The organism is Streptomyces corallincola (assembly GCF_019104725.1).
Taxonomy (GTDB): Bacteria; Actinomycetota; Actinomycetes; order Streptomycetales; family Streptomycetaceae; genus Streptomyces; species Streptomyces corallincola.
Map to the genome: position 1 here is coordinate 57,672 of NZ_JAHRXF010000007.1, position 57,671 is coordinate 115,342.

Genomic DNA, 57,671 nt, shown 5'->3' on the forward strand with positions numbered 1-57,671 from the left:
AGAAGGGCTTCAAGGACTTCATCGCCCCGCAGGGCATGTTCGAGGACCTGGGCCTGAAGTACGTCGGCCCGATCGACGGCCACGACATCGAGGCGCTGGAGTCCGCGCTGTCCCGCGCCAAGCGGTTCGGCGGACCGGTCATCGTGCACTGCCTCACCGAGAAGGGCCGCGGTTACCAGCCCGCCCTCCAGGACGAGGCCGACCGCTTCCACGCCGTCGGCAAGATCCACCCCGACACCGGGCTGCCCATCGCCGCCTCCGGTGCCGACTGGACCTCGGTGTTCGGCGAGGAGATGGTGAAGCTCGGGGAGGAGCGGGAGGACGTCGTCGCCATTACCGCCGCCATGCTCCAGCCCGTCGGCCTGGACAGGTTCGCCAAGCGCTTCCCCGACCGGGTGTACGACGTCGGCATCGCGGAGCAGCACGGCGCCGTCTCCGCCGCGGGCCTCGCCCACGCGGGCGTCCACCCCGTCTTCGCCGTCTACGCCACCTTCCTCAACCGTGCCTTCGACCAGGTCCTCATGGACGTGGCCCTGCACAAGTGCGGGGTGACGTTCGTGCTCGACCGGGCCGGGGTCACCGGCACCGACGGTGCCTCGCACAACGGCATGTGGGACATGTCCATCCTCCAGGTCGTGCCGGGACTGCGGCTGGCCGCCCCGCGCGACGCCGACCAGGTACGCGCCCAGCTCCGCGAGGCCGTCGCGGTGGAGGACGCGCCGACCGTGGTCCGCTTCTCCAAGGGCGCCGTCGGTCCCGCCGTGCCCGCGGTCGGCCGGGTCGGCGGCATGGACGTGCTGCGCGAGCCCGGCACCGACCGCCCGGACGTCCTGCTGGTCTCGGTCGGCGCGCTCGCCCCGATGTGCCTGGAGATCGCCGCCCTCCTCGACCGGCAGGGCATCTCCACCACCGTCGTGGACCCGCGCTGGGTCAAGCCGGTGGACGAGGCGCTCCCCCCGCTGGCCGAACGGCACCGGGTGGTCGTCACCGTCGAGGACAACAGCCGGGTCGGCGGCGTCGGTTCGGCCGTGGCCCAGGCGCTGCGGGACGCGGGCGTGGACGTGCCGCTGCGCGACTTCGGCATCCCGCCGCGCTTCCTCGACCACGCCTCCCGCGCCGAGGTGATGGCCGAGATCGGGCTCACCGCGCCGGACGTCGCCCGCCAGGTAACCGGCCTGGTCGCCAAGCTGGACGGCCGGTACGACCACACCGGGGACGCGGTCGAGACCGCCCGCGACTGACCCTCCCGCGCCGCGCCCCACGGGCCGGTTCCGCCCCCGCTTCCGGTGGCGGAACCGGCCCGGCTGCGTAAATCTGCCTGTGCCGGGCATACGCGCTCCCGGTCCTCTCGACCATGTCGAGGACGACAAGCGTGGGAGGTAGGCACGTGAGCACGCTCTTCAGGACGAAGAACGTCGAGCAGTCGATCCGGGACACCGAGGAACCGGAGCACGCGCTCAAGAAGTCCCTGTCCGCCCTGGATCTGACGGTCTTCGGCATCGGCGTCATCATCGGCACCGGCATCTTCGTGCTGACCGGACAGGTCGCCAAGAACAACGCGGGACCCGCGACCGCGCTCGCCTTCGTGGTGGCCGGTGTGGTCTGCGCCCTCGCCGCCCTGTGCTACGCCGAGTTCGCGTCCACCGTGCCGGTGGCCGGTTCGGCGTACACCTTCTCGTACGCCTCGCTGGGCGAGCTGCCCGCCTGGATCATCGGCTGGGACCTGGTGCTGGAGTTCGCGCTGGGCACGGCGGTGGTGGCGGTCGGCTGGTCGGGGTACATCCGCTCGCTGCTGGAGAACGCCGGGTGGAACCTCCCGGACTACCTCGCGGGCCGGGACGGCGCGCACGGCTTCGGCTTCGACGTGCTGGCCGCCGCGCTGGTGCTGGTGCTGACCGCCGTGCTCGTGCTGGGCATGAAGCTGTCCGCCCGCATCACCCAGGTGGTCGTCGCCATCAAGGTGGCCGTGGTCCTCGTCGTCATCGTCGCGGGCGCCTTCTTCGTCAAGGGCGCCAACTACAAGCCGTTCATCCCGTCCCCGCAGCCCGTCGCCGCGGGCGCCGACCTCAAGGCGCCGCTGGTGCAGCTGATGTTCGGCTGGGCACCCGCCAACTTCGGCGTGATGGGCGTCTTCACCGCGGCCTCGGTGGTGTTCTTCGCCTTCATCGGCTTCGACATCGTCGCCACCGCCGCCGAGGAGACCCGCAACCCGCAGCGCGACATGCCGCGCGGCATCCTCGGCTCGCTGATCGTCTGCACCGTGCTCTACGTCGCCGTGTCCATCGTGGTCACCGGCATGCAGAAGTACACCCGGCTGTCCGTGGAGGCGCCGCTCGCCGACGCGTTCAAGGCCGTGGGGCATCCCTGGTACGCGGGCATCATCAGCTTCGGCGCCGCCATCGGTCTCACCACGGTCTGTCTGATCCTGCTGCTCGGGCAGACCCGCGTCTTCTTCGCCATGAGCCGTGACGGGCTGCTGCCGCGCTTCTTCTCCCGCGTCCACCCGCGCTTCAAGACCCCCTACCGGCCCACCATCCTGCTGGGCGTGGTCATCGCGGTCGTCGCCGGGTTCACCAGCCTCAGCGAACTCGCCGAACTGGTCAACATCGGCACCCTGTTCGCGTTCGTCGTGGTCGCCATCAGCGTGATCATCCTGCGCCGGACCCGCCCCGACCTGCCGCGCGCCTTCCGTACCCCCTGGGTGCCGGTCGTGCCGATCGTCTCGGTGTGCGCCACGCTCTGGCTGATGCTCAACCTGCCCGCCGAGACCTGGCTCCGGTTCGCCATCTGGATGGTCATCGGCTTCGCCGTCTACTTCCTCTACGGCCGCACCCACAGCCGTCTCGCCCGCGGCGAGGACACCCCGGCGACCCGCTCGGGCTCCTCCGGAGGCGCCGGGTAACGCCCGCTTCCGCCCACCGGACCCCCGGCCCCGTATGTCCCGCTCCGTGCGGGTACGCGGGGCCGGATAGCGTGCGGTCCATGCCCGTCGCCCCGCCCGCCACCGCACCCCCGGCCCCGCTCACCCGGACGGCGTACTGGAGACGGCTGGTTCCCGCGCTCGCCGTCCTCGCCGCCCTCACCCGCCTCCCCTCCTTCGCCCGGCCGCTGTGGAACCCCGACGAGGGCTACCTCGCCGTGCAGGCCCGCCTCCTCGCCCACGGCGGACAGCTCTACGAGACGGTCGTGGACCGCAAACCGCCCCTGGTGCCCTGGCTGTACGAAGGCGCCTTCGCCCTCTTCGGATCGGGCTCGCTGACCTCGGTCCGAGTGTTCGCGGTGCTCGCGCAGACCCTCACCGCCGTGCTGCTCGCCTCGACCGCCCGCGGCCGCTGGGGCGACACCGCCGGGCGCACGGCGGGCGTGCTGTACCTGCTGATCTCGGTCGGGCTCAACCCCGAGGACGCCCAGGCCGCCTCCTTCGAGCTGTTCATACTGCCGGGCACGGCCGCCGCCCTGTGGTGTGCCGACCGCCGCCGCTGGGGCGCCGCCGGGGCCGCCGTGGGCTGCGCGTTCCTCGCCAAGCAGACCGGGGGAGCGGCCCTGCTGCCCGTGGCGTGGCTGCTGCTCCGCTCCGGTGCCCCGGCCCGCCCCGCGCTGCTCCGACTCGGCGCCGGGTGCGTACTGCCGGTCGCCCTCGCCGCCGTCCTCACCGACCCGGCGGGCTTCCTGTTCTGGACCGTCACCGGCTCCGCCTCGTACGCCGTCCTCAGCGGCCCGGCGGGGTACGTACTGACCCGCTGCCTGGCCAACGCGGCGATCCTCGCCGTGGCCTGCGCGGGCCTGCTCCCGCCGGTCCTACGGGCCGTGCGGGCGGGTCGCGCCGGAACGGCGGACCTGTGGCTGTGGCTCGGCGCCTCGGCCGTCGCGGTCGCGGCCGGATTCCACTTCTTCGGCCACTACTACCTGCAACTCACCCCGCCCGCAGCCCTGTTGGCCACCGCCGCGCTCCGCACCGCGCCCCGCGTCCACCGCGTACGGGCCGTCGCCACCACCGCCGGTGCCTGTGTGCTGTTCCTCGCCTGGGGCCTGCTCGCCCCGCGCCCCGAACTCGCCCACGCGCAGAAGCTGGCGGCGGCCCTCGCGGGCCGTACGGCACCCGCCGACCGGGTCCTGGTCTGGGGCATGCACCCGGAGACGTACTGGCTCGCGGAACGCACCCCCGCCTCCCGCTACCTCACCGCCGGACTGCTCACCAACTACAGCGGCGGCCGGGCCGGACCCCGGGTCGGCGAACAGTACGCCGTCCCCGGCACCTGGCCCGTCTTCCGCGCCGAACTCACCCTCCACGCACCCGCGTTGATCGTGGACGACTCGCGGGGCCACCCCTACGCCCCGGCCCGCCTCCCCACCCTCCGCCGCATCCTCGCCGAGCGCTACGAGGAGGTGGGCCGGGTGGACGGAGCCGTGTTCTACGCCCCGCTGCCGGACGAACCCGCCGGCCCGTGAGGGGAGTTGCCCCGCGCCTGCCCCAGTACCGTCCGGGGCCCCGCCACCTCGGCACCCAACGCCTCGACACGCGACCGGAGTTCACGGTCGGCCGTGACGACCAGACGGCGGCGGCCGGGATGGGACGCGGTGACCCGCACGATGTGGTCGTCGCCGCTGCCCGGAGCGGACTCGACCAGGACGCCCGGCACCGACTCCACCCCGCGCGCGGCGCCCTCGACCACGAGCACGATCTCGACGGGCTCCACGGCACCGGGCAGCCCGTCGGCGGCCAGCCGGTCACGGAGGCGCTCGGCGGCGCCCCGCCGGTCGCGCCACCAGCCGTCCGGGCGGGAGCCCACCACGTTCGCGCCGTCCACGATCACCAGCGGCACACCGAGCGGATCAGGGTCGTCCATCCCGCAAGGGTCCCACGCCCCCCACCGCCGGACATACGAAGGGCCCCCGCCGGGCGGGGGCCCTTCGTGCGTACCGGTGACGTGCCCTACGCGGGCACGCTCGCCACGCCCGGCGCCAGGAACGGCTTGCCGTTCACCCGCTCCGAGACGCCCTCGCGGTCCAGGTACGGCGTGATGCCGCCCAGGTGGAAGGGCCAGCCGGCACCGGTGATCAGGCACAGGTCGATGTCCTGCGCCTCGGCGACGACACCCTCGTCGAGCATCAGCCCGATCTCCCGCGCGACCGCGTCCAGCACCCGCGCTCGCACCTGCTCCTCCGTCAGCACGCTGTCGCCCTGCTTCAGCAGCGCCGCGACCTCCGGGTCCAGCTCCGGCTTGCCGCTGTCGTAGACGTAGAAGCCGCGCTTGCCCGCCTCGACGACCGCCCTGAGGTTCGGGGAGACCGTGAAGCGGTCCGGGAACGCCCGGTGGAGGGTCTCCGAGACGTGCAGGCCGATCGCGGGACCGACCAGCTCCAGCAGCACCAGCGGCGACATCGGCAGGCCCAGCGGCTCGACCGCCTTCTCCGCGACGGCGACCGGGGTGCCCTCGTCGATGACGTTCTGGATCTCGCCCATGAACCGGGTCAGGACGCGGTTCACGACGAACGCCGGGGCGTCCTTGACCAGGACGGCCGTCTTCTTCAGCTTGCGGGCCACCGCGAACGCGGTCGCCAGCGAGGCGTCGTCCGTCTTCTCGCCGCGCACGATCTCCAGCAGCGGCAGCACCGCGACCGGGTTGAAGAAGTGGAAGCCGACGACCCGCTCGGGGTGCTTCAGCTTCGACGCCATCTCCGACACCGACAGCGAGGAGGTGTTGGTGGCGAGGATCGCGTGCGCCGGGGCGACCGCCTCGACCTCCGCGAACACCTGCTGCTTGACGCCGATCTCCTCGAAGACGGCCTCGATGACGAAGTCGGCGTCCGCGAAGCCCTCGGCCTTGTCCAGCACACCGGTGACCAGGGCCTTCAGCCGGTTGGCCTTGTCCTGGCCGATGCGGCGCTTGCCGAGCAGCTTGTCGATCTCGGCGTGCACGTAGCCCACGCCCTTGTCGATGCGCTCCTGGTCGATGTCGGTCAGCACGACCGGCACTTCAAGGCGGCGCAGGAACAGCAGCGCGAGCTGGCTGGCCATCAGACCGGCGCCCACGACACCGACCTTGGTGACCGGGCGGGCCAGGTTCTTGTCCGGGGCACCGGCGGGCCGCTTGCCGCGCTTCTGCACCAGGTTGAACGCGTAGATCCCGGAGCGCAGTTCGCCGCCCATGATCAGGTCGGCGAGCGCCTGGTCCTCGGCGTCGTAGCCCCGCTGGAGGTCGCCGTCGCGGGCCGCGTCGATGATGTCCAGCGCGCGGTAGGCGGCCGGGGCCGCGCCGTGCACCTTGGAGTCCGCGACGAACCGGCCGCGCGCGACGGCCTGGTCCCAGCCCTCGCCCCGGTCGATCTCCGGGCGCTCCACGACGATCTCGCCCTTGAGGACGGCCGCCGTCCACACCAGCGACTGCTCCAGGAAGTCCGCGCCCTCGAACAGCGCGTCGGCGATGCCCAGTTCGTGCACCTGGACGCCCTTGAGCTGGCGGTTCTGGTTGAGCGAGTTCTCGATGATCACCGAGACGGCCCGGTCCGCGCCGATCAGGTTGGGCAGCAGGGTGCAGCCGCCCCAGCCGGGCACCAGGCCGAGGAAGACCTCGGGCAGCGAGAACGCCGGGATCGCGGCGGACACCGTGCGGTAGGTGCAGTGCAGACCGACCTCGACACCGCCGCCCATCGCCGCGCCGTTGTAGTACGCGAACGTCGGCACGCCCAGCTTGCCGAGGCGCTTGAAGACCTCGTGGCCGCCCTTGCCGATGGCGAGCGCGTCCTCGTGCCGCTTCAGCAGTTCGACGCCCTTGAGGTCGGCGCCGACCGCGAAGATGAACGGCTTGCCGGTGACACCGGCGGCGACGATCGTGCCCTCGGCGGCCTCCCGGGCGACCTGGTCGATGGCCGTGTCCAGGTTGGCCAGCGACTGCGGTCCGAAGGTGGTCGGCTTGGTGTGGTCCAGGCCGTTGTCCAGCGTGATCAGGGCGAAGCGCCCGGCGTTCAGCGGCAGGTCGAAGTGGCGCACGTGCGCCTGCGTGACGACCTCGTCCGGGAACAGCTCGGCCGCGCCCTTCAGGAGTTCAGCGGTGGTGCTCACTTGTCGCCTCCGTCGAAGTGCGGGTTCTCCCAGACGACCGTCGCGCCCATGCCGAAGCCGACGCACATGGTGGTCAGGCCGTAGCGGACGTGCGGCTGCTCCTCGAACTGCCGGGCCAGCTGGGTCATCAGCCGGACACCGGAGGAGGCGAGCGGGTGACCGTAGGCGATGGCGCCGCCGTACTGGTTGACCCGCGCGTCGTCGTCCGCGATGCCGTAGTGCTCCAGCAGGGCCAGCACCTGGACGGCGAACGCCTCGTTGATCTCGAACAGACCGATGTCGGAGATGTCCAGGCCCGCCTTGGCGAGCGCCTTCTCCGTCGCCGGGATCGGGCCGTAGCCCATGACCTCGGGCTCCACGCCCGCGAAGGCGTAGGAGACCAGGCGCATCTTCACCGGCAGCTCGTGCTCGCGGGCGAAGTCCTCGCTGGCGATGATCGACGCGGTCGCGCCGTCGTTCAGACCGGCCGCGTTGCCCGCGGTGACCCGGCCGTGCACCCGGAACGGCGTCTTCAGTCCGGCCAGGTTCTCCAGCGTGGTGCCGGGACGCATCGGCTCGTCGGCGGTGACCAGGCCCCAGCCCGTCTCCCCGGCCTCCGCGTTGGTACGGCGCACCGACACCGGTACCAGATCGGCCTGGATCTTTCCGTCGGCGTACGCTTTGGCGGCCTTCTCCTGCGAGCGCACCGCGTACTCGTCGGCCCGCAGCTTGGTGATCCGCGGGTAGCGGTCGTGCAGGTTCTCCGCGGTCATGCCCATGAACAGGGCCGACTCGTCCACCAGCTTCTCGCTGACGAAGCGCGGGTTGGGGTCCACGCCCTCGCCCATCGGGTGACGGCCCATGTGCTCGACACCACCGGCGATGACGGCGTCGTAGGCGCCGAACGCGATCGAACCGGCGGTGGTCGTCACGGCGGTCAGCGCCCCGGCGCACATCCGGTCGATGGAGTAGCCGGGCACCGACTGCGGCAGACCGGCGAGGAGACCGGCCGTGCGGCCGAGGGTGAGGCCCTGGTCGCCGATCTGCGTGGTCGCGGCGATGGCGACCTCGTCGATCTTCTTCGGGTCCAGACCGGGGTTGCGGCGCAGCAGCTCCCGGATCGCCTTCACGACGAGGTCGTCGGCGCGGGTCTCGTGGTAGATGCCCTTCGGGCCCGCCTTGCCGAACGGGGTGCGGACGCCGTCTACGAAGACGACATCCCTGACGGTACGAGGCACGATGGCTCTCCTCCAGGGTGCGGGATGGCACTGCCGCGCTGCGCTGCGCTGAGCGCGCGCTCAGTCCCCATGCTACTTATGAGTAACGTAGCTGGACACCCCTCCCCCCGACAGCGGCGAAGGTCACACCGTACGGCGGACCCCCACCCGTCCCGCCGGCGCTGCTACGACTCCTGTGCCGCGGCCTTGTCGAGCGCGGCGGACAGCACCGGCGCCACCTGCGCGACCTGCCAGTTCCGGGCGCCGTGCCCGCCCAACGCGAGGGCGACCGCGTCGGTGCCGGGCTGCGCGGGCGGCTCCCAGCAGACCCGGCGGACCGTGTCCGGGGAGACCAGGTTCTCCTGGGGCATGTTCAGCTCCTCGGCCAGAGCCGTGACGGCGGCGCGGGCGGCGGAGAGCCGGGCGGCGGCGGCCGGGTCCTTGTCGGCCCAGGCGCGCGGCGGCGGCGGACCGGTGATCTGCTGCCCCGGCTGCGGCAGCGCCGACTCCGGCAGCGCCTTCGCCCGGTCCACGGCGGCCTGCCACTGGTCGAGCTGGCGGCGGCCCACCCGGTTGCCGAACGCGTGCAGCGCGGCGAGCGCGTGCGCGTTCGCCGGGACGGCGAGCGCGGCCTCCACGATCGCCGCGTCCGGGAGCACCTTGCCCGGCGACACGTCCCGCCGCCGCGCGATCCGGTCCCGGGTCTCCCACAGCTCCCGCACGACGGCGAGCTGCCGACGCCTGCGCACCTTGTGCATGCCGGACGTGCGGCGCCAGGGCTCCTTGCGGGGCTCGGCGGGCGGGGCGGCGGCGATGGCCGCGAACTCCTCGCGGGCCCACTCCAGCTTGCCCTGCCGGTCCAGCTCCTTCTCCAGCGCGTCCCGCAGGTCCACCAGGAGTTCCACGTCGAGGGCGGCGTAGCGCAGCCAGGGCTCGGGCAGCGGGCGGGTGGACCAGTCCACCGCGGAGTGGCCCTTCTCCAGCACGAAGCCGAGGACGTTCTCCACCATCGCGCCGAGCCCGACCCGCGGGAACCCGGCGAGCCGCCCGGCCAGCTCGGTGTCGAACAGCAGGTCGGGCCGCATGCCTATCTCGCGCAGACAGGGCAGGTCCTGGGTGGCCGCGTGCAGCACCCACTCGGTGCCGGACAGCGCCTCGCCGAGCGCGGAGAGGTCGGGGCAGGCGACGGGGTCGATCAGCGCGGTGCCCGCGCCCTCGCGGCGCAGCTGCACCAGATACGCGCGCTGTCCGTAGCGGTAGCCGGAGGCGCGCTCGGCGTCCACGGCCACGGGGCCGGTCCCGGCGGCGAACGCGGCGACCACCTCGGCGAGCGCCTCCGCGTCCGCGATCACGGGCGGAATGCCCTCCCGCGGTTCGAGCAGGGGTGTCGCCGCCCCCGCCGCAGAAGATCCGGCCTCGTCCGGGGGAGTGCCCCCGGTGGTACGCAGGGAACTGTCTGCTGCGGTGTCTTGGGCGTCGGTCACCTGTCAAGAGTATCCGTGGAACGACGGCGCCCATCGACGGAACGTTCCATCGACGGGCGCCGGGTGGTCGTAAACCAGTCAGGGCGGTGGAATCAGCGGTTCGCGCGGGGCGACCGCCACTGCTCCGGACGGGTCAGCGGGGCCGCGTGGGGCGGCCGGACGGGCGGGGGATCGGGGGTGCGGAGAGGTGAGGCGGGGTGCGGGGTGCCGGGTCAGTGGATGATGCCGGTGCGCAGGGCGACGGCGACCATTCCGGCCCGGTCGCCCGTGCCCAGCTTGCGGGCGATGCGGGCGAGGTGGCTCTTGACGGTCAGGGCGGACAGGCCCATCGAGACGCCGATGGCCTTGTTCGACTGGCCCTCGGCGACGAGGCGGAGCACCTCGACCTCGCGGCCCGACAGCTCGCGGTAGCCGCCCGGGTGGCTCGGGGCACCCGGGGGGCGGCGGTGCATGCGGCCGGCGGCGCCGATGGGGGCGGCACCCGGCCGGGTCGGGAGGCCGATGTTGGTGCGGGTACCGGTGACGACGTAGCCCTTGACCCCGCCCGCGAGGGCGTTGCGGACGGCACCGATGTCGTCGGCGGCGGAGAGGGCGAGGCCGTTGGGCCAGCCCGCCGCGCGGGTCTCGGACAGCAGGGTCAGGCCGGAGCCGTCGGGGAGGTGGACGTCGGCGACGCAGATGTCGCGGGGGTTGCCGATACGGGGACGGGCCTCCGCGACGGACGACGCCTCGATGACGTCACGGACGCCGAGCGCCCACAGGTGACGGGTGACGGTGGAACGGACGCGGGGGTCGGCCACGACCACCATCGCCGTCGGCTTGTTCGGGCGGTAGGCGACCAGGCTTGCGGGCTGCTCGAGGAGAACGGACACCAGGCCTCCTGGGTGGGGGGGACGGGGCCCGGCTTGTGGGGAGGAAGCCGGGAGGAACCGTGCTTTCAAGGTCACAGTCGTCTTCGGCAGCAAACCCGTCCGCCTTTAGGGAATGATCACGATCTAGTGAGTAACATTCCGTGCAATTCGGACGCGCGCTCGATCATCCGAAGATCGAGTCGGTTCGAGTCGATGCCGTTCGAGTGCGAAAAGTGGCCGTATCGACAAAGAGAGAGTCAATACGGGGCCCTGGAGGATTAAGCGCCGGAGGACCGGTTGCCGTACGCGAATGCCAAGGGCGGTGTGCGGAAACGGCCGGGAACGCACCACTGCCCGGTCCGTACGGACCGGGCAGTGAGGTCGTGCGGACCGGGCAGTCGAGCCGTGCGGGCGTCCCGCTCAGCGGGCCTGCGGGTCCCTGCGCTGCGGCAGCGTCACCACCGAGGCGTCACCCGGACCGGCCGGGGGCAGCCCGCCCACCTGCGCCAGCAGATCGCACCACGCCAGCAGATGGGAGCCGGTGTCCGGGACCCCGCCGAGCCCTTCGCGGGGCGTCCAGGAGGCGCGGATCTCGATCTGCGAGGCGGGCGGACGCTCCGAGATCCCGCCGAAGTAGTGCGAGCTCGCCCGCGTCACCGTGCCGCTCGGCTCCCCGCACGCCAGGCCGCGCGCCTGGAGCGCCCCGGTCAGCCAGGACCAGCACACCTCCGGCAGCAGCGGGTCCGCCGCCATCTCCGGCTCCAGCTCCGCCCGCACCAGCGTCACCAGCCGGAACGTGCCCCGCCAGGCGTCGTGCCCGGCCGGGTCGTGCAGCAGCACCAGACGGCCGTCCGCCAGCTCCTGCTCGCCGTCGGCCACCACCGCCTCCAGCGCGTACGCGTACGGCGCCAGCCGCTGCGGGGCGGGGGTGGGGTCCACTTCCACCTGGGGTCGCAGCCGCGCCGCGCGCAGCGCGTCCACAGCGGCCCGGAAGGCCGGCGGTGGAGCCGAACCCGTGCCCTTCGCGTCGTCCATTCCGTCAGCGCCGTCCGACAGTCGTCCCTGAGCCGCAGCCATGCGGGGAAGAGTAAGGGGAACGGCGCCCCCGCGCGGGGAGGACACCCCCTCAAGGACGCCCGCACTTCTCACCGCGCGGGCCGTGGGAGACTTTCCGGCGTGAGTGCAACGGGAAGCCCCTCGGGCGGACAGACGACAGCGACGTACGACAGCGCCTTCCTGAAGGCGTGCAGGCGCGAGCCCGTGCCGCACACCCCCGTCTGGTTCATGCGCCAGGCCGGGCGTTCCCTCCCGGAGTACCGCAAGGTCCGCGAGGGCGTCCCCATGCTGGAGTCCTGCACACGGCCCGAGCTGGTCACCGAGATCACGCTCCAGCCGGTGCGCCGCCACAACGTGGACGCGGCGATCTACTACAGCGACATCGTCGTCCCCCTCAAGGCCATCGGCCTCGACCTCGACATCAAGCCCGGTGTCGGGCCGGTCGTCGCCGAGCCCATCCGCACCCGCGCCGGTCTCGCGCGGCTGCGCGACCTCACCCCCGAGGACGTCTCCTACGTCACCGAGGCCATCGGCATGCTCACCGCCGAGCTGGGATCCACCCCGCTCATCGGCTTCGCGGGCGCGCCGTTCACCCTGGCGAGCTACCTCGTCGAGGGCGGCCCCTCGCGCACGTACGAGAACGCCAAGGCGATGATGTACGGCGACCCCGAGCTGTGGGCCGACCTGCTCGACCGCCTCGCCGACATCACGGCCGCCTTCCTCAAGGTCCAGATCGAGGCCGGGGCCTCCGCCGTCCAGCTGTTCGACTCCTGGGCCGGTGCCCTCGCCCCCCTCGACTACCGGCGCTCCGTCATGGCCGCCTCCGCCAAGGTCTTCGACGCCGTCGCCGGGTACGGCGTGCCCCGCATCCACTTCGGTGTCGGCACCGGGGAGCTGCTGGGGCTCATGGGTGAGGCCGGGGCGGACGTCGTCGGCGTGGACTGGCGTGTCCCCCTCGACGAGGCCGCCCGCCGGGTCGGCCCCGGCAAGGCGCTCCAGGGCAACATCGACCCCACCCTCCTCTTCACCGACCCCGCCACCGTCGAGACGCACGCCGACGAGGTCCTCGCCTCCGCCGCCGCCCTCGACGGGCACATCTTCAATCTCGGCCACGGGGTCATGCCCAACACGGACCCGGACGCGCTGACCCGCCTGGTGGACTACGTCCACACGAAGACGCTGCGTTAGCGCTCGCCGCTCCGTCCCCCCCAGGTCCCTCTTCCGCCGCCGCGTCACCATGCCCGGCGGGGGTGGGCCCTGCGGCCGAAGAGGAGGTTGCGGGGTTCGGGTGGGGGCGGGGTGCCGGGTTTGAGGGGCCAGGCGAGGAGCATGCCGGTGACGAAGCCGACGACGTGGGCGGCGTACGCGACGCTCGCGGTGCCGGAGGCGGCGTGCCCGGAGGAGTACCACGCCTGGAGCACGAACCAGAACCCCAGCACCAGCCAGGCGGGCAGCCGCAGCGGCAGGAACACCAGGAACGGCACCAGCACCCACACCCTGGCCCTCGGATACAGCACCAGATACGCCCCGAGCACCCCCGCGATCGCCCCGGACGCCCCGATCAGCGGCTCCCCGGACGACGCGTTGAGCAGCGCGAACCCGTAACTCGCCGCGTAGCCGCAGAACACGTAGAAGAGGAGGAACCGGATGTGGCCCATCCGGTCCTCCACGTTGTTGCCGAAGATCAGCAGGAAGAGCATGTTGCCGAGCAGGTGTGGCCAGCCGCCGTGCAGGAACATCGCCGTGAACACCGACAGCGCGGGCGACTTGTCGTAGGACGGCGGCCCGAGCACACAGCCGGGGCCGTGTACGCCCGTGCCGACCGCGCCCGTCGGCACCAGGCGAGGCAGTTGGTCGTGGATCAACTCCCTCGGCACGGCCGCGTAATGGCCGACGAACGCCTGGAGATCGCAGAGCCGGGCCAGCCGGTCGCCCCCGCCCGGCGGGACCACCGTGCCGGGCATGGTGAGGAAGACGAGCACACAGGCGGCGATGAGCGCGTACGTGACAAGGGGCGTACGCCGCACCGGATTCACGTCATGGACGGGGATGACCACACTGGAGTAATGCCCCGAAGCGGCGGGCGGAACCGGTGAACACCCCGGTGCGGTCACGCGTATTGATGCGCAACCGACGTGAGGATGACGCGATGGACGAGCGCACCGCCCCCGCCCTGCACGCCCTGCCCGACGGCGAGGCGGAACTCAGCCTCGTCGTACGGCTGCCCTGGGAGGACATCGCCCGGCTCGGCCAGGACGCGGCCCGCCTCGCCGCCCAGACCCAGCGCCCCGTCACCCTCGACGAGGCCGTCAGCCACCGCCTCCGCACCCTCCGCACCACCGCCACCCACGCCCGCCAGACCACCGAGCACCCTCCGCAGACCCAGCAGACGCAGCAGACCCCGGCCCAGGCCCAGGTGGCCTCCCTGCCCCGCCTGAGCGGCACGGGCTGAGCCCGGCGGGGAACACGCCCTAACCCCGGACCTTCGCCGTCGCCTTGCGGGCCGCCACCAGGACCGGGTCCCAGACCGGGGAGAACGGCGGCGCGTAGCCGAGATCGAGCGCGGTCATCCGCTCGACGGTCATCCCGGCGGTGAGCGCGACCGCCGCGACGTCCACCCGCTTGGCAGCCCCCTCGCGCCCGACGATCTGGACGCCGAGCAGCCGCCCGGTCCCGCGCTCGGCCAGCATCTTCACCGTCATCGGGGAGGCCCCGGGGTAGTACCCGGCGCGGCTGGTGGACTCGATGGTGACCGTCTCGAAGCGCAGCCCCACCCGCTCCGCGTCCTTCTCGCGGAGCCCGGTGCGGGCGATCTCCAGATCGCAGACCTTGCTGACGGCGGTGCCCACGACACCGGGGAACGTGGCATAACCGCCACCCGCGTTGGTGCCGATGATCTGCCCGTGCTTGTTGGCGTGGGTGCCCAGCGGGACGTACTGCTCGCGGCCGGAGACGAGGTTGACGACCTCGACGCAGTCGCCGCCCGCCCAGATGTCCTCGTGACCCCGCACCCGCATCCCGAGGTCGGTGCGGAGACCGCCGTGCGCGCCGAGCGGAAGCCCGGCGGCGCGGGCGAGACCGGTCTCGGGACGGACGCCGATGCCGAGGACGACGACGTCCGCCGGGTACTCCGCGTCCCGGGTCACCACCGAGCGGACCCGCCCGTCGTCACCGGTGCGCACCTCGGTGACCTCGGCGCCGCCGACCATCGTGATGCCGAGCCCCTCCATCGCCCGGTGCACCAGCCGCCCCATGTCCGGGTCGAGGGTGGACATCGGCTCGCTGCCCCGGTTGACCACGGTCACCTCGTAGCCGCGCTTGATCAGCGCCTCGGCCATCTCCACGCCGATGTACCCGGCGCCGACCACCACCGCGCGCCGCCCCCGGTCCAGGGCGAGCGAGTCCAGCAGGGCCTGCCCGTCGTCCAGGGTCTGCACCCCGTGCACACCGGGCGCGTCCATACCGGGCATGTCCGGGCGGACCGGCCGGGCACCCGTGGCGATCACCAGCTTGTCGTACCCCGTCCACGCCTCCGTACCGGCGTCCAGGTCCCGGGTGCGGACCGCCCGCCGCTCCGGGTCGATCTCCACGACCTCGGTCCGCGTCCGCAGGTCGATGTCCCGCTCCCGGTGCTCCTCGGGGGTACGGGCGATCAGCTCGTCCCGCTCCCCGACGTCGCCGCTCACCCAGTAAGGGATGCCGCACGCCGAGTACGAGGTGAAGTGCCCGCGCTCGAACGCGACGATCTCCAGCTCGTCCGGCTTCCGCATCCGGCGCGCCTGCGACGCGGCGGACATACCGGCGGCGTCCCCGCCGATGACGACCAGGCGCTCGCGCCCACCCTTGTCACTCATACGAACACGCTACGGCGCACGCCCACTTCGGCGCCGGGCGGGCTCGCCGTGCGGGGGGCCGCGGGCCCGGACACGGGGATCTGAGACAGTGGGGGCATGAGCGCAGCGACCACCACCAGCAGGCATGTCGTCGTCATCGGGGCCGGTGTCGCCGGACTGGCCGCCGCGCTGCGGCTGCTCGGGCGGGGGGCGCGGGTGACCGTGCTGGAGGCGTCGGAGCGGGTCGGCGGCAAGCTCCTGCCGGGTGAGATCGCGGGCGTACGGGTCGATCTCGGCGCCGAGTCGATGCTCGCCCGGCGCCCGGAGGCGCTGGACCTCGCCCGCGAGGTGGGACTCACCGACCGGCTCCAGCCGCCCGCCACCGCCAGCGCCGCCCTGTGGACGCGCGGCGAGCTGCGCCCCATGCCGGGCGGGCACGTCATGGGCGTGCCCGGCACCGCCGCCGCGCTCACCGGGGTGCTCTCCGCCGAGGGGCTGGCCCGCGTCGAGCGGGACGCCGAGCTGCCCCGCACCGAGGTCGGTGACGACGTGGCGGTCGGCGAGTACGTCGCCGCCCGGCTCGGCCGCGAGGTCGTGGACCGGCTGGTCGAGCCGCTGCTCGGCGGGGTGTACGCGGGCGACGCGTACCGCATCTCGCTCCGCTCCGCCGTCCCCCAGCTCTACCAGGCCGCCCGCACCCACACCTCGCTGACCGGCGCCGTCCGCGAGATCCAGGCCCGCGCGGCGGCGAACCCCCGCACCGACCCGGTGTTCATGGGCATCGAGGGCGGGGTCGGCACCCTCCCGCTCGCCGTCGCGGACGCGGTCCGCACGCGGGGCGGTGAGATCCTCACCGGGACGCCGGCGACCGCGCTGCGCCGCGACCCCGCCGGTGGCTGGCACGTCGGGACCCCCGGCCGTGTCCTCACCGCCGACGCCGTGATCGTCGCCGTGCCCGCACCGGCCGCCGCCCGGCTGCTGCGCGCCGAGGCCCCGGCCGCCGCGACCGCGCTGGACACGGTCGAGTACGCGTCGATGGCGCTGGTCACCCTCGCCTACCGGCGGGCCGGGCTCGGCCTGCCCGAGGGCAGCGGCTTCCTGGTGCCGCCGGTGGACGGGCACACCATCAAGGCGTCCACGTTCGCGTCCCGCAAGTGGGGCTGGATCGCGGACGAGGACCCGGACGTGTTCGTCCTGCGCACCTCGGTGGGGCGGTACGGCGAGGCGGCCGTCCTGGAGCGGGACGACACCGAACTGGCCGAGGTCTCCCGGCACGACCTGCGGGCGGCGACCGGCCTGGACGCCGAGCCGCTGGAGTACCGGGTCACCCGCTGGACCGACGGCCTGCCGCAGTACCCGGTCGGCCACCACGCGCGGGTCGCCCGCATCCGCGAGCGGGTCGCCGAGCTGCCGGGCCTCGCGGTCTGCGGCGCCGCGTACGACGGCGTGGGCATCCCCGCCTGCGTGGCGAGCGCGCGGGCGGCGGTGGACGCGGTGGCGGGCGGCGTACTGGAGGGGGCCGGGGCGCCGGACGCGTGAGGCGCCGTCCGCCAGGGCCCACCCGGTGCCGAGCACGGCGGGCGGAGCGGGAGAATGGGGCCCATGAGTGACGACGCCCCCACCACCGAGCCCGGCAGAATCCCGAACAAGGGCAAGCTGGCCAAGGACCTGAACGAGGTCATCCGCTACACCCTGTGGTCCGTCTTCAAGCTGAAGGACGCGCTGCCCGAGGACCGCGCGGGCTACGCCGAAGAGGTCCAGGAACTCTTCGACCAGCTCGCCGCCAAGGACGTCACCGTCCGTGGCACCTACGACGTGTCCGGGCTGCGTGCCGACGCCGATCTGATGATCTGGTGGCACGCGGAGACCAGCGACCAGCTCCAGGAGGCGTACAACCTCTTCCGCCGCACCCGCCTCGGGCGCGCGCTGGAGCCGGTCTGGTCCAACATGGCGCTGCACCGCCCCGCCGAGTTCAACCGCTCGCACATCCCCGCGTTCCTCGCGGACGAGACGGCCCGCGACTACGTGAGCGTCTACCCCTTCGTCCGCTCGTACGACTGGTATCTGCTGGCCGACGAGGACCGGCGCCGGATGCTCGCCGACCACGGCAAGATGGCGCGCGGCTACCCGGACGTCCGCGCCAACACGGTCGCCTCGTTCTCGCTGGGCGACTACGAGTGGATTCTCGCCTTCGAGGCCGACGAGCTGTACCGCATCGTGGACCTCATGCGGCACCTGCGCGCCTCCGAGGCCCGGATGCACGTCCGCGAGGAGGTCCCGTTCTACACGGGCCGCCGCAAGGACGTGGCCGAACTGGTCGCCGGCCTGGCCTGAGGCCACACCCGCGGGGGCCCGGCCCTCGAGGGGGCACCCCCGCTTCCCCTACGGCTTCGGTTCCGGGCGGGGTGCGCAGGTCGTGTGGCGGCCGGGCACCCTGCCCCGGAGCAGGTAGGCGTCCAGGTGGGCGTTGACGCAGGCGTTGGGGCCGCCGCCGATGCCGTGCGTGCCCGCGTCCCGCTCGGTGACCAGCGCGGACCCGGCCAGCCGCCGGTTCATCTCCAGCGCCCCCGCGTACGGCGTGGCCGCGTCCCGTTCCGCCGCCAGGATCAGCACCGGCGGGGTGTCACCGGGCGCGGTCCGCACGTCCACCGGCCGCTGCCGGGGCGCGGGCCAGTAGGCGCACGGCAGGTTCATCCACGCGTTGTCCCAGGTCTCGAACGGCGCGGTGCGCGCCAGCCGGGTGTTGTCCCGGTCCCACACCGCGAAGTCGGTCGGCCAGTCCGCGTCGTTGCACTCGACGGCCGTGTAGACGGCGGTGGAGTTCTCCGCCTTCGCCACCCCGTCCCGGTCCGGCCGCGCCAGCTTCACCAGCGGTTCCGGGTCGCCCTTGAGATAGGCGGAGAGCGCGGCGGCCCGGCTCGGCCAGTAGGTGTCGTAGTACCCGGCGGTCAGGAACGCGTTCTGCAACTGGCCGGGGCCCACCTCGCCCCCGGCCGCCCGCTCGGCCAGCCGCGCGCTCGCCGTGTCGTAGGCGCGCCGCACGGCCTCGGCGGTGGTGCCGAGGCCGTACACCTCGTCGTGCCGGGCGATCCACTCGCGGAAGTCGGTCCAGCGCTCCTCGAACGCGGCCGACTGGTCGAGGTTGTCGCGGTACCAGATCTTGGCCGGGTCCGGGTCCACCGCCGAGTCCAGCACCATCCGCCGTACGTGGCCGGGGAAGAGGGTGGCGTAGAGCGCGCCGAAGTAGGTGCCGTACGACGCGCCCATGAACGTCAGCCGGTCCTGGCCGAGGGCGGCGCGCAGTACGTCGAGGTCGCGGGCGTTGTTCAGCGAGGTGTAGTGGCGCAGCCGGTTGCCGGAGCGGGTCAGGCAGCCGCGCGCGTACTCCCTGGCCTGCGCGGTCCGCTGCCGTTTGTACTCCTCCGAGGGGTGCTCGGGGGACGGGGTGGGCGCCTTGATGTGCGTCTTCGGGTCCTCGCAGGACAGCGGGTCGGTGCCGTCCACCCCGCGCGGGGCGTACCCGACGAGGTCGTACGCGGCGGCGATGCGCTGCCAGGCGGGGAGCGTCCCGGCCAGCGGGAAGTACACCCCGGACGCGCCGGGGCCGCCGGGGTTGTAGACCAGGGCGCCCTGGCCGGGAACCTTGCGCTTGCTGTTGTGCGGGTCCCGGTGGGTGGCCGGGGCGCGGCTCACCGTCAGCTCGATCTGTCCGCCGTCCGGGCGGGCGTAGTCCAGCGGGACGCGGACCGTGCCGCAGCGCAGGGTGTCGGGGGCGCCGGGCAGGTCGTCGCACGGGCCGAAGGCGATGCCCGCCGCGCGCGCCCGGGAGGCGGCGAGGGTGACGCCCCGGAGTTCGGCGGCGCCGGGAGCACCGAGGGAGCCGGGGGAGCCGAGAGCGCCGGAGGGGCCGGGGTCGGCCGCTGCGGCGGCGCCGCGCGCCTGGGGTGTGCCGCCCGCCGGGGCCACGGCCAGGGTGGTGAGCAGCAGGGAACCGGCGGCCGTGAACAGGGCGGCAGTTCTCATCGCATGTCCCTTCGGTGCGGCGGCGATGGCACGGCTGCCACGGCCCGGCACGACACCAGGGATGTTTCGGACGGTCACCGCCCGGCGCAAGCACCGGAGTCCGGGTGTCGCCCCCAATGCGCCCATGCGCCCCTGAGGCCGGGCGCACGCCCCTGAGATCCGTCGGGGTCACACGGACGCGGCATCCCCGCCGGGGCCAGTACGACCGGCACCGCCGCCCGCACCTGCCGTACCGCGCCCGCGACGCCCCCCGCGCGGGAGGCGGCGCACGCCCGCTGCTACGACCCGTTCGAGCCGGGTACGACCGGCAGCACCGAGGCGGGCGGGACCAGCGGGGGAGTGGGCACCGGGGTCGGGGAGGCGCCGAGGTCGCGCGCGATGCCGGGGAAATCTACGTCCCCGGTGGCCTCCAGGACCCGGATGTGGTCCAGCACGGTCGCGTTGGCGTCCTCGGCCAGGTCGCGGACCAGCACGTTCTGGGTGCTCGCGCGGATCTGCGCGACCAGCGAGAACACCCGGCCGTGCGCGAGGCGCAGGATCTCCGCGAACCGCCCGTCGAACTCCTTGCCCTGGCTGCTCCGCAGGGTGCCGAGCCACTGCCGCTGCTGCTCGTTGGGCTCGTTGGGCAGCGGGAGGTTCAACTGCGTGGCGACGGTGCGGGCGTGCGCGTCCAGCGTGGTGTGCCCCTCGACGAGGTGCCGTCCCGCGTCCCGTACGGCCTCCGTGGTCCCCTTGCGCCGTGCCATCTCCCCGGCGGGCAGCTCCCACAGGCCCGCCAGGCGGACCTTGGTGACGAAGTCCCGGTCGGCGGCGGACAGCGGCCCGTAGGGGGTGGTGACCGTCCGCGCGGACAGCACGTCGGCGCTGGCCGCGCCGGACCGTCCGGCGTACGACCAGACCGGGTAGACCAGCGCGGCGGCGGTCGCCGCGAGGGCCACGACGATGAGCCCGGTACCGCTGAGAACGCCCCGGCCGGGGGCGGGAGTTCGTGGTCGCATGGTGCCTCCTGCACCGCGCCGGAGTGCGTGGGGCGCGGAAAGGGCATCGTACTGCGGCGGATCGGGGCGGCGCCGGGTGCGGGGGCGGCCTACCCCGTGGGGGAGACGGCTCGGGACGGGGTCCGCACTGGACGCCCCGCCCTTCAGCCCCTGCGCAGCAGCACCCTCGCGCGGGAGGCCAGGCCCGGCCGCCGGGGTTCGGGACCGGCGCGGTCCGCCCACCACTCCTGGAGCAGGCGGCGCGCGCGGTCGTCGGCCGGGCGGTCACCGGCCAGCAGGGCCGCGGCGAAGTCCAGGGCGTCACGCCGGTATCCGCCGGTCATCGGCCTGGTGCGCGCGTACCGCAGGAACTCCGCGCGGTAGCCCTCCCCGAGGATCTCCGGCAGTTCCGGCGCGACCTTCGCCACCACGTCCGCCCGCTTCGCGGCGAGCGCCCGCGCCTGCACGCCCATCCGCACCCGGTCGAATCCCTCGGGCACGGGGGTCCCGGCGACCAGGGCCGAGAGCACGGCGGCCTGCGCGACGGCGAGGCGCTGACGGGCGGGGACGAGGGTGTCGTGCGGAGAGGCAAGTGTGCTGTTCTCGCCGGGAGTTGAGGCGACCGCACCCGCAGCCGCACCCGCACCCGCGCCCGCGCCCGAAGCCGAAGGGGCAGGGGTGGCAGTAGCCGCCGTCGCCCCCGGCCCGGGCTCCCCGCCGACCCGGCCCGCCGCGAGTGCCGCCGCCGCGACCGCCGTACGCGTGCCCCGGAGGTCGCCGAGGACGCGCCCGCGCTCCACGGCCTGCCGGACGGCGACGAGTTCCCGCTCCAGTTCCGCGGGCCGGGGGAAGTTGTCGTCCCGCTCCAGCAGGACACCGGGGGGTGCGGTGCGGGCGGCGAGGTCGGTGAGGATGTCCAGGACCGGGCGCGGGACGGGATGGGCGTGGGTGTCGTGCCAGACGCCGTCGCGTTCGTGGCCCCCGGCGACATGGACGTAGGCGAGGGCCTCTACGGGGAGTTCCGCGAGGGCGGTCGCCGGATCCTCGCCCCGGTTGACGTGGTTGGTGTGCAGGTTGGCCACGTCGATGAGGAGCCGTACGCCGGTGCGTTCGACCAGTTCGGCGAGGAACCGGCCCTCGGACATCTCCTCGCCGGGCCAGGAGAAGAGGGCGGCGATGTTCTCCAGGGCGAGGGGGACCGGCAGGGCGGCCTGGGCGACGCGCACGTTCTCGCAGAGCACGTCGAGGGCGTCGCGGGTGCGGGGGACGGGCAGCAGATGACCCGCCTCCAGCGGCGCCGAGGCGGTGAGCGCCCCGCCGCCGCGTACGAACGCGATGTGCTCGGTGACGAGGGGCGCGCCGAGCGCCTCCGCCCGCTCGGCGAGCGCCCGCAGCCGGTCCTCGGCGGGCGGTTCGGCGCCGCCGAGACCGAGGGAGACACCGTGCGGTACGACGGTCACACCGCGCTCGCGCAGCCGTACCAGGGAGTCGGGCAGGTGTCCGGGACAGATGTTCTCCGCCACGACCTCGACCCACTCCACCCCCGGCATCCGCTCCACGGCCTCCGCGATCTCCGGCCGCCACCCGATCCCGGCCCCCAGCCGCACCGAACTCTCCATCACCGCTCCTCCCCTCCCGCGAACGCGCCCTCCCGCGAACGAGGCAAATATGGCCCAGCTCACTCCCCCCGAACCCCGCCCGGCCGCCCTTCAGAGCAACATTTGAGCTTGGGGCCCGGCCCCCGGAACACGGCAGCACCGTCCGGCACCCGCTCCTCACGCGTCCACGCGCGCGGGACTCCCGCCCCGGCCCGCACGGCCCGTGTGTCCGGATAAGCGTTCCGGTGCGGGGGAAGGATGGTCACCGGTGGCCCGTCCCCGCTCCGGTGGGGCGGCGCCGAACCATCGGGCCGGGGGTGGGTCGTGGGATGGGTACTGCGGTCGTGGTGGCCGGTCCGGCTGCTGGCCGGGGCGAGCGTCGTGGCGCTGGTCGCGCGGGTGGCGCTGGTGTCCCAGGGGGTGCTCTACGGGCGTACGCAGGTGCTGCGGGTGGACGGCATGATCGCCGCCCTCGCGGTCCTCGCGCTGGCGCTGGGGCTGGCGCACCGGCCGCCGGGAGGCGCGTCGGGTCCGGCGCTCGGGGCCTCCGACCGGTGGAACGTCGTCACCGGGGTCACCGGGCTGCTGGTGCTCGCCGTGTCGGCGGTGAGTCTGTTCTCGCCCATCGACAGGCCCGGCCTGCCCAAGGCGGCCTGCCCCAACGCCCGTACGCAGAAGACCGCGTACGTCGGTCTGACCGCGGGCGACCTGGGCAACAACAGCCGCAGCGGGCCCGGTCGCGCACACCCGGCGAACGGGCGCTTCCCGGCCGACTGCTCGGTGGGGTTCTCCGACTACTGCCTGGGTGACCCGATCCTCGACGACACCGGCTCCACCAAGCACCAGCAGTGGGTGACCAACCGCTGGCTCCGGATCGCCAAGCAGCCCTCCTCGTGGTGGAGTTGGCGCTCCTGGACCGCCGAGACCCTTTCCGACGAGCAGTCCGGCGACCAGTTCATCACCGACGCCTACGTCATCCCGGCGACCCCCTACGAGGGTCTGCGCCGGGCCGACGACAAGGTCTGCGGCCACCAGTACCCCGCCGGTCCCGCCGCCCTGGGGTGGTTCGCCGAGAAGCGCTATCCGGGGCTGAAGACCCCCGACGTCGAACTCTCCGCCACCTCGGACCACGCCGTGAACATCGGCTTCGCCGTGTATCTGCCGCCCGGCGAGGGGTTCCGCGAGCAGGACGTGGTCCTCCCGCTGTACGACGAGTCCCTGTCGGCCGCGCAGAATCCCGGCCGCGTCCTGCCGCGCAGCGGCAACCGCAAGACGATCACCTGGACGTACGGCGAGCCGCTGCGGGCCCGCCTGCTGCCCGGCCACAAGGGCGCCGCGCACGTCCTGCTCATGGCGATCCCGTGCGTCTCCGACAACCTGCACGACGACCTCCGGAAGGCCGCCCTCGCCCGCTACGACATCACTCCGGACGGCCCACCGCACAAGGCCGCCCTCACGCTCGCGCGGTACGACCGCGCCGTCCTCGGCAGGCTGGCCCTCGCGGCCTGCCAGGCCAACGTCTGACCGGCTATCGCAGGGCCGGGTGGTCCGCCACCACGGTCGCGCTGCCCGGTGCGATCTCCGTGAAGCCCGCGTCACGGACCAGAGGGAGGCCGGAGGCGGTGAGACGGGGCCAGGCGGTGGGGGCGGCGGTGCGGACGGCGAGGGGGAAACCGGCTTCGCGCCAGGTGGTGCGGGCGGCGGGGGAGAGGGCCCACCAGGCGAGTTGGGCGGCGTGGCCGGTCTGGGCCATCGTCTTGCCCGCGGACATCTCCAGATCGGGGTTGAGCCAGAGGACCGGGACGCCGGGCGCGGGCGGGGCGGGCTCACCGGGGTCGTCCAGTTCGGTGCCGGACACCTGGAGCTTCACGAGATCCTTGGGCCAGCCGTCCAGCGGAACCGGCGGGAAGACCCGTACCTCCGCCGAACCGCCCGTCAGGGTGATGCCGGGCAGCGCCCCGGCCCGCCGCCACTCCGCGCCCCGCGCCCGCCGGACGACCTTGCGGATACGGGCGTCCTCCCAGTTCCGCACGGCCTCCGCCCACGCGCCGTCCCCGTCCGCCCGCTCGTCGGAGAGCAGGACGAGGACGGCACGGGCGGCCGTCTCCAGCGCGTCGGTGCGGGCGGGCGGCGCGTCCCGCTCGATCCGGACCACCAGGGGCAGTACGAACTGGGGCGCCTCGTCGCGGGCGGTGCGCTCGGTCTGGAAGGGGCTCTCGCCCGGAGCAGCGGCTTCAGATGTCACGGGAGCCCAGCCTACGGGGCGTGGCGGCGCCGCCCGCCGGGGCGGGTCACCCCGAGCAGGCGGTGCGCTGCGCCTCCTGCCACTCGCACACCGGGCACAGCGTGATCCCCCGGTGCGACTCCGGGTACTCCGTCGGCTCCCGGCACAGCACGCACTCCGCGTACGGCGGGCCGTCGGCGGTGACCGGCCGCGCCGGTACGACGGGTGTGCGGTGACCGGAGTCGTCGGGTGCGCTCATGCCCTCCAGCGTAGGACGCTCACCGTCCCGCGCGGGACTGTCCGATCAGCTCGGACACTTTGACGAACCGGTACCCCTGCCTGCGCAGTTCCGGGACGACCGTGCGGACGACCTGCTCGGTGGTCGGCGCCGCGCTGCGTGTGCAGTGCATGACGACCACCGAACCGGGCTTCACCCCGTCCAGCACCTGCCGTACGACCGCGTCCGCGTCCGTGGCGAACGCGTCGCCGCTGACCACGTCCCACTGGACCGCGGTGACGCCGGTGCCGTTCAGCGCGCGCAGCGCCTTGTCGTCGTAGCAGCCGCCGGGGAAGCGGAAGTACGGCATGGGGTTGCGGACGCCCGCCTTGCGCAGCGAGGTGTATGCCCGCTCCACGTCCGCGCGGATGCCGTCGGCGCCGACGGTCGGCAGGCCGTAGCAGTCGGCGGTGGCCGCGTAGTGGCTGTAGGAGTGGTTGGCCACCTCGAACCCGGGGTCGGTGCCCAGCGCACGGGCCTCGGCGGGGTACTCGTCGGCCCAGCGGCCGGTCATGAACACGGTCGCCGGGACCTTGAGCGAGCGCAGCGCACTGATCAGACCGGGGTTGTCGAACCGCTCACCGGAGGCGGCGCGCGGTCCCTCGTCGGCGGTCATGTCGGCGTCGAAGGTCAGCGCGACGGTCTTGGCGGTGCGCGGCCCGTGCTCGAACACCGGGGTCAGACCACCGGGGCCGGGCGCGAGCACCGGCGGGCCGGTGGGGGAGGGGGAGGCGGAGGCGCCCGGACGGGCGGGGGCCGGGTGAGCGGCCTTGGCGTGGGGGTCGGCGCTCTGGCAGGCGGCGAGAGCGGCACCCAGGGCGCAGACGGCGGCGATACGGCGTACGGAAGCGATCACCGTACGAAAGTAGGACTGAATGAACGGTTATCGGTTGATATGACCCGTGCCGCGACCGTCCGGTCACTCGCCCGGCGGGGCGGACCGGGACGGCCGCGTGAGACGGGGCGCGCGAGTCGGGTCTGACGGGGGCGGGACGCGCCGGGCCTGACGGGGACGGGACGCGCCGGGCGTGATGGGAGCGGGGGCCGCTCAGCTCTCGGTCACCTGCCGCTCCCCGATCCCCGGCATGCCCGGCTCACCCGGGCCGCCCTCATCCTCACCCTCCGACTCCGACTCCACCTGCTCCGGAAGCGGCGGCAGCTCCGACATGTCCAGCGGACCCGGACCCGGCACGGCGTCCGGCACGGCGTCCGGTATGGCGGGAACCGGCGTCCCGGACGGCATCCGCGCACCCCGCTGCTCCGCCGCACCCTCCGGCCGGTTCCCCCGCTCCAGGAAGTGCAGCAGCTCCACCGGGATCGGCAGGACCAGCGTCGAGTTCTTCTCCGCCGAGACCGCCATCACCGTCTGGAGCAGCCGGAGCTGGAGGGCCGCCGGGGTGTCGGCCATCTGCTGGGCCGCCTCGGCGAGCTTCTTGGACGCCTGGAGTTCGGCGTCCGCGTTGATGATCCGCGCCCGGCGCTCCCGGTCGGCCTCGGCCTGGCGGGCCATCGACCGCTTCATGGTGTCGGGCAGCGACACGTCCTTGATCTCGACCCGGTCCACCTGGATGCCCCAGCCGACGGCCGGGCTGTCCAGCATGAGTTCGAGGCCCTGGTTGAGCTGCTCACGGTTGGAGAGCAGATCGTCCAGGTCGCTCTTGCCGATGATCGAGCGCAGCGAGGTCTGCGCCATCTGGGAGACCGCGAACCGGTAGTCCTCGACCTTGACCAGGGCGCTCGCCGCGTCGATCACCCGGAAGTACACGACCGCGTCCACGCGCACGGTGACGTTGTCGCGGGTGATGCCCTCCTGGGCCGGGATCGGCATCGTCACGATCTGCATGTTCACCTTGGTGAGCCGGTCCACGAACGGCACGACCAGGGTCAGCCCCGGTTCGCGGACCTCACCGGCGAGGCGGCCGAGCCGGAACAGCACCCCGCGCTCGTACTGCTTCACCACCCGCGCGGCCATCCCGAGGCACACGAGACCGACGCACAGGACGGCGATCACGGCTCCGAGCAGTTCAGGAAGCATGGTGGACCCCCTCGGCGGGAGAGGCTGACTGCCTGCTTCTTCAACGATATGCCCGGATTCGAACAGACGGACCCGCCCGGCCCCGGACAAACGGAACCGGACGGGTCCGACCTTCTCGCGCGGGGCCCGCTGTCAGACGGTCCGCACGCTCACCGGGGGGTCCGCCGTCACCGGGCCCGCGCTCTCACCGCGGGCCCCGTCGGGCGGTCCCCGGCTCTCACACCGCGCCCAGTGCCTCTCCCCTCGGCCGCAGCGCCGTCACCCGTACCGGATCTATCCCCGCCGCGCTGTGCCGCTCGGCCCAGTTCTCCAGTGCCGTACGGCAGGCGTGGTCCAGATGGTGCAGGCCGGACAGGTCCAGTCGGAGCGGGCGGTCGGTGGGCAGGGACTCCAGGCTGTCGAGGATCTTCGGCAGCCGCAGGAAGGTCGCGTTGCCCGACAGCCGCGCCTCGACCGTGTCGGCACCCTGGTCCGCGGCCTCCAGCACCTCCAGCTTCACGTGCGAGGACTCCCACGCGGTCTTGGCCACGGCCAGCGCGAGTCCGATGAGCACACCCTCGAACATGCTGACCGCGACGATGGAGGCGGCCGTCACCGCGAGGATCACCGCCTCGCCCCGGTGCTGCCGCCACAGCGAGGCGAGCGCCCGCACCGGCACCAGCTTGGCGCCGGAGTAGATCAGGATTCCGGCGAGCGCCGGGATCGGGATGTACGCCAGCGCGCCCGGCAGCAGCGCGGCGAACAGCAGCAGCCAGACGCCGTGCATCACACGGGACGCCTTGGTGCGGGCGCCCGCCTGCACGTTGGCCGCGCTGCGCACGATCACCGCGGTCATCGGCAGCGCGCCGAGCAGCCCGCAGACCGCGTTGCCCGCACCCTGCGCGATCAGTTCCTTGTCGTACGCGGTGCGCGGGCCGTCGTGCATACGGTCCACGGCCGCCGCGCTGAACAGCGACTCGGCGGAGGCGATCAGCGTGAACGCCACCACGGTGCCGATCGCGGCCACGCTCGCCAGTTCCCCGAACGCGCCGAGCGGGGGCGGCTGTACGGAGCCGAGCAGGCCCTGCACCTCGACGGTGGCCACCGGCAGGCCGAGCAGCAGCGCGGCCAGGGTGGCGAGTCCGACGGCGGCCAGCGGGCCGGGCACCGCGCGGAGCCTGGCCGGAGCGAGTTTCCAGAGCACCAGCACCGCGACCGTCCCCGCGCACAGGGCGAGCGAGGCGAGCGCGGTGCCGTCGCCGAGGGCGCCGAGAAGCGCGCCGGGTAGCCCGGCCAGTTTGCCGAGACCGGAGTCGGGCGCCTTGGCGGCCAGCGCGGGGTAGAGCTGCCCGGCGATCAGGATCAGACCGATACCGGCCAGCATGCCCTCGACCACCGAGACCGAGATGGCCCGGAAGTACCGGCCGAGCCGCAGGCCGCCCATCAGCAGCTGGAGCGCCCCGCTGACCAGCACGATCGCGCCGAGCATCGGGAGGCCGAACTCCTTGACCGCCTCGAAGACCAGCACGGTCAGTCCGGCGGCCGGGCCGGACACCTGGAGGCTGCTGCCGCGCATCAGCCCGGTGACGATGCCGCCCACGATGCCGGTGACCAGGCCGAGTTCGGCCGGGACACCGGAGGCGACGGCCACGCCCACGCAGAGCGGGAGCGCGACCAGGAAGACGACCAGCGACGCGGCGAAGTCCTGCCGCAGATGCGGGAAGCGGGATATCAGGGTGCGGGGGGACGGGGCGTCCGGCGTGCTCCGGGCGCCCCCGGTGTCCTTGGTGTTGTTCATCGGCGCGCTCACAGGGCTTCGAAGGTGTCGGTGAGCGGACGGTGCGTCCGGACGGCGCCGGTGTGCACCTCGTAGTACCAGGCGTGCAGGGTGAGCCGGTCCTCGGCGAGGGCGCGCTCGACGCACGGGTACGACCGCAGTCGCAGGAGCTGGGTGAGGGCGTGGCTCTGCACGGCCTCCGCGACCTCCGGGTCCTCGGACCGGCCCGAGGGGCGCGGCGTCGCGTGCGCCAGCCAGTCGCGCACGGCGGGTACGGCGTCGAGGTCGTCGCCGCGCACCAGCGCGCCGACCGCGCCGCAGTGCGAGTGGCCGCAGACGACCACGTCGCGGACGCCGAGCACGTCCACGGCGTACTCGATGGTGGCGGCCTCGCTGGTGGGGTGTTCCGAGGTGTGGGGCGGGACGATGTTGCCCGCGGTGCGCAGCTCGAAGAGCTGGCCGGGGCGGGCGCCCGTGATCAGGGCGGGTACCACCCTGGAGTCGGAGCAGGTGATGAACAGGACCTGCGGGGACTGGCCTTCGGCGAGCTGGGCGAACTCCTCAGGGCGCTGTCCGAAGGACCGGGCGTTGTCGATGAGGGGCTGCATATGTCTTGACTCCTCCTGGCGCGCTCGGTGGCGCGTCGGGCTTGCACGGCATTCGTGGGGGGAGGGAGCCGTCCCTCAGCAGCGGAAGACCTGAAGGGCCGCCGGGGAGGTGGCTCCGTACGGAACGGCGGAGCCGGGGTGCGGAGCACCGGAGGGAACCGGCGCCGCGTGGGCGCCGGACCTGACTATGAGCGCGCGCTCCGGCGTGGAGCCGGTGGCGGAGCCGCGCTGACGGTCCCGCAGATGCCGTACGGCGTGCGGTTCCTGGGGGCAGCCGCTCTCGCGGAACGCGGGAGCGGCCTTGCGCACCGGGGGTGCGGGGGCCGCCGAGGACCGGGCCTGGGGCGCGGGAGCGGCCTGGGGAGCCGTCGTCGTCGTGGCTTTGGCATGACTGATCGTGTGCGCGGCTGCGAAGGTTCCCGTCGCGGCCGGTCCCGGCAGGGCCAGCAGGATCACGGCGAGCAGTGCGAGGAGGGCATGCGCCCCCTTACCTCGGAACATGCGCCCCCCTCACGACAGTTCGCGCCTCTTGCGCACCCCAAGCGTTGGTCAACGAATGGTCAAGAGGAACGGTAACCCGGCGGAGGGCTTTGCAGGGTTAACGGTGCGTTAAGACGTCGAGAGAGCGTGGAAAGTGGTGGTCCGGTGGCGGGAACCGGCCCTTGACGCACGCAACCCTGATCGTTTGTCGCAGGGGATTGCGAACGGCGCGCCCCGGACGGGTGGCGGCAACTGCCCGTCCGCGCGCGGGTGTCGCCGTGACCGCGCGAGCCCCTCGGCCCACGGGAGTCGCTACGACGCCACGAGTCCCTTGGCGTCCCGCGCCAGCGCGGTCAGCCGCGATATCGCGCGGAAGTACTTCTTCCGGTAGCCGCCGTTCAGCATCTCCTCGCTGAACAGCCGGTCGAACGGCTGCCCCGAGGAGAGCACCGGGACCTCACGGTCGTAGAGCCGGTCGGCCAGCACCACCAGCCGGAGCGCGGTGGACTGGTCGGGCACCGGGCGGACATCGGTCAGGCACACCGCGCGCAGCCCGTCGGTCAGCGCGCCGTACCGGCTCGGGTGGACCCGCGCCAGATGCGCCAGCAGGGCCGGGAAGCCGTCCAGCGAGGCGTCCGGCGTCGCGTACGCCGCCTTGGTCACCTGCTCGTCGGTGAACGGCGCCGGTGCCTCGGGCAGGCCGCGGTGCCGGTAGTCGTCGCCGTCGATGCGCTGCGCGCGGAAGTGCGCGGACAGGCCCTGGATCTCGCGCAGGAAGTCCACCGAGGCGAACCGGCCCTCACCGAGTTTGCCGGGCAGCGTGTTGGAGGTGGCGGCCAGCGCCACGCCCGACTCGACCAGCTTGCCGAGCAGCGTGGAGACCAGCACCGTGTCGCCCGGGTCGTCCAGCTCGAACTCGTCGATGCAGAGCAGCCGGTGGCCGCCGAGTGTGCGCACCGTCTGCTGGAAACCGAGGGCGCCGACGAGGTTGGTCAGCTCCACGAAGGTGCCGAACGCCTTCAGCGCGGGCTCGGCCGGGGTGGCGTGCCACAGCGAGGCGAGCAGGTGGGTCTTGCCGACGCCGTAGCCGCCGTCCAGATAGACACCGCGCGGTCCGGCCGGGGCCTTCGCCGCCCTGGCGCGTCCGAGCCCGAGGAAACCGCGCCGCCCGGCGCCGCTCGCGTGCGCCCCGCCGAGCCCCGCCGCGAACCCCTCCAGGACCCGGACGGCCTCGGTCTGGCTGGGCTGGTCCGGGTCCGGGATGTACGTGGCGAAGCGGACCGCGTCGAAACGCGGCGGCGGCACCATCTCGGCGACCAGCCGGTCCGCGGGGACGTGCGGCTCGCGGGCGCACAGGGAGACGGGACCCGCGTCGGTCAGCGGGCCGGAACCGGGAGCTGCGGTGGAGGACGACACGATTACCCAGGATAAGGGCCGTGGAACACTGCACGGCATGCGACGCCTGTTCCCTGTGACCGACGAGACAGCGCCCCCGGCGCCCGACGCGTGGCCCGCCGACCCCGAGTCCCCGCCGCCCGGCGCCCGGGGGGACCGGCAGTGGAGCCTCGCGGAGCTGGCCGCCGCCTACGCCTACCCGGACCTGGCGCCTCCGCCGGACTCCGGGCCGGTGCCCGGCCCGTCGGACGCGACGGCCGCGCCCCGCTCCTGGCTGCGCGGCAACATGGTCTCCACACTCGACGGCGCGGCCCAGCACGACGGGCGCTCGCAGCCCATCTCCTGCCCGGCCGACATGCGTATCTTCGGTACGCTCCGCGCACTCGCGGACGTGATCGTCGTGGGCGCGGAGACGGTACGGCAGGAGGGGTACCGTCCGGCCCGCGCGCGCGAGGAGTTCGCGGCGGCCCGCGCGGCGGCGGGACAGACACCCGCCCCGGCCGTCGCGGTCGTCACCGCCGGGCTCGACCTGGACTTCTCGCTGCCGCTGTTCACCGCGCCGCTCGTGCCCACCGTGATCCTGACCGGCGCCGCCGCGCCCGCCGACCGGGTCGCCGCCGCCGAGCGCGCCGGGGCGCGGGTCCTGGTCGCCGGGGACGGTACGGGCGTGGACCCGGCCCGTGCCGTACGGGCGCTGGCGGACCTCGGACACGTACGCCAGCTCACCGAGGGCGGCCCGCGGCTGCTGGGCCAGTTCATCGCGGCCGGGGTGCTGGACGAACTGTGCCTGACCCTCGCCCCGATGCTCACCGCCGGGGACGCGCAGCGCATCGCCGGGGGCCCGCCGGTCGCCGTACCGCACCGGTACGCGCTGGCCGCGCTGCTGGAGGACGACGGGTTCCTGTTCGGACGCTACCGGCGCCCCTGACCTCCGAAACCGCGCCGAGCCGTACGGAATCCGCTGTTCCGGTTGGGGACGCGCGGGCGGTCGCGGTCGGTACTACCCGTGCGATCACGGGGCAGGATGGTTTCCGCAGGGCCGCGTCCGGCCCGCACCGCAGGGGCCCCATCGGGCCCTCGAAGGAGAAGAGGCGCCTGGTGTTCACAAGCGTTCTGATGATCGAGAAGGCACTGACGTCCGCCGACGTGGAGTTCGTCACCACCCTGCACGCGGACGAGCCGGTCGCCTTCCATGTGCTGCTCCAGCCGCGCGGCGACCAGGCGGACCGGCTCCTGCGGGCCATCGACGACATCGCGCTCGGCGAACTGGACGACGCCGTCCGCGAGGGCGACACCCCCGAGGGCGAGGAAGCGAGAAGCGTCGGACGCCAGGCCCTGGACGTCTCCCTCGCGGCGCTGCGGGCGGCGGGCGGCGCGGCCGAGGGGCGGCTGGTGGAGGACCACCCGCTGGACGGGCTGAAGGACCTCGTGGCCGAGGTCGGCGCCGACGAGGTCATCGTCCTCACCGACCCGCACTACGTCGAGGAGTTCTTCCACCGGGACTGGGCCTCCCGCGCCCGGCACAAGGTCGGCGTCCCGGTGCTGAAGCTGTTCTCGCACAGCAAGGCGCAGTAGGGCCCCGCCGGACGGGCCCCGCGGACAGGAGCGTGGGCGCACGGGCGCGGAGGGCGGGGCAGCGGGGCGAGGCGGACAGCGAGGCGGACGGCGAGACGGTGTCGCACCCTGGCGGAGGCCCCACCCGCGATCCGGTCAGGCCCACCCGCGGCCCGGCCAGGCCCGCCCGCACCCGGCCCGCCGTCTCCGCCCCGCGCGGCGCGGAGACCCGTTGCGCGGCCCCCACCCGCGTGCCGCATAGGCTGGGGCCGCTCAGCACGCACCGGATCTTATGGAGAGACGCATGGCACCCGGCCTTCCCCCCGCCATGAACCGACCGCACTTCATCGGCATCGGCGGCGCCGGGATGTCGGGCATCGCCAAGATCCTCGCGCGGCGGGGCGCGCGCGTGGCGGGCAGCGACGCCAAGGACTCCGCCACCGCCGAGGCGCTGCGCGCGTCCGGTGCCACCGTGCACATCGGGCACGCGGCGGAGCACCTCGCGGACGACGCCAGCTGTGTCGTGGTCTCCTCCGCGATCCGCGCCGACAACCCCGAACTGGCCCGCGCCGCCGAACTGGGCGTGCCGGTGGTGCACCGCTCCGACGCGCTGGCCGCGCTGATGGACGGCCTGCGGCCGATCGCGGTGGCCGGGACCCACGGCAAGACCACGACCACCTCCATGCTGGCAGTCTCGCTCGGCGCGCTCGGCCTGGCGCCGTCCTACGCCATCGGCGGCGACCTGGACGCGCCCGGCTCCAACGCGGAGCACGGCACCGGCGAGATCTTCGTGGCCGAGGCCGACGAGTCGGACCGCAGCTTCCACAAGTACGCCCCCGAGGTCGCCATCGTCCTCAACGTGGAGCTGGACCACCACGCCAACTACGCCTCGATGGACGAGATCTACGAGTCCTTCGAGACCTTCGCGGGCCGGATCGTGCCCGGCGGCACCCTGGTGGTCTCCGCCGACCAGGAGGGCGCCCGCGAGCTGACCCGGCGGCTGCCCGGCTCGGTGCGGACCGTGACGTACGGCGAGGCCGAGGACGCCGACGTGCGGGTGCTGGCCGTCGAGCCGCAGGGGCTCAGGAGCCGGGTCACCGTGCTGCTGGACGGCGAGAAGATCACCTTCGGCGTCTCGGTGCCCGGCCGCCACTACGCCCTCAACGCGGTCGCGGCGCTCGCCGCCGGTGTCGCGCTCGGCGTGCCCGCCGCCGACCTGGCCCCCGCGCTCGCCGCGTACACCGGGGTCAAGCGCCGCCTCCAGCTCAAGGGCGAGGCGGCCGGGGTGCAGGTCATCGACTCCTACGCGCACCACCCCACCGAGATGACCGCCGACCTGGAGGCCATGCGGGCCGCGGCCGGGGACAGCCGCATCCTCGTCGTCTTCCAGCCGCACCTGTTCTCCCGCACCCAGGAGCTGGGCAAGGAGATGGGCCAGGCACTGGCGCTCGCCGACGCCTCCCTGGTCCTGGACATCTACCCGGCCCGCGAGGACCCGCTCCCCGGTGTCACCAGCGCCCTGATCGTCGAGGCGGCGCGCGCGGCCGGTGCCGACGTGACCTCCGTGCCGGACAGGGCGGAGATCCCGGAGGCCGTCGCGGGAATGGCGGGCCCCGGTGATCTCGTTCTCACGATGGGCGCGGGCGACGTCACGGACCTCGGCCCGCGCATCCTGGACCGCCTGTCGCGTGCCTGAGCGGCGGCGGAGCACCACGCAGACAAGAGGGGCTGAGGTTCATGTCGTACGACGTCGAGAAGCCGGACGAGCAGTGGCGCGCGGAGCTGAGCCCGGCCGAGTACGCCGTGCTGCGCCAGGCGGGCACCGAGCCCGCCTTCACCGGTGAGTACACCGACACCAGGACCCAGGGCGTCTACTCCTGCCGGGCCTGCGGTGCCGAGCTGTTCACCTCGGACACCAAGTTCGAGTCCCACTGCGGCTGGCCGTCCTTCTTCGACCCGAAGGACACCGACGCGGTGGAACTCCTCCAGGACCGCTCGCACGGCATGGTCCGCACCGAGGTGCGCTGCGCCCGCTGCGGCTCGCACCTGGGGCACGTCTTCGAGGGCGAGGGGTATGGCACCCCCACCGACCAGCGCTACTGCATCAACAGCATCTCGCTGCGGCTGGAGCCGCGGGGCGCGTGAGGCCGCAGGGGCGCCGGAGACGGCCGGGACACCCGTGACGGGTGCCCGGTCCCGCCCGGCCGGGGACTCCGCAGGGGCGAGCGGGATCACCCGATGGCTCCACGCCCGGCGCGCCCCCACGTCCACCGGCACCGGTGGTCCGGCCGCCGCGGACCCCGGTCCCGAGGGCGCCCCGGCCCTGTCCGGCGACCTTCTCGCGGGCATCGGCACCACACTCGACGAGTCGGCCACCTGCGCCGAGCTGACCCGCGCCGTGGTGCGGCTGGCCGGGGGAGCGGCGGCGGTCGTCCGCCGCACCGGCCGCACCCTCTCCGGCTACGAGGCCGTCACCGGCGACCCCGCCCTGCTGCCCGGCGCGGAGTGGGCCGCCGGACTCGCGCGGGACACCGCCACCGGCCCCCGCCGGGACAGCCGGGCCGAGTACACCGGCCCCGGCACCAGCGCGCTGGGCCTCCCCCTGGCCAGCGGCGACGACCAGTACGGCGTGCTGGTCTGGGCGTGCGGGCGTCCCCGTACCGGACGGGTGGAGCCCGGGGCGCTGGCCCTGCTCGCGGAGCGGGCCGCCTCCCACATCCGGCACGCCCGCACCTTCGCGGAGGCGAGCCGTACTGTCGGGGACCTCCAGCGGGCCCTGCTGGCCGAGCCCGGCCGCCCGCACCCCAACCTGGACGTCGCCGTCCGCTACCACCCGGCCGGCGGCCGGACCCTGGTCGGCGGCGACTGGTGCGAAACCGTGCGGCTGCACTTCGGCCGGACCCTGCTCGTCGTCGGGGACGTGATGGGTCACGGTCTCGAGGCGGCCGTGGACATGAACGCCTACCGCTCCTCGCTGCGCGCCATCGCCTCCTCCGACCTGCCCCCGCACCGGGTCCTGCGGCAGATGGACGACATCGCCGCCGGGGAACCCGACCGGCGCCCCGCCACCTGCCTGCTCGCCCGCGTCGATCCCGGACGCGGCCAGGTCACCGTCGCGGGCGCCGGGCACCTGCCGCCCGTGCTGATCGGCCCCGACGGCACCACCTCGCTGCTCCCCGTCCCGGTCGGCCCGCCGCTCGGCACCGGACTCGGCGGCTACGAGTCGGCCACCCATCGGCTGGGGCCCGGGGACACGCTGGTGGCGTTCACCGACGGACTGGTGGAACGCCGGGGCGAGGACATCGATCGCTCCCTGGCCCGGCTCGCCGCGCTCCGCTTCGGCGCGGGCGACGGCATCGAGGTGATCCTGGACACCGTCCTCGCCGGACTCGACGCCCACCGGGCCGAGGACGACGTCGCCGTCCTCGCCGCCCGCCCCCACCCCCGGACCGACACCGGACCGCCGCGCGGACCGACCCCCGGACCGTCCTCCGGACCGTCTCCCGGACCGGACGGGACGGCCGGGAACGCATCGCCCCACGCCGCCGACACCTTGACGGAACGTCACCGACCGTAGTCGGCGGACCGGCCCCCGACCGGGCATGGAACGGCGGGAATCGGGCAGCTCACAGGTCGGGCACGGTCCGGTCACGCCTGGCTGCCGGGCCCGCACCCGTCGCAGTGCCGCAACACTCTGCGTCTAAACTCTCCCGGCAACGGCCAGGCTCAGCCAAACCGAAGGACGCGGGCTTTGATACGCATAGACCAAGTCACCAAGCGGTACGCGGACGGGACGGTGGCCGTGGACCGGCTGTCGCTCGACATACCCGACCGGGCGATCACGGTCCTCGTCGGCCCTTCGGGATGCGGCAAGACGACCACCCTGCGGATGATCAACCGGATGGTCGAGCCCAGTGAGGGAACGATCCTGCTGGACGGTGCCGACATACGCGACCAACCGGTCAACACCCTGCGCCGGTCGATGGGTTACGTCATCCAGAACGCGGGCCTCTTCCAGCACCGCACCATCCTGGACAACATCGCCACCGTGCCCCGCCTGCTCGGCTGGAGCAAGCCGAAGGCGCGCGAGCGGGCCGCCGAGCTGATGGGCCGGGTCGGACTCGACACCGCCCTCGCCAAGCGCTACCCGTACCAGCTCTCCGGCGGCCAGCAGCAGCGCGTCGGCGTCGCCCGGGCGCTCGCCGCCGACCCGCCCGTGCTGCTCATGGACGAGCCGTTCTCCGCCGTGGACCCCATCGTCCGCAAGGGCCTCCAGGACGAACTGCTGCGCATCCAGGACGAGTTGGGCAAGACCATCGTCTTCGTCACCCATGACATCGACGAGGCCATCAAGCTCGGCACGATGGTCGCCGTCCTGCGCACCGGCGGGCACCTCGCGCAGTACGCGCCGCCCGCCGAACTGCTCACCGCGCCCGCCGACGCGTTCGTCGAGGACTTCCTCGGCGCCGACCGGGGCATCCGGCGGCTCTCCTTCTTCCCGTCCGCCGGACTCGAACTGCGCACCGAGCCGGTGGTCGCGATGGACGCGCCCGCCGCCCGGCTGACCGCGCCCGCAGACGTCCCATACCTGCTGGTCGTGGACACCGACGGGCGTCCGCTCGGCTGGGGCGCCCCGGACGACCTCACCGCCGGGGCCATCGACCCGGCCCGGCTGCTCAACCACGGGCGGCCGTTCACCCCCGGCCGTGACTCGCTGCGTACCGCCCTCGACGGCGCCGTGCTCTCCCCGACCGGCTGGGCGGTGGCCGTGGACGACGAGGGCCGTGCCACCGGTGTCGTCTCCCAGCAGGTCATCGGCGAGGCGATCCGCACCGCGCACGCCGCCGGGCGCGAGGACGTGACGGCCGCGCGATGAACCTCAGCCGCTTCTTCGACATCCCGAGCGACCTCCAGCACAGCTACGCGGGACTCATCGGGCTGCATCTGCGCGAGGCGCTGATCCCGGTCCTGGCCGGTCTGCTGCTGGCGCTGCCCCTCGCGCAGCTCTGCGTCCGCTTCAAGTGGGTGTACCCGCCGCTCTTCGGCATCACCACGGTGCTGTACGCGATCCCGTCGCTGGCGTTCTTCGTCGTGCTCATCGACTACACCGGTCTGTCCGAGACCACGGTGATGATCCCGCTCGCGGTCTACAGCCTGGTGGTGCTGGTCCCGGCCATCGTGGACGGTGTCCGCTCGGTGCCCCAGGAGACCCTGGCCGCCGCCACCGCCCTCGGGCTCGGACCCGTACGGCGCTATCTCCAGGTCCAGCTGCCCATCGCCGTGCCCGCCATCATCGCGGGCCTGCGCGTCGCCACCGTCTCCAGCGTCTCGCTGGTCAGCGTCGGCATGCTCATCGGCAACCAGGGCGCCCTGGGCAACCTGCTGAACGACGCGCAGATCTACCACCGGCCCGAACTGGCCGTGAACTCCGTGGTCACCACGGCCCTGCTGGCGGTCGTCCTCGACGCGGTCCTGGTCGGCGTACGGATGCTGCTCACCCCCTGGATGCCGAAGGAGAGCACGGCCCGGTGAACGTTCTCGACTACATCAGCCACTTCTTCGGCGACGGCGCCCTCTGGCACGGGTACGACGGCATCCCCACCCGGCTCGGCGAGCACGTCGTGTACTCGCTGGAGGCGCTCGTCCTCGCCGCCGTCATCGGACTGCCGGTCGGCCTGGTCACCGGGCACTTCGGACGCGGCGGCAACACCCTCGCGCTGATCGCCACCGGCGGGCGGGCGCTGCCCACCTTCGGCCTGCTGGTGCTGGTCGTCACCTGGTTCGGCTTCGGCACCGGACCGGCGATGGTGCCGCTCGTCGTGCTCGCGGTCCCGCCGATCCTGGTCACCACCTACGAGGCCGTACGCTCCGTGGACCCCTCGCCGGTGGACGCGGCACGCGGCATGGGCATCCACGAGTCCCGCATCCTCTTCCGGGTCGAACTCCCGGTCGCGCTGCCGCTGATCCTCAGCGGGCTGCGCTCCGCCGCCATCCAGATCGTGTCCACGGCCACCATCGCCGCGTACACCGGTCTCGGCGGTCTCGGCCGGTACATCATCGACGGCCTCTCCCAGAAGAACTACGAGAAGGTCGTCGGCGGCGCCACCCTGGTCGCCGGGATGGCCCTGGTGACGCTGCTGTTCTTCTGGGCCGTCTCCCGGTTCACCGTCTCGCCCGGCGTCCGCCGGAGCGAGTGAGCCTCCCCGGCGGGGAGTTCAGCCCCCGGTGCGGGACAGCGCCAGCTCCAGCACGGTGAGCAGCGCGTCCCGCACCGAGCCGCGTTCCCGCGCGTCGAACACCACCAGCGGGACGCCCTCGGACACGTCCAGTGCCCAGCGGACCTCGTCGAGCGGGTGCTCCACCCTGCCGTCGAAGGCGTTGACCGCCACCGCGAACGGGATGCCCCGGTGCTCGAAGTAGTCCACGGCGGCGAAGCAGTCGTCCAGGCGCCGGGTGTCCACGATGACCAGGGCGCCGACCGCGCCCTCCACCAGGTCGTCCCACATGAACCCGAACCGCTCCTGGCCGGGCGTGCCGAACAGGTACAGCTTCAGCGTCGGGTCGATGGTGACGCAGCCGAAGTCCATCGCCACCGTGGTGGTGGTCTTGCCCGGCGTGTGCGTCAGGTCGTCCACGCCCGCCGCGACCTCGGTGATGGACGCCTCGGTGGTCAGCGGCTCGATCTCGGAGATGGAGCCCACGGTGGTGGTCTTGCCCACGCCGAAGCCGCCCGCGATCACCATCTTGACCGGCAGCGGCGGCGCGGCCGGTGCCGCGTACGCGTCCCGGGTCGGGGCCTCAGTCGGAGTCACTCGGTACCTTCCGGGAATCGGGGATGGCGCGCAGGCCGGCGATGACCCGGCGCAGGACGGACGCGTCGTGGGTGATGGCCGCGTCGGGCACGTGCACCGCGAGCTGCCCCGCCTCGCGCAGGTCCTCGGCCAGCACCCGCACCACGTTCAGATGCAGCCGCAGCCGGGCGGCGAGTTCGGCGAGCGACTGCGGCAGCCGGCAGGCGGCAACGATGTCATGCCGCTCGAAGGAGAGGCCGTCGAGCGCGTCCAGACCGCCCGAGGTCGTCACCACCTGCGTCTCCACCGGCAGCGCGCGCCCGGAACCGCCGTCGGCCACCCGGCCCGAGGTGACCAGGAACGGCCGTACGGCCGAGGCGCGGGCGGCCTCGCCCGGGGACGGGGTGCCGTCCGGCATGGCTGTCAGCCCTTCCTCTCCCGGTCGGCCCGGTCGGCCCGGTCGGCCCGGTCGGCGTCGGCGGCCCGGCGGGCACGGCAGGGGCTCACCGTGCCACGCCGACGCTGTTCTTCAGCTCCATCACCAGCTGCGGGCTGAGCGCGGCACCGGCGCGGTTGGCGAACACCGTCATCTCGTACGCGATGTTGCCGAGCTTGGCGTCCTTGTCGGCGACCACGCCGAGCACGGCGCCGCTGCCGATCGCGGAGACGATGACATGGCCGCCCTCCAGGTCGATGATGACCTTGTTCAGGGCGCCGAGACCGTAGTTGCCGGACGCACCGGCGGCCAGGCTGGTGATGCCGGAGACGATCGCGGCGAGCCGCTCGGAGTGCGCGCGCTCGCGCAGTTCCGACACGGCGATCAGCAGACCGTCCGAGGAGACCGCGATGGCGTCCACGACGCCCGCGGTCTCGGTGGCGAAGCGGTTCAGCAGCCAGGTGAAATCGGCGGCGGCGGCCCGCAGATCGGCCGTGCCCGCACCGCTCGTCGGGGTGTCACCTGTGGACGTGCTCAACTCTCGGCTCCTTCCGGAAGATGGTTCTGGTCGTGCGGCGGGGTGGTACGGCGGGGGACGCCGGACACACCGGACGCGGTGGGGGCTTCGGGGCTCCCCATGCCCTCGGGGACCTCGGGCCGGGCGGGCAGGTGGAAGGCGCCGGTGTCCAGGTTCGCGCGGCGCACCGCCGCCTCGAACTCCTCCAGCGCGTCCCGCTCGGCGTCCGCGTCGCGGGGACGGGCGGCGGCCTGCGGTGCGGCCTCGGCCGTCCCGGCCGTCGTCCGCAGCGTGGCGCCGCGCACCCGGCGGCGCAGGGTGCTCCCGGCGGGAGCGGGCGGCTCCCCGGCGGTGGCCGGAACGGGGTCGTGGCCGGGTGCGGGGTCCGAGTCGGCCCGGCGGCGCGGGAGACGGCGGGGGAGCGAGGTGTCGTCCCCGGCGCCGGACGCCTCCGTGCCGCTCTGCGCGCGCTCGTGGTCGTGCGCGGGTTCCGGCGCGGGCGCGGGGTGCTCGCCGTGCGCGGGCTCGGGTTCCGGTTCCGCCCGCCGCTGGGCGGGCAGCGGCGGCCGGGCCTCCTCGGCGGTCCGCGCCGGTACGGGACCCGACGGGCCCCCGGTGTCCGCCGGGCCGACGCCCACCGGTACGGCGGCTTCCCCGGCGCCCCGGTCGGCCGGTGCGGACGTGCGCAGCAGCAGGGAGTCGGGCAGCGTCACCTCGGCGGTGACCCCGCCGCCCGGCGTGCGGGTCAGCTGCACCCGGAGCTGCCAGCGCCGGGCCAGCGCGCCCACCACGAACAGGCCCAGCACCTTGGTGGGTACGAGGTCCAGGCGCTCACGGCGGACCAGGCGGGCGTTCTCCTCCGCGAGCCGTTCGGCGCTCATGCCGAGTCCGTGGTCGGTGACGACGACATGGGCGCCGTCGGGCCCGTGGCCCACGGTCACCTCGACCGGGCTGCCGTGCGGCGAGAACGACACCGCGTTCTCCACCAGTTCGGCCGTCATCAGGGTGAGGTCACCGATGACGTCCGGCGCGATCACGGCATCGGAGGCGGCGTACAGCCGTACCCTGCGGTACCCCTCGATCTGGCCGAGCGCGGCGCGCACCACGTGGGACAGGGTGCTCGGGCCGCCGTCCAGGGCGGTCTCGCGGATACCGGCCAGCAGCATCAGGCTGTCGGCGTTGCGGCGCAGCCGGACCGCGATGTGGTCGATGGAGTAGAGGCGTTCCAGCAGCGCGGGATCGGTCTCGCCGCGCTCCACGGAGTCGATCAGGGTGAGCTGACGGCTCGTCAGGTTGCTGACGCGGCGGCCCACGTTGCCGAACATCTCGGCCGTGTTGCGGCGGCTGAGCACCTGGCGTTCCAGCAGCGCGGACGCGGTGGTCTGCACCCGGTTGAACGCCTCGGCCAGATCACCGATCTCGTCCCGCGCGGTGACCGGTACGTCCCGCAGCCGGGGCGGGGCGGCGTCCTCGGCGTCGTCGTCGGCGACCCGGTCCAGCTCGCGCCCGGCGACCTCCGCGACCTCCCGCGCGGCCCCGGTGAGCGCCTGCACCGGCCGGATCACCGAGCGGCGCACCAGCACCGCGAGCGCGATCCACAGCACGAAGCCGATCAGCGCGCCGTACAGCAGGAACCCGGCGCGCCACTGCGCCGAACCGGACGCGGCGTCGGCGCGGTCCGCGATCTGGTCGATCAGCGCGGTGGTGATCTTCAGCCGGGCGGCGGCCTGTTCGCGGTAGTCGGGATAGTCGGCCAAGGCGTCGCGCACCGCGAGCCGGATGCTCTCCCGCGAGCCCGCGTCCAGCTGCGCGGGGTCGATCTGGAGGTCGGCGTAGGCGCGGGCGATCTGCTGCTGTGCCTCGGTGTGGTCGATCCCGGCGAGCTGCCGGGCCTGCCCCTCGGTGGCGAACCGGGTGAACCGGTCGGCCTGGTGGGTGTAGAGGTCGTACGAGCCGACGGCGTGCGTGAACTCGATCAGCGCGTTGGTGTCCCGTGTGGTCGCGGAGAACACGCTGGTCTCGAAGGCACCGTGGGCGGCGTCCGCGCGCAGCAGGGAGTCGAGGAGGTTGCCGGTGAAGGTGTCGGCGAGCGAGGCGTCCCGGTCGAGCCCGAGACCGTCGATCAGCCGGTCGGCCGCGTCCACGTAGGCGGGGTCGATGTTGTCGGCCGGGAGGTAGCTGGCCTCCACGCTCTCCCGCAGGCTGGACAGGCCCTCGATGTCGCGCAGCGTCTGCGCCTCGGCGTCCGGCAGGCCGTCGCCGTAGGTGGCGCGCACTTGGCGGACCTGCGTGTCCACCGCGCGCTGCGCGGTCCGGTACGCGGTGAGGGAGGGCCGGGCGTCGCCGGACTCGTAGCGCACCGAGAGCAGGATGGCCTGCTGGTGCTCGGCCTCCACCCGGTCCACCAGGCGGGCGACCTGCGCGCTGTCGCGCACCGCGCCCGCCGCCCGCGCCGCCTCCGAGGACTGCCGCACCAGATCGTTGACCAGGTACGACAGCAGGACGGCGACGACCGCGATGGGGATGCCGACGAGCAGGTTGAGCTTGCGGCGGAAGGGCCAGCGGTCCGCGAAACTCGTCGCGCCGCCGTGCTCCTGGGCATGCCGGTCGGGCGCGTCCACCTGGGTCGTGGACAACGGGCCTCCTTGGTGGGCGCCTCGCGGCGGAAGCGGCACCCCGCACCGCTGTGGCCGGTTTCGACTCGGTGAGACTACAGGGCCGTCGAAGCGCGGATCAGCTCGGCTTTTATCAAGAATGCGTTACATGTTGAACGCCTCGTCAGCACAACTGACCGCACATGGAAGCCAATCGGTCTCAATCGGTGACCCTGGGCACTTGACGGGCGCGGAACTGGCTGGTTTGGATCTGTGGGTGACTTCCAACAACCGCATCAGCAGGTCCATCCGTAAGAACCGAGGCGCGGCGGCGGTCGCCCTCGCGGCGGCGACCGCGCTGCTGGCGGGCTGTGGCTCCTCGGACGGCAAGAGCGGCGGCAACCCGCTCGAAGAAGGCAAGAAGGGCGGGGACGGCGTCGTCGTCGGCTCCAACAACTTCGCCGAGAGCATCCTGCTCGCCGACATCTACGGCGAGGCACTCAAGGCCAAGGGCATCAAGGTCACCTACAAGCCGAACATCGGCAGCCGCGAGACCACCTACGGCCTCCTCAAGAACGGCTCCATCTCCGTCCTGCCCGAGTACAACGGCGCGCTGCTCGCCTACCTCGACCAGAAGGCCGCGCCGACCTCGGTCGAGGGCACCACCCAGGCCATCGAGGCCAAGCTCGACGGCAAGCTGGCGCTGCTCAAGCCGTCGCCCGCGCAGGACAAAGACTCCGTCACCCTCAACGCGGCCACCGCGAAGAAGTACAACCTCACCGACAAGTCGTCCCTGGCCGACCTCAAGGACATCGCCAAGGACCTCGTCATCGGAGGTTCCCCGGAGTTCCAGACCCGTCACCAGGGCCTGGTCGGCCTGAAGGACGTCTACGGCCTGGAGTTCAAGTCCTTCAAGGCGCTGGACGCGGGCGGCCCGCTCACCCAGGCCGCGCTGCAGAAGAACACGGTGCAGGCCGCCGACATCTTCACCACGGACCCGGCCATCGTGAAGCAGAAGTTCGTCGTCCTCCAGGACACCAAGAACCTCTTCGGCTTCGCCAACGTCCAGCCGCTCGTGCACAAGGGCGACCTCGACGCCAAGGGCACCGACGCCCTCGACGCCGTCTCCGCCAAGCTGGACACCGAGACCCTGCTGAAGCTGGACACCGAGGTGCAGACGGAGAACAAGGACCCGCTGGACGTGGCCAAGGCCTGGCTCAAGTCCGCCGGTCTCGGCTGATCCGGCACCCCCACGGCACATGAGCGTGGACACGACGACGCGGGCGACCCCGGAGGCCGGGGGCGCCCGCGTCGTGCTGGACGGCGGCGCCCTCGCCCTGCCCGCACTGGTCGCCCTGGCCGACGGCACCGCCGAACCCGCCCTCGCGCCCGAGGCGCTGGCCCGGCTGCACACCGCCCGCGCGCACGCCGACCGGCTTGCCGCCTCCGGCCGCTGGTACGGGCGCGGTACGGGCGTCGGCGCGCACCGCTCGGTCGCGGTGGACCCCGCCGAGGAGGCCGCGCACGGGCTGCGTCTGCTGCGCAGCCACGCGGGCGGCGCCGGACCACTGCTCCCGGCCCGGCAGGTCCGCGCCCTGCTCGCCGTCCGCGCCAACCAGCTGCTCGCGGGCGGCTCCGGCATCCACCCCTGCTTCGTCACCGCTCTCACCGACGCGCTCGCCCTCGGCGTCCACCCGGCCGTCAACGCCTACGGCGGAGTGGGTACCGGCGACCTCACGGCGCTCGCCCAGACCGGACTGACACTGATCGGTGAACGGCCCTGGCTGACGGCGGAGTTGACGGAGATCGCGGACGCCTCCGAGATCGCGGGCACGTCCGGTACCTCAGGCACGTCCGGGACCTCGGGCACGCAGGAGGCGTCCGGGGTGCCGGGCGGGCGGCGGCTGCCCGCGCCCGTGCCGCTGCGTCCCGGTGACGCGCTCGCCCTGCTGAGCAGCAACGCGCTGGCCCTGGGCCAGGCCGCGCTGGGCTGGCACGCCGTGGACGTGCTGCTCCGGGCCACACACGCGGTCGCCGCGCTCTCCCTGGCCGCCGTCTCCGGCTCCCTGGAGGCGTACGCGGCACCCGTGCACGCGCTGCGTCCCTACCCCGGCCCGGCGCGTGCGGCGGGGGAGGTGCTGCGGCTGCTGGGGGTGCGCGAGGCGCCGTACGGGGGGCTGGGCGCGGGGCTCGGCGGAGCCGGACGGGGCGGCCCGGAACGCGGTGGGGACGGGGCGTCGGCCGTGCTCCCACCGGACACGTCGGTGCCCCTCATGCCCCAGCAGCGCACCGGACCACTCGGCGGCGGCACACATGAAGTGCCGCTCCCCGCACCTGAGTTGGAGAATGGCGCCATACCGGGGCCGACGCCGGTGCCCCAGGAGTACGGCGCTCTCTCCACCCCCCGCCGCATCCAGGACCCCTTTGGCTTCCGGGCGTTCCCGCAGGCGCACGGAGCCGCGCTGGACGCGTGTGCCGGGCTGCGCCGGACCGTGGAGGCGGAGATCAACTGCGCCTCGGAGAACCCGGTCCTGACCCCCGACGGGCGTCTCTACCACCACGGCGGCTTCTTCGCCGTCCCGCTCGCCCTGGCACTGGACGGGCTCAACCTCGCCCTGCTCCAGACCGCCCAGCTCTCCGTGGCCCGGCTCGCCGCGCTGGGCCGGGCGGACCTCACCGGGCTGCCCGCGTTCCTGGCCACCGGCCCGACCGGCAGCTCCGGGGCGATGATCCTGGAGTACACCGCCAACTCGGCGCTGGCAGAGCTGCGTTCGTGCGCCATGCCCGCCTCGGCGGGGCACGCCGTGCAGTCCCACGGGCTGGAGGAGGCGGCCACCTTCGCCGGACAGGCCGCCCGGCAGACCGAGCGTGCCGCCGACGCCTTCGCCACCGTCCTCGCCTGCGAACTCGTCTCCGCCGTAAGGGCGTTGCGGATGCGTCCGGTGCCGCCCCCGCTGTCCGCCCTCGCCACCGCCGCCACCGCCCTGGCACCCGGCACCGAGGACCGGCCACTGACCGGGGACATCATGGCGGCGGCCGAACTCCTGGGCGCGCTGGCCGAGTTGTAGACCAACCCCTTCGCCGGATCACCGGCCGTGCCCTCCGTGCCCTCCGTGTGGTTCACGCCGTCCTGCGTGCCGTCCGCGGTCCGTACGGCCGGGGCGCGCCGCCGTCACGGCGGGCGCGCCCCGGTCCCCCGGCCGGTCAGAGGTCGAACTCGTGCGGCGGCAGATCCAGCGTGTAGCACGCCTCGCGGACCACGGCCTGCTCGGTCTTGTCGAAGTCGCCGTCCGCGCCGCCGATGACGATGCCGATCTGGATCACGGCCCGCGCCTCGGCGGGCTTCTTCTTCGCCTTGGCGATCTCCTGGAGCACGCTCACCTTGCCGAAGTCGAAGTCGGCGGTCAGCTTGTTCAGGTTCTCGTCGAAGCGGCGGCGCAGATCGTCGGCCGGGAAGTTCTGCAGCACGTCGTTGGTGGCGATCAGCTGGGCCACCCGCTGCCGCTCGGACGGGTCGATCGTGCCGTCCGCCGCCGCCACGAGCGCGCACATGGCCATGCTCGCGTCACGGAAGGCCCCGCTCTTGAGGTCGTTCTTCTTCGCCACGAGCTGGGTCTGCATCTGCGACGCCGACTCCTTGAAGCGGTCCCACAGGGCCATGCGAACTCCTTGTATCCAGGTCATCGATCGCGCGTCCCCCACGGAAGCGCGCGGCACTTTCTACAACACCGTAGAAACTCATGGGACGCCGGATAAGTTCCGGTGTTCCTCGGCGAATTCGGCGGCGATCCGGGTGCGGTGCCCCGGTCAGCGGCGCCGCAGGCGCAGGAACAGAGCCGTGCCACCAGTGAGTACCAGTACGGCCGCCGCGCCCGCCGCCAGGAGCGGGGCCGAGGGGCCCGTCCCCGCCCGCGTCACCTCGGCCACCGGGGTGCCCGGCACCGCGCCGTCCGGTGAGGCGTGCTCGGCGTGCGCGGCTGCCGAGGCGGGGGCCCTGCCGCTGGGCCGGGCGGTGGAACCCGGCTTCTCCGGCGCCGACTCGGTGGCGGTCGGCGTCGGTTTCCGGGTGGCCGGCGGCTTCGCGGCCGTGCCCTCCGCCCGTCCGCCGCTGCCCGCCGGGTCCGGGAACACCACGTCGGAGCAGGAGTAGTAGGTGTCCGGCGTGCTGGTGTTCTGCCAGACCGTGTACAGCACCTGACGGCCGGTCCGGTCCTTCGGCAGCGTGGCCGGGATGTGGTACGCCCCGTTCGTCAGCGCCGGGTCCTTGACCTCGGCGAACGGCCGCGCGGGCAGGTCGGCCCAGGTCAGCGGCTTCGCCGGGTCGTAGCCCGGCCGGGTCAGATAGAGCCGGAACGAACCGGTGTGCGCGATCGTCGAGGCGTACGTCATGGTGAGCCGCGCGCCGGGGGTCAGCCGGGTCGCGGGCCAGTCCCGGCGGGGCAGGTCCAGCCCCCGGTAGGCGGCCAGTCCGCCGCTGCACAGCTTCCCGTCCGGCACCACCTGCCGGTCCCGGCCCGCGACGCCCGCCACCCGCAGGTTGTCCCAGGCGGTGAACGGCCCGCCGTTCGCGGCGACGGCGGCCCGGCAGGCCGCCGAGTCCTTCGCGGAACCGCCCTGCGGGGAACAGGCGTAGACCCGGCTGACCGGGTCGGTCGGCGCGCCGTGGGCCAGCGCGGGCGCCGCCGCCCACGGCAGGAGCAGCAACGGGGCGGCCACCCCCGCGCCGAGCGCGCCGAGCCGCGCCGTCACGGCCGTACGCGGACCCGTACGCGGGGCAGGGGCCGTGCGGGTGGACCGAGTCGTCCGAGTCATCCGGGGGCCATCTCCTCGACGGGCGTGAACGGGTACGGCCTCCAGTACGCGCCCCGCCCCCGCCGCGTTCAGCCGCGAGCCCGCCCGCCCCGTCCGGTCCCACGCGCCCCGTCCGCCGTCCGTTCGCGCCGCCCCGCTCCCTGCCGGAAACGCGGCCACAGACCACGGCGGCTGTTTCGGGCGGACTCCCCGTGTCCGCACCCGGAGACCACGCCTCCCGCGCACCGCACCTCCCCACCACGGCCCACCATGCGTCACTTGCCGATCGGGAACGAGCGGAACAGCCGAGAACACGGTGTTTTCGTGTCGGGCGTTTGCGAAAGGTGAAGGACCGTTCACGGCGGGCCCGCGCGCACCACGATCGGGGTACGGAGGAACCGGAGATCGCCGATCCCCCTTGGCACTCCGTGAGTTATCGTATGCGAGCGGTTAAAACAAACCGCTTGTCCCGTTCGGCGCAGCGCGCAGAGGAGTCGGTCGATGGCGAGGCAGTTACGCGCCGAGCAGACGAGGGCCACGATCATCGGAGCGGCTGCGGACCTCTTCGACCGGCAGGGCTACGAATCCACCAGCCTCAGCGAGATCGTCGGCCACGCACGGGTCACCAAGGGCGCCCTGTACTTCCACTTCGCGGCCAAGGAGGACCTGGCCCACGCCATCCTCGATCTCCAGGCCCGCGCCTCCCAGCAGATCGTCGCGGAGACCGAGGCACGCGGCGGCTCCTCACTGGAGACCCTGATGCGGACCACGTTCGGCATCGCCCGGCTCGCCGTCGAGGACCCCGTCCCGCGCGCCGGACTCCGACTCGCCACCGCCGACGTGCCGTTGCGCGCGCCCCTGCGCCATCCCTTCACCGAATGGCTGGAGTTCGCCACCCGCAAACTCACCGGCGCGGTCCGCGAGGCCGATGTGAACGCCGAGACCGACGCCCCCGCCGTCGCCCACTCGCTCGTCTGCTTCTTCGTCGGCACCCGGATCGCCGGACGCTCCCTCGAACCCGTCTCCCGGCTGCCCCGCCGGGTCGCCGAGATGTGGCAGCTGATGGTGCGGGGCATGGTGCCGGTGCACCGCCGCCCGCGCTATCTGGCGCTCGCCTCGCAACTGGAGCGGGAGATCACCCTGGGCTGATCCACCGGGGCCGCCCGCCGTACGGCGGCCCCGAGGGGAGCGAGGAGCTCGGCCCCGTCTGGGCCACTACTGCTCGTAGTCCCACGCCCGCCCGGTCTGGCGGTACCCCTCCACATGGATGGGAGCGACGCCCGTCCGCATCCGCGTGGTGTAGAGCAGGCCGTCGAGGTGGTCGATCTCGTGGTGGACCAGCCGGGCGAGCCCGCGTTCGTAGGTGGTGGTCACCAGTTGGCCCTCCAGCGTGGTGGTCTCCACGGTGATCCGTAGCGGCCGGGGGACCATGCCGCGAACGTCGAAGAACGACAGGCAGCCCTCGTACTGCTCGTCCTCGTCGCCGGAGCGGTCGGTGATCCGGGGGTTCAGCAGAACGATCGTCGCAGCCCCGGGGCCGGGAGGCTGGACAACGGCGGCGGCCCGGCCGATGCCGATCTGAGGCGCCGCGATGCCCATGCCCTTGGCGAAGGGGTGGACCTGCCCGATCCGCTCCATAGAGGAGAACAGCCGCTCGACGGTCTGCTCGGCCGCCGCGCGCTCAGTGGACAGGTCGAAGGCGCGGGCAGGCTCAGCGAGAACGGGGGCCCCGCGCTGCACGACGCCGAGGCCACGTATCTGTTCACTGGGCCGTACTTGGACCACCTGAACTCCCCTTTGTTCGACTCATGTTCGGGAAAACGGCCCCGGAACTGCCACTCCACCATCTCGTATCCGGGCGTTGAAGGCGCCCGCACTCCAAGCGGGAGCGGGCATCCCCCTTCGCCACCGACACAGGGACCGCGAACTGATCAACACCGAACCGACCAACACCTGACGGTCCAGTGGCTCCCCGCCAGACACCTTCCCGAGCCGGTGTTCCCGACGGCCGTACAAGCCCTCGCCGCGTACGGGGAGGGCGGCCCGTTCTTCTCCCGCCACGGATGGCCGACCACCATCACGACGTGAGCGGTCTCGCCGTCGTGGGCGGCCCGGCGCCGCACAGCGCCGTGCCCGATCAGCGGGGACTCGCCCACGTCGGGCCGAGACCGGGACCGCGCTCGACGTAGGCTCACCGGCATGAGCCTGCGCCTGAGCACCGTGATCCTTCCCGTGGACCGCTGGCACGAGGGAGGACGTGCCAAGTGGCAGCGCGCCGAGGAACTCGGCTTCCACGCCGCCTACACCTACGACCACCTGTCCTGGCGCACCTTCCGTGACGGCCCGTGGTTCGGCGCCCTGCCCACCCTCACCGCCGCCGCCACGGCGACGGACCGCCTGCGCCTGGGCACCTTGGTCACCTCGCCGAACTTCAGGCACCCGGTGACGCTCGCCAAGGAACTGATCTCGCTCGACGACATCTCCGGCGGACGCGTCACCCTCGGTATCGGCGCCGGTGGCAACGGCTTCGACGCCACCGCGCTCGGTCAGGAGGCGTGGACACCGAGGGAGCGGGCGGACCGGTTCGGTGAGTTCGTGCCGCTGCTCGACCGCCTGCTCACCGAGGGCGCGGTCTCGCAGCAGGGCGACTTCTACACGGCCGAGGAGGCCCGGAACCTCCCCGGCTGCGTGCAGCGGCCCCGACTGCCGTTCGCGGTGGCGGCGACGGGCCTGCGCGGCCTGAAGCTCGCGGCGAGGTACGGGCAGGCGTGGGTGACGACGGGGGACCCGAGGCTGTACGAGACGGGCACCCCGGAGCAGTCGGTGGAGGCGCTGCGCGGTCAGATCGAGAGGCTCGGCAAGGCGTGCGCCGACGCCGACCGGGATGTCGCCGACCTCGACAAGATCCTGCTCCACGGCTTCACCCCCGACCGGAACAAGCCGCTGGAGTCCGTGGACGCCTTCGTCGATTTCGCGGGCCGCCACCAGGAGCTCGGCTTCACCGAGATCGTGATCCACTGGCCGATCCCCGACTCGGACTTCGCCGCTGACCAGACCGTCATCGATCGAATCGCCACGGAAGCCGTGGGTCAGTTGGGCTGACTCGGGGGAGCGCCGGTCACCATCACAGGGAAACGTCGCTCTCGGGGTGTTTCGGGTGGCGTTCACGCGATGGTGTGATCATGGGGGCCGACCCGGATGGCGTACACCGGCGCCGGGTAGCCCCCGGCCATGACGCAGCCGTTTCAACTCCCGCACTTCTACATGCCGTATCCCGCGCGGCTGAACCCGCATGTCGAGGAGGCCCGTGCCCACTCGACGGCGTGGGCCCGCGAGATGGGCATGCTGGAGGGCTCCGGGATCTGGGACCAGGCCGACCTGGAGGCCCACGACTACGGACTCCTGTGCGCCTACACCCACCCCGACTGCGACGGCCCCGCCCTCTCGCTGATCACCGACTGGTACGTGTGGGTCTTCTTCTTCGACGACCACTTCCTCGACATGTTCAAGCGCACCCAGGACCGCGCCGCCGGAAAGGCCCACCTGGACCGCCTGCCGCTGTTCATGCCGCTGGACCTCGACACCCCGATGCCCGCGCCGGAGAACCCGGTCGAGGCGGGCCTCGCGGACCTGTGGAAACGCACCGTGCCCGCCATGTCCGTGGAGTGGCGGCGCCGTTTCTCCGTAGCCACCGAACACCTGCTCAACGAGTCCCTGTGGGAGCTGTCCAACATCAACGAGGGCCGGATCGCCAACCCGGTCGAGTACATCGAGATGCGCCGCAAGGTCGGCGGAGCCCCCTGGTCCGCCGGGCTCGTGGAGTACGCCACGGCCGAGGTGCCCGCCTCCGTCGCGGAGAGCCGCCCGCTGCGCGTGCTGATGGAGACCTTCTCCGACGCCGTCCACCTGCGCAACGACCTCTTCTCCTACCAGCGCGAGGTCGAGGACGAGGGCGAGAACAGCAACGGCGTCCTGGTCCTGGAGACCTTCTTCGGCTGCACCACACAGGAGGCCGCCGACACCGTCAACGACGTCCTCACCTCCCGGCTGCACCAGTTCGAGCACACCGCGCTCACCGAGGTGCCCGCCGTCGCCCTGGAGAACGGACTCACCCCCGACCAGGTCGCCGCCGTCGCCGCGTACACCAAGGGGCTCCAGGACTGGCAGTCCGGCGGCCACGAATGGCACCTGCGCTCCAGCCGCTACATGAACGAGGGCGCCCGTTCCAGCACCCCCTGGCAGCTCCCCAGCGGCCCCGGACTCGCCGCCGCCGACATCGGCGCCCTGCTCGCCACGGCCGCCGCCGAACGGCTCCGCGCCCACGCCCACGTACCGTTCCAGCACGTCGGACCCTCCCTGCTGCCCGAGTTCCGCATGCCCTACCCGCTCACCCTCAGCCCCCACCTCGACGCCGCCCGCCGCAACCTCGTGGAGTGGACCGGCCGCATGGGCATCCTCGGCGAGGGCGTCTGGGACGAGGACAAACTCCGCGCCTACGACCTCGCGCTCTGCTCCGCCGGGCTCGACCCGGACGCCACCCCCGAGGCCCTGGACCTCAGCGCCCGCTGGCTCGCCTTCGGCACCTACGGCGACGACTACTACCCGCTGGTCTACGGCCACCGCAGGGACCTGGCCGCCGCCCGCCTCACCACCGCCCGGCTCTCCCAGTGCATGCCGGTCGAGGGCGCGCCCACCCTCGTACCCGCCAACGCGATGGAACGCTCACTCATCGACCTGTGGGCCGACACCACCGCCGCCATGACCCCGGAGCAGCGGCAGAACCTGAAGACGGCCGTGGACAAAATGACCGAGAGCTGGGTGTGGGAGCTGGCCAACCAGATCTTCAACCGCGTACCCGACCCGGTCGATTACCTGGAGATGCGCCGCTCCACCTTCGGTTCCGACCTCACCCTCAGCCTCTGCCGCATGGGCCACGGCCCCGCCATCCCGCCCGAGATGTACCGCAGCGGACCCGTCCGCTCGCTGGAGAACGCGGCCATCGACTACGCCTGCCTGCTCAACGACGTGTTCTCGTACCAGAAGGAGATCGAGTACGAGGGCGAGATGCACAACGCCGTCCTCGTCGTGCAGAACTTCTTCGGCATCGACTACCCGACCGCGCTGAAGGTCGTCGGCGACCTCCTCAACCAGCGCATGGAACAGTTCGAGCACGTCATCGCCCATGAACTCCCCGTCCTCTACGACGACTTCGACCTGTCGGCGGAGGGGCGCGCGGCGATGGACGGCTATGTCCTGGACCTCCAGAACTGGGTCGCGGGCATCCTCAACTGGCATCGGGAGGTGGACCGTTACAAGGCCGCCTGGCTCGGCAGCCGGGCCCACGGCTTCCTGCCGGACCGGGCGCCCACGGGGGTGCGGCTGCCGGTGTGACGGAGGGGGTTCCGGGGCGCGCGGGTGCGGCTCCACCGGCAGGGGTACCCGCGCCACGCCGATACCCGCGCCGCGCCGTACGGCAGTCTCACTCGTTCGAGTCTCGTCGGCGGCCGTCGCTCCGGGTAGGCACCAGCCGGAGGCGAGCGAATCATGGACGACACCGCGTTGCGGCCCCGGCCGATGCCGGGCCGGGACCGCCGGACCCCCGACCCCACCACGAGCACCGGCCCCACCACCGGCACCGACACAGGCACCAGTACCGGCCCCACCACCCGCACACCGCCCCGGCATCCCCGCCGCCGGGCCCGCCCCGTCCGGTCCCCGCTGCCCGGACTCCTCGTCGGCCTCGTCCTGGTCCTCTCCGGCATCGGACTCGGCACCGTCGGCGCCGCCGTCACCGGCCTGGGCGGGCGGGCGGCGGGCCGCGAGAATCCCGCGCGGCCCGCCGCCCCGGCGGCCCCGACCGCGCCTCTCGCCGCTGCCGCCCCGGAGGCCCCGGCGGCCCCGGCCGTCCCCGCCACGCTCGGTCTGGAGGCCGTGGACGACGAACGGCCCGGCGCGCTCGTGATCGCCGTCCATGTGCCCGGCCCCGGTTACACGGCGGGCCTCGTGCGCGGTGACGTACTCCTCCAGTTCGGCGGCGCGCGGGTGGACACGGCCGCCGATCTGGCGCGTGCGGTCGCCCGGGTCGGGCCCGGCACCCGTGTCACGCTCACCGTCCGGCACGCGGGCGGAGGGTTCCAGCAGCTCACCGCCGTACCCGGAGTCGTGGTGTGAGCGGGCGGGCCCGCGCGGCGGGAGGCGCGGGTGGCGAGTTCGCAACCGTGCCCCCGACCGGGCAGGATGCTGCTCTGGGGTCGCCCGGCCCCGCTCCGCCGACCGTGCCCGGAGGCCCGGATGACCGCCCGTACCAGGCCCTTCACCGCCGAGGACCACCGCGCCCGCATGGACCGCGCCGCGCGGACCGCCGCCGACGCCGGACTCGCCGGACTGCTGGTGGCGCCCGGCCCGGACATGGTCTGGCTGACCGGGTACACGCCCCCGGCGGACACCGAGCGCCTCACGATGCTCGTCCTCGCCCCCGGCCGGGAACCGGTGCTGGTCGTCCCCACCCTGGAGGCACCGGACGCCGAACACGCGGTCGGCGCGTCCGCGCTCACCTTCCGCCGCTGGACCGACGGCACCGACCCGTACGCCGTCACCGCGAAGCTCCTCGACCACGCGGGCCGCTTCGGAATCAGCGACAACGCCTGGGCCATGCACCTGCTCGGCCTCCAGCGCACCCTGCCCGGCACCTCGTACGCCTCCCTCACCGACGCGCTGCCCATGCTGCGCGCGGTGAAGGACACCGCCGAGGTGGAGCTGCTCGCGGCGGCCGGGGCGGCGGCGGACGCGGCCTTCGAGGAGATCCGCGCGGTGCGGTTCGCCGGGCGCCGCGAGACCGAGATCAGCCGGGACCTCGCGGACCTGCTGCGTGGCTTCGGCCACGAGCAGGTCGATTTCACCATCGTGGCCTCCGGCCCCAACGGCGCCAACCCGCACCACGAGGCCGGGGACCGGGTCGTCGGCGACGGTGACATGGTCGTCCTCGACTTCGGAGGCCTCAAGGACGGCTACGGCTCCGACACCAGCCGCACCGTGCACGTGGGCGAGCCCACCGAGGAGGAGCGCACCGTCCACGACCTGGTGCGCGCCGCCCAGGAGGCCGGGGTGCGTGCCGTCCGGCCGGGCGCCGCCTGCCAGGACGTGGACCGGGCCGCCCGCGCGGTCATCGACGCCGCCGGGTACGGCGAGTTCTTCATCCACCGCACCGGGCACGGCATCGGCGTCACCACCCACGAGCCGCCGTACATGATCGAGGGCGAGGAACAGCCCCTGGTGCCCGGCATGTGCTTCTCCGTGGAACCCGGTGTCTATCTGCCCGGCCGGTTCGGCGTGCGCATCGAGGACATCGTCACCGTGACCCCGGACGGCGGCCGACGCCTCAACGACACCACCCGTGAGATGGTCATAGTGGAGTGAGCGGCCACGGCACACCCCACGACGACCTCCCGGAACGGCGACGGCACGACACATGACCCAGGCACCGACCCCCACCGCGGACACCGTCCGCAGACTCGTCCGCTCCCTGCTGAAGGAGAGCGGGGAGCACGCCGACGCGGCGGAGGTGCGGCCCGTCACCGAGGGCCGCACGCACACCTGGTCGGTCGGCACACGTCATGTGCTGCGGCTCGCCCCGGACCGCGAGGGTTCCGTCTCCCTGCGCCGGGAACTCCGGCTGCGGGAACTCGTCCGCCCGTACGTCCCCGTCGCCCTGCCAGTCGGCGTCGCCCACGCCGAATGGGCGCCCGGTCTCGCCTGCACCCTCGACACCCGGCTGCCCGGCGCGGTCGCGGACGAGCGGGACGTGTCCGCGCTCGGCGAGGCCGACCTCGCCGGACTCCTCGGCGGGCTGCGCGAGGTGCCGGTCCGCCAGGCGGAGACCCTGGGCGTGCCGCACGCCGCGCCCCGCTCCCTGGAGGCGCTGCGCCGCATGGCCGTGCACGCGGCCGAACGGCTCGCCGCCGCCGACGAGTTCGACCCCGGCCGACTGCACCAGCTCACCGGGCCCGGTGCCGCCCACCTCGCCACGCAGCCCGGCACCGCCGTCCTCAGCCACCGCGCGCTCACCGGAGACCATGTGCTGGTCAGCGAGGACGGGCGGGTGCGCGGCGCCCTCGACTGGAGCCGCACCGCGTTCGGGGACCCGGCCGAGGACATCGCCGCCCTCGCCCTGGCCGTCGGCTCACCCGCCGCCGTCCGCGCCGCGACCCTCACCGGGTACGGCCCCCGCCCCTGCCTGCGCGGCCTCTGGCTGGCCCGCTGCGACACCGTCCTCCGTCTCACCGACCACCTCGACGGCCGCACCCCCGCCGCCTCCCCGGCCCGCCTGCGCACCCAGCTCCGCCGTGCCTGGGAACCGATCCTGCTGGAACGCGTCACGGAACTGAAGGACGAGGACAGCCTCGACCCTTAAGCCCCGTAAGCCCCGTACCCCCCGTGATCCCGCGAGGGAGGGCGTCTCAGGGCTGGACCAGCACCACGCACGACTCGCCCGGTACGTGCAACAGCCCGTCCGGGCCCGGCTGTTCGACCGGGTCCCAGGCGGCCAGCACCTCCACGCGGCCGGTGCCGAGGGGGATCGCCGTCTCCTGCTTGCCGAGGTTCACCGCGACGCGCACGTCACCGCGCCGGAAGGCCAGCCAGCGGGCGTCCTCGTCGAAGGCGACCTTGGTGTCCGCGAGGTCGGGGTCGGTGAGGTCGGGCTGTTCGCGGCGCAGGGCGATCAGGCGCCGGTACCAGGCGAGGACACGGGCGTGCGCGTCCCGTCCCGGCTCCGACCAGTCCAGGCAGGAGCGGTCGCGGGTCGCCGGGTCCTGCGGGTCGGGTACGTCCTCCTCGGCCCAGCCGTGCGCCGCGAACTCCCGGCGCCTGCCCCGCCGTACCGCCTCGGCCAGCTCCGGATCGGTGTGGTCGGTGAAGAACTGCCAGGGGGTGCCCGCCGCCCACTCCTCGCCCATGAACAGCATCGGGGTGAACGGCGCGGTCAGTGTCAGCGTCGCCGCGCAGGCCAGCAGGCCGGGGGAGAGGGTCGCGGCGAGCCGGTCGCCCTGGGCGCGGTTGCCGATCTGGTCGTGGGTCTGGGAGTAGCCGAGCAGCCGGTGCCCCGCCACCCGCGCCCGGTCCAGCGGACGGCCGTGCGCGCGGCCCCGGAACGACGAGTGCGTACCGTCGTGGAAGTAGCCGCCGGTCAGGGTCTTGGCGACGGCCGCGAGCGGGGCGCGCGCGAAGTCGGCGTAGTAGCCCTGCGCCTCACCGGTCAGCGCGGTGTGCAGGGCGTGGTGGAAGTCGTCGTTCCACTGCGCGTGCAGACCGAGACCGTGATCGGCGCGGGCGGTGATGAAACGCGGGTCGTTCAGGTCCGACTCGGCCACCAGGAACAGCGGGCGGCCCACCTCGTCGGAGAGCGCGTCCACCCCGGCGGACAGCTCCTCCAGGAAGTGCCGGGCGCGGGTGTCCCACAGCGCGTGCACCGCGTCCAGCCGGAGCCCGTCGATCCGGTACTCCCGCAGCCAGGCCAGCGCGCTGCCCAGCAGGAACGCGCGCACCTCGTCCGAACCGGGCGCGTCCAGGTTCACCGCCGAACCCCACGGCGTGTGGTGCGTGTCGGTGAAGTACGGCCCGAACAGCGGGAGGTGGTTGCCTGACGGGCCCAGGTGGTTGTGCACCACGTCCAGGACGACGCCCAGGCCCAGTTCGTGCGCCCGGTCCACGAACCGCTTCAGCGCCTCCGGGCCGCCGTAGGGCTCGTGCACCGCCCACAGCGAGACCCCCTCGTACCCCCAGCCGTGCGTACCGGGGAACGGGCACAGGGGCATCAACTCGACGTGTGTGACGCCGAGTTCTACCAGGTGCTCCAGCCGCCCGGCCGCCGCGTCCAGGGTGCCCTCGCCGGTGTACGTACCCACGTGGAGTTCGTACAGCACCGCGCCCGGCAGCCCGCGCCCCGCCCAGTCGGCCCGCCAGGTGTACGTGCCGTGCTCCACCACCGCGCTGAGCCCGTCCGGGCCGTCCGGCTGGCGGCGCGAGCGCGGGTCGGGCAGCACGGGGCCGCCGTCCAGCGCGAACCCGTACCGCGTGCCGTCCCCGGCCGCGGCCTCGCCCGACCACCACCCGGCCCGCTCCGGATCGCGTCCCA

The 57,671-nt window shown here is 73.5% G+C and carries 50 protein-coding genes and 1 pseudogene (2 of these 51 cut by a window edge); 24 read left to right on the forward strand and 27 right to left on the reverse strand.

What is annotated here, in order from left to right:
* The 3 genes from dxs to KUM39_RS07515 all read left to right on the forward strand — a co-directional run.
* Window positions 1-1,241 carry the 3' portion of a 1-deoxy-D-xylulose-5-phosphate synthase gene (gene dxs, locus KUM39_RS07505; RefSeq protein ID WP_217784630.1) on the forward strand. Its footprint begins 679 nt before the window's first position, so the window shows 1,241 of its 1,920 coding nt (coding positions 680-1,920); its start codon lies beyond the left edge, outside the window; it ends in the stop codon at window positions 1,239-1,241.
* 146 nt (window positions 1,242-1,387) lie between these two features.
* Window positions 1,388-2,902: an amino acid permease gene (locus KUM39_RS07510; RefSeq protein WP_308288076.1), complete on the forward strand. Its 1,515-nt coding sequence runs from the start codon at window positions 1,388-1,390 to the stop codon at window positions 2,900-2,902.
* 80 nt (window positions 2,903-2,982) lie between these two features.
* Window positions 2,983-4,449 carry a glycosyltransferase family 39 protein gene (locus KUM39_RS07515; RefSeq protein WP_217784632.1) on the forward strand — a complete coding sequence of 489 codons (1,467 nt, stop codon included), beginning with the start codon at window positions 2,983-2,985 and terminating at the stop codon, window positions 4,447-4,449.
* Here KUM39_RS07515 and KUM39_RS07520 read toward each other — a convergent pair.
* From KUM39_RS07520 to KUM39_RS07545, 6 genes are all read right to left on the reverse strand, one after another.
* On the reverse strand, window positions 4,413-4,847 hold the full coding sequence (locus KUM39_RS07520) for a PIN domain-containing protein (RefSeq protein ID WP_217784633.1): 435 nt from the start codon (window positions 4,845-4,847) through the stop codon (window positions 4,413-4,415). The genes KUM39_RS07515 and KUM39_RS07520 overlap by 37 nt on opposite strands.
* Before the next feature lie 86 nt (window positions 4,848-4,933).
* Entirely contained in the window at window positions 4,934-7,063 is a 2,130-nt protein-coding gene (locus KUM39_RS07525; RefSeq protein ID WP_217784634.1) for a 3-hydroxyacyl-CoA dehydrogenase NAD-binding domain-containing protein, read from the reverse strand.
* Window positions 7,060-8,280, reverse strand: coding sequence for an acetyl-CoA C-acyltransferase (locus KUM39_RS07530; RefSeq protein ID WP_217784635.1), 1,221 nt, complete (start codon window positions 8,278-8,280; stop codon window positions 7,060-7,062). Before KUM39_RS07530 ends, KUM39_RS07525 begins: the two co-directional genes overlap by 4 nt.
* Before the next feature lie 164 nt (window positions 8,281-8,444).
* Window positions 8,445-9,743, reverse strand: a complete 1,299-nt coding sequence (locus KUM39_RS07535) for an HRDC domain-containing protein (protein ID WP_217784636.1) — start codon at window positions 9,741-9,743, stop codon at window positions 8,445-8,447.
* 212 nt (window positions 9,744-9,955) lie between these two features.
* Complete coding sequence (locus KUM39_RS07540) at window positions 9,956-10,615, reverse strand: helix-turn-helix transcriptional regulator (RefSeq protein ID WP_217784637.1); 660 nt, start codon at window positions 10,613-10,615, stop codon at window positions 9,956-9,958.
* 399 nt (window positions 10,616-11,014) lie between these two features.
* The gene (locus tag KUM39_RS07545; protein WP_217784638.1) at window positions 11,015-11,671 is read right to left on the reverse strand and encodes a DUF3000 domain-containing protein; all 657 of its coding nucleotides are present in this window, start codon (window positions 11,669-11,671) and stop codon (window positions 11,015-11,017) included.
* Window positions 11,672-11,770: 99 nt separating this feature from the next.
* Between KUM39_RS07545 and hemE the strand changes: the two genes are divergently transcribed.
* On the forward strand, window positions 11,771-12,838 hold the full coding sequence (gene hemE / locus KUM39_RS07550) for a uroporphyrinogen decarboxylase (protein ID WP_217784639.1): 1,068 nt from the start codon (window positions 11,771-11,773) through the stop codon (window positions 12,836-12,838).
* A gap of 44 nt (window positions 12,839-12,882) precedes the next feature.
* Here hemE and KUM39_RS07555 read toward each other — a convergent pair whose 3' ends face one another.
* On the reverse strand, window positions 12,883-13,707 hold the full coding sequence (locus KUM39_RS07555; protein WP_217784640.1) for a rhomboid family intramembrane serine protease: 825 nt from the start codon (window positions 13,705-13,707) through the stop codon (window positions 12,883-12,885).
* 92 nt (window positions 13,708-13,799) lie between these two features.
* Between KUM39_RS07555 and KUM39_RS07560 the strand changes: the two genes are divergently transcribed.
* A complete protein-coding gene (locus KUM39_RS07560) occupies window positions 13,800-14,102 on the forward strand; it encodes a hypothetical protein (RefSeq protein ID WP_217784641.1) in 303 nt (100 codons plus the stop codon).
* Between the two features lie 19 nt (window positions 14,103-14,121).
* Here the strand turns inward: KUM39_RS07560 and KUM39_RS07565 are convergent, their stop codons facing one another.
* On the reverse strand, window positions 14,122-15,504 hold the full coding sequence (locus tag KUM39_RS07565) for an FAD-dependent oxidoreductase (protein WP_217784642.1): 1,383 nt from the start codon (window positions 15,502-15,504) through the stop codon (window positions 14,122-14,124).
* Window positions 15,505-15,600: 96 nt separating this feature from the next.
* Between KUM39_RS07565 and hemG the strand changes: the two are divergent.
* Both hemG and hemQ read left to right on the forward strand, forming a co-directional pair.
* Window positions 15,601-17,089 (forward strand): annotated as a pseudogene (gene hemG / locus KUM39_RS07570) (protoporphyrinogen oxidase).
* Window positions 17,086-17,817 carry a hydrogen peroxide-dependent heme synthase gene (gene hemQ / locus KUM39_RS07575; RefSeq protein ID WP_217784644.1) on the forward strand — a complete coding sequence of 244 codons (732 nt, stop codon included), beginning with the start codon at window positions 17,086-17,088 and terminating at the stop codon, window positions 17,815-17,817. Before hemG ends, hemQ begins: the two are co-directional and overlap by 4 nt.
* Window positions 17,818-17,865: 48 nt before the next feature.
* Here the strand turns inward: hemQ and KUM39_RS07580 are convergent, their stop codons facing one another.
* The 3 genes from KUM39_RS07580 to KUM39_RS07590 all read right to left on the reverse strand — a co-directional run bounded on the left by KUM39_RS07580 (window position 17,866) and on the right by KUM39_RS07590 (window position 22,102).
* Window positions 17,866-19,506 (reverse strand): alpha/beta hydrolase, encoded by a 1,641-nt coding sequence (locus KUM39_RS07580; RefSeq protein ID WP_217784645.1) that lies wholly within the window; start codon window positions 19,504-19,506, stop codon window positions 17,866-17,868.
* Window positions 19,507-19,784: 278 nt separating this feature from the next.
* Window positions 19,785-20,504 carry a DUF4142 domain-containing protein gene (locus KUM39_RS07585; protein ID WP_217784646.1) on the reverse strand — a complete coding sequence of 240 codons (720 nt, stop codon included), beginning with the start codon at window positions 20,502-20,504 and terminating at the stop codon, window positions 19,785-19,787.
* 143 nt (window positions 20,505-20,647) lie between these two features.
* Complete coding sequence (locus KUM39_RS07590; RefSeq protein WP_217784647.1) at window positions 20,648-22,102, reverse strand: MbnB/TglH/ChrH family RiPP precursor modification enzyme; 1,455 nt, start codon at window positions 22,100-22,102, stop codon at window positions 20,648-20,650.
* Between the two features lie 303 nt (window positions 22,103-22,405).
* On the opposite strand from KUM39_RS07590, the gene KUM39_RS07595 reads away from it, so the two are divergent.
* Entirely contained in the window at window positions 22,406-23,605 is a 1,200-nt protein-coding gene (locus tag KUM39_RS07595; RefSeq protein ID WP_217784648.1) for a hypothetical protein, read from the forward strand.
* 4 nt (window positions 23,606-23,609) lie between these two features.
* On the opposite strand, the gene KUM39_RS07600 is transcribed toward KUM39_RS07595, so the two are convergent.
* The 8 genes from KUM39_RS07600 to zapE form a co-directional block, all read right to left on the reverse strand.
* On the reverse strand, window positions 23,610-24,326 hold the full coding sequence (locus tag KUM39_RS07600) for an aminoacyl-tRNA hydrolase (protein ID WP_217784649.1): 717 nt from the start codon (window positions 24,324-24,326) through the stop codon (window positions 23,610-23,612).
* A gap of 46 nt (window positions 24,327-24,372) precedes the next feature.
* On the reverse strand, window positions 24,373-24,564 hold the full coding sequence (locus tag KUM39_RS07605; protein ID WP_217784650.1) for a hypothetical protein: 192 nt from the start codon (window positions 24,562-24,564) through the stop codon (window positions 24,373-24,375).
* Window positions 24,565-24,583: 19 nt separating this feature from the next.
* The gene (locus KUM39_RS07610) at window positions 24,584-25,438 is read right to left on the reverse strand and encodes a polysaccharide deacetylase family protein (RefSeq protein ID WP_217784651.1); all 855 of its coding nucleotides are present in this window, start codon (window positions 25,436-25,438) and stop codon (window positions 24,584-24,586) included.
* A gap of 192 nt (window positions 25,439-25,630) precedes the next feature.
* Window positions 25,631-26,617, reverse strand: coding sequence for a slipin family protein (locus tag KUM39_RS07615; protein WP_246619769.1), 987 nt, complete (start codon window positions 26,615-26,617; stop codon window positions 25,631-25,633).
* Between the two features lie 217 nt (window positions 26,618-26,834).
* Complete coding sequence (locus KUM39_RS07620) at window positions 26,835-28,394, reverse strand: SulP family inorganic anion transporter (RefSeq protein ID WP_217784652.1); 1,560 nt, start codon at window positions 28,392-28,394, stop codon at window positions 26,835-26,837.
* 8 nt (window positions 28,395-28,402) lie between these two features.
* Window positions 28,403-28,981 (reverse strand): carbonic anhydrase, encoded by a 579-nt coding sequence (locus KUM39_RS07625; RefSeq protein ID WP_217784653.1) that lies wholly within the window; start codon window positions 28,979-28,981, stop codon window positions 28,403-28,405.
* 75 nt (window positions 28,982-29,056) lie between these two features.
* Window positions 29,057-29,482: a hypothetical protein gene (locus KUM39_RS07630; RefSeq protein ID WP_217784654.1), complete on the reverse strand. Its 426-nt coding sequence runs from the start codon at window positions 29,480-29,482 to the stop codon at window positions 29,057-29,059.
* A gap of 291 nt (window positions 29,483-29,773) precedes the next feature.
* Window positions 29,774-30,877 (reverse strand): cell division protein ZapE, encoded by a 1,104-nt coding sequence (gene zapE, locus KUM39_RS07635; RefSeq protein ID WP_217784655.1) that lies wholly within the window; start codon window positions 30,875-30,877, stop codon window positions 29,774-29,776.
* A 37-nt stretch (window positions 30,878-30,914) separates the two neighbouring features.
* Here zapE and KUM39_RS07640 point away from each other — a divergent pair, with 37 nt between their 5' ends.
* The 8 genes from KUM39_RS07640 (at window position 30,915) to KUM39_RS07675 (ending at window position 38,607) form a co-directional block, all read left to right on the forward strand.
* On the forward strand, window positions 30,915-31,784 hold the full coding sequence (locus KUM39_RS07640; RefSeq protein ID WP_217784656.1) for a pyrimidine reductase family protein: 870 nt from the start codon (window positions 30,915-30,917) through the stop codon (window positions 31,782-31,784).
* Between the two features lie 170 nt (window positions 31,785-31,954).
* Entirely contained in the window at window positions 31,955-32,431 is a 477-nt protein-coding gene (locus tag KUM39_RS07645; RefSeq protein WP_217784657.1) for an indole-3-glycerol phosphate synthase, read from the forward strand.
* A 283-nt stretch (window positions 32,432-32,714) separates the two neighbouring features.
* A complete protein-coding gene (gene murC, locus KUM39_RS07650) occupies window positions 32,715-34,106 on the forward strand; it encodes a UDP-N-acetylmuramate--L-alanine ligase (protein WP_217784658.1) in 1,392 nt (463 codons plus the stop codon).
* Window positions 34,107-34,147: 41 nt separating this feature from the next.
* The gene (msrB, locus tag KUM39_RS07655; RefSeq protein ID WP_217784659.1) at window positions 34,148-34,555 is read left to right on the forward strand and encodes a peptide-methionine (R)-S-oxide reductase MsrB; all 408 of its coding nucleotides are present in this window, start codon (window positions 34,148-34,150) and stop codon (window positions 34,553-34,555) included.
* Between the two features lie 34 nt (window positions 34,556-34,589).
* Window positions 34,590-35,987, forward strand: coding sequence for a PP2C family protein-serine/threonine phosphatase (locus KUM39_RS07660; protein WP_308288077.1), 1,398 nt, complete (start codon window positions 34,590-34,592; stop codon window positions 35,985-35,987).
* Between the two features lie 174 nt (window positions 35,988-36,161).
* Window positions 36,162-37,286 (forward strand): ABC transporter ATP-binding protein, encoded by a 1,125-nt coding sequence (locus KUM39_RS07665; protein ID WP_217784660.1) that lies wholly within the window; start codon window positions 36,162-36,164, stop codon window positions 37,284-37,286.
* Window positions 37,283-37,942, forward strand: a complete 660-nt coding sequence (locus KUM39_RS07670) for an ABC transporter permease (RefSeq protein ID WP_217784661.1) — start codon at window positions 37,283-37,285, stop codon at window positions 37,940-37,942. Before KUM39_RS07665 ends, KUM39_RS07670 begins: the two co-directional genes overlap by 4 nt.
* Window positions 37,939-38,607, forward strand: a complete 669-nt coding sequence (locus KUM39_RS07675) for an ABC transporter permease (RefSeq protein ID WP_217784662.1) — start codon at window positions 37,939-37,941, stop codon at window positions 38,605-38,607. Before KUM39_RS07670 ends, KUM39_RS07675 begins: the two co-directional genes overlap by 4 nt.
* 18 nt (window positions 38,608-38,625) lie before the next feature.
* Here KUM39_RS07675 and KUM39_RS07680 read toward each other — a convergent pair whose 3' ends face one another.
* From KUM39_RS07680 to KUM39_RS07695, 4 genes are all read right to left on the reverse strand, one after another.
* Entirely contained in the window at window positions 38,626-39,222 is a 597-nt protein-coding gene (locus KUM39_RS07680) for a GTP-binding protein (RefSeq protein WP_217784663.1), read from the reverse strand.
* The gene (locus KUM39_RS07685; protein ID WP_217784664.1) at window positions 39,209-39,619 is read right to left on the reverse strand and encodes a DUF742 domain-containing protein; all 411 of its coding nucleotides are present in this window, start codon (window positions 39,617-39,619) and stop codon (window positions 39,209-39,211) included. Before KUM39_RS07685 ends, KUM39_RS07680 begins: the two co-directional genes overlap by 14 nt.
* Before the next feature lie 85 nt (window positions 39,620-39,704).
* Window positions 39,705-40,175, reverse strand: coding sequence for a roadblock/LC7 domain-containing protein (locus tag KUM39_RS07690; RefSeq protein ID WP_217784665.1), 471 nt, complete (start codon window positions 40,173-40,175; stop codon window positions 39,705-39,707).
* Window positions 40,172-42,790 carry a sensor histidine kinase gene (locus KUM39_RS07695; protein ID WP_217784666.1) on the reverse strand — a complete coding sequence of 873 codons (2,619 nt, stop codon included), beginning with the start codon at window positions 42,788-42,790 and terminating at the stop codon, window positions 40,172-40,174. The genes KUM39_RS07690 and KUM39_RS07695 overlap by 4 nt, the downstream gene beginning before the upstream one ends.
* A gap of 235 nt (window positions 42,791-43,025) precedes the next feature.
* On the opposite strand from KUM39_RS07695, the gene KUM39_RS07700 reads away from it, so the two are divergent.
* Complete coding sequence (locus tag KUM39_RS07700; protein WP_217784667.1) at window positions 43,026-43,988, forward strand: ABC transporter substrate-binding protein; 963 nt, start codon at window positions 43,026-43,028, stop codon at window positions 43,986-43,988.
* Between the two features lie 19 nt (window positions 43,989-44,007).
* Entirely contained in the window at window positions 44,008-45,816 is a 1,809-nt protein-coding gene (locus KUM39_RS07705; protein ID WP_217784668.1) for an aromatic amino acid ammonia-lyase, read from the forward strand.
* Between the two features lie 136 nt (window positions 45,817-45,952).
* Here the strand turns inward: KUM39_RS07705 and KUM39_RS07710 are convergent, their stop codons facing one another.
* Complete coding sequence (locus KUM39_RS07710; protein ID WP_217784669.1) at window positions 45,953-46,408, reverse strand: tellurite resistance TerB family protein; 456 nt, start codon at window positions 46,406-46,408, stop codon at window positions 45,953-45,955.
* 147 nt (window positions 46,409-46,555) lie between these two features.
* The gene (locus KUM39_RS07715) at window positions 46,556-47,560 is read right to left on the reverse strand and encodes a lytic polysaccharide monooxygenase (RefSeq protein WP_217784670.1); all 1,005 of its coding nucleotides are present in this window, start codon (window positions 47,558-47,560) and stop codon (window positions 46,556-46,558) included.
* Between the two features lie 480 nt (window positions 47,561-48,040).
* Here KUM39_RS07715 and KUM39_RS07720 point away from each other — a divergent pair, with 480 nt between their 5' ends.
* The gene (locus tag KUM39_RS07720; RefSeq protein WP_217784671.1) at window positions 48,041-48,688 is read left to right on the forward strand and encodes a ScbR family autoregulator-binding transcription factor; all 648 of its coding nucleotides are present in this window, start codon (window positions 48,041-48,043) and stop codon (window positions 48,686-48,688) included.
* Between the two features lie 66 nt (window positions 48,689-48,754).
* Here KUM39_RS07720 and KUM39_RS07725 read toward each other — a convergent pair whose 3' ends face one another.
* Window positions 48,755-49,279, reverse strand: coding sequence for a peptide deformylase (locus tag KUM39_RS07725; RefSeq protein WP_308288078.1), 525 nt, complete (start codon window positions 49,277-49,279; stop codon window positions 48,755-48,757).
* A gap of 459 nt (window positions 49,280-49,738) precedes the next feature.
* On the opposite strand from KUM39_RS07725, the gene KUM39_RS07730 reads away from it, so the two are divergent.
* The 5 genes from KUM39_RS07730 (at window position 49,739) to KUM39_RS07750 (ending at window position 55,949) form a co-directional block, all read left to right on the forward strand.
* A complete protein-coding gene (locus KUM39_RS07730; RefSeq protein ID WP_217784673.1) occupies window positions 49,739-50,641 on the forward strand; it encodes an LLM class flavin-dependent oxidoreductase in 903 nt (300 codons plus the stop codon).
* A 129-nt stretch (window positions 50,642-50,770) separates the two neighbouring features.
* Complete coding sequence (gene cyc2 / locus KUM39_RS07735) at window positions 50,771-52,930, forward strand: germacradienol/geosmin synthase Cyc2 (protein WP_217784674.1); 2,160 nt, start codon at window positions 50,771-50,773, stop codon at window positions 52,928-52,930.
* A 153-nt stretch (window positions 52,931-53,083) separates the two neighbouring features.
* Window positions 53,084-53,710, forward strand: a complete 627-nt coding sequence (locus KUM39_RS07740) for a PDZ domain-containing protein (protein ID WP_217784675.1) — start codon at window positions 53,084-53,086, stop codon at window positions 53,708-53,710.
* Between the two features lie 120 nt (window positions 53,711-53,830).
* Window positions 53,831-54,955: an aminopeptidase P family protein gene (locus KUM39_RS07745; RefSeq protein ID WP_217784676.1), complete on the forward strand. Its 1,125-nt coding sequence runs from the start codon at window positions 53,831-53,833 to the stop codon at window positions 54,953-54,955.
* 52 nt (window positions 54,956-55,007) lie between these two features.
* Window positions 55,008-55,949 carry a phosphotransferase family protein gene (locus tag KUM39_RS07750; protein WP_217784677.1) on the forward strand — a complete coding sequence of 314 codons (942 nt, stop codon included), beginning with the start codon at window positions 55,008-55,010 and terminating at the stop codon, window positions 55,947-55,949.
* Between the two features lie 46 nt (window positions 55,950-55,995).
* Here the strand turns inward: KUM39_RS07750 and treZ are convergent, their stop codons facing one another.
* Window positions 55,996-57,671, reverse strand: the 3' portion of a protein-coding gene (gene treZ, locus KUM39_RS07755; protein WP_217784678.1) for a malto-oligosyltrehalose trehalohydrolase. The gene runs 70 nt beyond the window's last position; the window shows 1,676 of its 1,746 coding nt (coding positions 71-1,746); its start codon lies off the right edge, out of view; its stop codon occupies window positions 55,996-55,998.

Coding starts and splice junctions, on each gene's coding strand:
- KUM39_RS07515 (WP_217784632.1), top strand. CDS start 2,983: ATGCCCGTCGCCCCGCCCGCCACCGCACCCCCGGCCCCGCTCACCCGG.
- KUM39_RS07520 (WP_217784633.1), bottom strand. CDS start 4,847: ATGGACGACCCTGATCCGCTCGGTGTGCCGCTGGTGATCGTGGACGGC.
- KUM39_RS07545 (WP_217784638.1), bottom strand. CDS start 11,671: ATGGCTGCGGCTCAGGGACGACTGTCGGACGGCGCTGACGGAATGGAC.
- KUM39_RS07560 (WP_217784641.1), top strand. CDS start 13,800: ATGGACGAGCGCACCGCCCCCGCCCTGCACGCCCTGCCCGACGGCGAG.
- KUM39_RS07565 (WP_217784642.1), bottom strand. CDS start 15,504: ATGAGTGACAAGGGTGGGCGCGAGCGCCTGGTCGTCATCGGCGGGGAC.
- hemQ (WP_217784644.1), top strand. CDS start 17,086: ATGAGTGACGACGCCCCCACCACCGAGCCCGGCAGAATCCCGAACAAG.
- KUM39_RS07580 (WP_217784645.1), bottom strand. CDS start 19,506: ATGAGAACTGCCGCCCTGTTCACGGCCGCCGGTTCCCTGCTGCTCACC.
- KUM39_RS07585 (WP_217784646.1), bottom strand. CDS start 20,504: ATGCGACCACGAACTCCCGCCCCCGGCCGGGGCGTTCTCAGCGGTACC.
- KUM39_RS07590 (WP_217784647.1), bottom strand. CDS start 22,102: ATGGAGAGTTCGGTGCGGCTGGGGGCCGGGATCGGGTGGCGGCCGGAG.
- KUM39_RS07605 (WP_217784650.1), bottom strand. CDS start 24,564: ATGAGCGCACCCGACGACTCCGGTCACCGCACACCCGTCGTACCGGCG.
- KUM39_RS07615 (WP_246619769.1), bottom strand. CDS start 26,617: ATGCTTCCTGAACTGCTCGGAGCCGTGATCGCCGTCCTGTGCGTCGGT.
- KUM39_RS07620 (WP_217784652.1), bottom strand. CDS start 28,394: ATGAACAACACCAAGGACACCGGGGGCGCCCGGAGCACGCCGGACGCC.
- KUM39_RS07625 (WP_217784653.1), bottom strand. CDS start 28,981: ATGCAGCCCCTCATCGACAACGCCCGGTCCTTCGGACAGCGCCCTGAG.
- KUM39_RS07630 (WP_217784654.1), bottom strand. CDS start 29,482: ATGTTCCGAGGTAAGGGGGCGCATGCCCTCCTCGCACTGCTCGCCGTG.
- KUM39_RS07640 (WP_217784656.1), top strand. CDS start 30,915: ATGCGACGCCTGTTCCCTGTGACCGACGAGACAGCGCCCCCGGCGCCC.
- murC (WP_217784658.1), top strand. CDS start 32,715: ATGGCACCCGGCCTTCCCCCCGCCATGAACCGACCGCACTTCATCGGC.
- msrB (WP_217784659.1), top strand. CDS start 34,148: ATGTCGTACGACGTCGAGAAGCCGGACGAGCAGTGGCGCGCGGAGCTG.
- KUM39_RS07670 (WP_217784661.1), top strand. CDS start 37,283: ATGAACCTCAGCCGCTTCTTCGACATCCCGAGCGACCTCCAGCACAGC.
- KUM39_RS07685 (WP_217784664.1), bottom strand. CDS start 39,619: ATGCCGGACGGCACCCCGTCCCCGGGCGAGGCCGCCCGCGCCTCGGCC.
- KUM39_RS07705 (WP_217784668.1), top strand. CDS start 44,008: ATGAGCGTGGACACGACGACGCGGGCGACCCCGGAGGCCGGGGGCGCC.
- KUM39_RS07710 (WP_217784669.1), bottom strand. CDS start 46,408: ATGGCCCTGTGGGACCGCTTCAAGGAGTCGGCGTCGCAGATGCAGACC.
- KUM39_RS07715 (WP_217784670.1), bottom strand. CDS start 47,560: ATGACTCGGACGACTCGGTCCACCCGCACGGCCCCTGCCCCGCGTACG.
- KUM39_RS07720 (WP_217784671.1), top strand. CDS start 48,041: ATGGCGAGGCAGTTACGCGCCGAGCAGACGAGGGCCACGATCATCGGA.
- KUM39_RS07730 (WP_217784673.1), top strand. CDS start 49,739: ATGAGCCTGCGCCTGAGCACCGTGATCCTTCCCGTGGACCGCTGGCAC.
- cyc2 (WP_217784674.1), top strand. CDS start 50,771: ATGACGCAGCCGTTTCAACTCCCGCACTTCTACATGCCGTATCCCGCG.
- KUM39_RS07740 (WP_217784675.1), top strand. CDS start 53,084: ATGGACGACACCGCGTTGCGGCCCCGGCCGATGCCGGGCCGGGACCGC.
- KUM39_RS07745 (WP_217784676.1), top strand. CDS start 53,831: ATGACCGCCCGTACCAGGCCCTTCACCGCCGAGGACCACCGCGCCCGC.
- KUM39_RS07750 (WP_217784677.1), top strand. CDS start 55,008: ATGACCCAGGCACCGACCCCCACCGCGGACACCGTCCGCAGACTCGTC.